At 36.4% G+C, this 51,312-nt stretch carries 52 protein-coding genes, 2 tRNA genes and 1 rRNA gene; 1 reads left to right on the forward strand and 54 read right to left on the reverse strand.

Going from position 1 to position 51,312, the window contains the following annotated elements; genetic code table 11:
- From BM350_RS23995 to metG, 45 genes are all read right to left on the reverse strand, one after another.
- Positions 1-201: ribosomal RNA gene (locus BM350_RS23995) — 16S ribosomal RNA — on the reverse strand; the annotation flags it as partial.
- Positions 202-483: 282 nt separating this feature from the next.
- On the reverse strand, positions 484-1,983 hold the full coding sequence (lysS, locus tag BM350_RS24000; RefSeq protein WP_090918168.1) for a lysine--tRNA ligase: 1,500 nt from the start codon (positions 1,981-1,983) through the stop codon (positions 484-486).
- A 165-nt stretch (positions 1,984-2,148) separates the two neighbouring features.
- Entirely contained in the window at positions 2,149-3,147 is a 999-nt protein-coding gene (dusB, locus tag BM350_RS24005) for a tRNA dihydrouridine synthase DusB (RefSeq protein ID WP_090918166.1), read from the reverse strand.
- Between the two features lie 23 nt (positions 3,148-3,170).
- The gene (locus BM350_RS24010; RefSeq protein ID WP_090918164.1) at positions 3,171-3,374 is read right to left on the reverse strand and encodes a helix-turn-helix domain-containing protein; all 204 of its coding nucleotides are present in this window, start codon (positions 3,372-3,374) and stop codon (positions 3,171-3,173) included.
- Complete coding sequence (gene folK, locus BM350_RS24015; protein ID WP_090918162.1) at positions 3,326-3,841, reverse strand: 2-amino-4-hydroxy-6-hydroxymethyldihydropteridine diphosphokinase; 516 nt, start codon at positions 3,839-3,841, stop codon at positions 3,326-3,328. The genes BM350_RS24010 and folK overlap by 49 nt, the downstream gene beginning before the upstream one ends.
- On the reverse strand, positions 3,838-4,200 hold the full coding sequence (folB, locus tag BM350_RS24020) for a dihydroneopterin aldolase (protein ID WP_090918160.1): 363 nt from the start codon (positions 4,198-4,200) through the stop codon (positions 3,838-3,840). The genes folK and folB overlap by 4 nt, the downstream gene beginning before the upstream one ends.
- A gap of 5 nt (positions 4,201-4,205) precedes the next feature.
- Positions 4,206-5,039 carry a dihydropteroate synthase gene (folP, locus tag BM350_RS24025; protein WP_090918179.1) on the reverse strand — a complete coding sequence of 278 codons (834 nt, stop codon included), beginning with the start codon at positions 5,037-5,039 and terminating at the stop codon, positions 4,206-4,208.
- Positions 5,029-5,886 carry an aminodeoxychorismate lyase gene (pabC, locus tag BM350_RS24030; protein ID WP_090918158.1) on the reverse strand — a complete coding sequence of 286 codons (858 nt, stop codon included), beginning with the start codon at positions 5,884-5,886 and terminating at the stop codon, positions 5,029-5,031. Before pabC ends, folP begins: the two co-directional genes overlap by 11 nt.
- The gene (gene pabA / locus BM350_RS24035) at positions 5,880-6,467 is read right to left on the reverse strand and encodes an aminodeoxychorismate/anthranilate synthase component II (protein WP_090918156.1); all 588 of its coding nucleotides are present in this window, start codon (positions 6,465-6,467) and stop codon (positions 5,880-5,882) included. The genes pabC and pabA overlap by 7 nt, the downstream gene beginning before the upstream one ends.
- A gap of 5 nt (positions 6,468-6,472) precedes the next feature.
- Positions 6,473-7,870, reverse strand: coding sequence for an anthranilate synthase component I (gene trpE / locus BM350_RS24040; RefSeq protein ID WP_090918154.1), 1,398 nt, complete (start codon positions 7,868-7,870; stop codon positions 6,473-6,475).
- Positions 7,871-8,061: 191 nt separating this feature from the next.
- Positions 8,062-8,985, reverse strand: coding sequence for a cysteine synthase A (gene cysK, locus BM350_RS24045; RefSeq protein WP_090918152.1), 924 nt, complete (start codon positions 8,983-8,985; stop codon positions 8,062-8,064).
- 116 nt (positions 8,986-9,101) lie between these two features.
- On the reverse strand, positions 9,102-9,977 hold the full coding sequence (gene hslO / locus BM350_RS24050) for an Hsp33 family molecular chaperone HslO (protein WP_090918177.1): 876 nt from the start codon (positions 9,975-9,977) through the stop codon (positions 9,102-9,104).
- A 6-nt stretch (positions 9,978-9,983) separates the two neighbouring features.
- Complete coding sequence (locus BM350_RS24055; RefSeq protein ID WP_090918150.1) at positions 9,984-10,772, reverse strand: type III pantothenate kinase; 789 nt, start codon at positions 10,770-10,772, stop codon at positions 9,984-9,986.
- Between the two features lie 358 nt (positions 10,773-11,130).
- Positions 11,131-13,050 (reverse strand): ATP-dependent zinc metalloprotease FtsH, encoded by a 1,920-nt coding sequence (gene ftsH / locus BM350_RS24060; protein ID WP_090918148.1) that lies wholly within the window; start codon positions 13,048-13,050, stop codon positions 11,131-11,133.
- 87 nt (positions 13,051-13,137) lie between these two features.
- Complete coding sequence (gene hpt, locus BM350_RS24065) at positions 13,138-13,680, reverse strand: hypoxanthine phosphoribosyltransferase (RefSeq protein WP_090918146.1); 543 nt, start codon at positions 13,678-13,680, stop codon at positions 13,138-13,140.
- The gene (gene tilS, locus BM350_RS24070; protein ID WP_090918144.1) at positions 13,677-15,107 is read right to left on the reverse strand and encodes a tRNA lysidine(34) synthetase TilS; all 1,431 of its coding nucleotides are present in this window, start codon (positions 15,105-15,107) and stop codon (positions 13,677-13,679) included. Before tilS ends, hpt begins: the two co-directional genes overlap by 4 nt.
- A gap of 501 nt (positions 15,108-15,608) precedes the next feature.
- Complete coding sequence (gene spoIIE / locus BM350_RS24075; RefSeq protein WP_139207726.1) at positions 15,609-18,086, reverse strand: stage II sporulation protein E; 2,478 nt, start codon at positions 18,084-18,086, stop codon at positions 15,609-15,611.
- A gap of 622 nt (positions 18,087-18,708) precedes the next feature.
- Positions 18,709-18,780: transfer RNA gene (locus BM350_RS24080), tRNA-Glu, on the reverse strand.
- 11 nt (positions 18,781-18,791) lie between these two features.
- A tRNA-Met gene (locus BM350_RS24085) sits at positions 18,792-18,865 on the reverse strand.
- Between the two features lie 167 nt (positions 18,866-19,032).
- A complete protein-coding gene (locus BM350_RS24090) occupies positions 19,033-19,491 on the reverse strand; it encodes a S1 domain-containing RNA-binding protein (protein WP_090918142.1) in 459 nt (152 codons plus the stop codon).
- 87 nt (positions 19,492-19,578) lie between these two features.
- A complete protein-coding gene (locus BM350_RS24095; RefSeq protein WP_090918140.1) occupies positions 19,579-19,938 on the reverse strand; it encodes an FtsB family cell division protein in 360 nt (119 codons plus the stop codon).
- Positions 19,935-20,588: a spore cortex biosynthesis protein YabQ gene (gene yabQ / locus BM350_RS24100; protein WP_090918138.1), complete on the reverse strand. Its 654-nt coding sequence runs from the start codon at positions 20,586-20,588 to the stop codon at positions 19,935-19,937. The genes BM350_RS24095 and yabQ overlap by 4 nt, the downstream gene beginning before the upstream one ends.
- Positions 20,585-20,893 carry a sporulation protein YabP gene (yabP, locus tag BM350_RS24105; RefSeq protein ID WP_090918136.1) on the reverse strand — a complete coding sequence of 103 codons (309 nt, stop codon included), beginning with the start codon at positions 20,891-20,893 and terminating at the stop codon, positions 20,585-20,587. The genes yabQ and yabP overlap by 4 nt, the downstream gene beginning before the upstream one ends.
- Positions 20,894-20,947: 54 nt before the next feature.
- The gene (locus BM350_RS24110; RefSeq protein ID WP_090918134.1) at positions 20,948-21,229 is read right to left on the reverse strand and encodes an RNA-binding S4 domain-containing protein; all 282 of its coding nucleotides are present in this window, start codon (positions 21,227-21,229) and stop codon (positions 20,948-20,950) included.
- A 12-nt stretch (positions 21,230-21,241) separates the two neighbouring features.
- Positions 21,242-22,705, reverse strand: coding sequence for a bifunctional methyltransferase/pyrophosphohydrolase YabN (gene mazG, locus BM350_RS24115; protein ID WP_090918132.1), 1,464 nt, complete (start codon positions 22,703-22,705; stop codon positions 21,242-21,244).
- A gap of 11 nt (positions 22,706-22,716) precedes the next feature.
- Positions 22,717-24,318, reverse strand: a complete 1,602-nt coding sequence (locus BM350_RS24120) for a putative polysaccharide biosynthesis protein (RefSeq protein ID WP_090918172.1) — start codon at positions 24,316-24,318, stop codon at positions 22,717-22,719.
- A gap of 235 nt (positions 24,319-24,553) precedes the next feature.
- Positions 24,554-25,090: a stage V sporulation protein T gene (spoVT, locus tag BM350_RS24125; RefSeq protein ID WP_090918131.1), complete on the reverse strand. Its 537-nt coding sequence runs from the start codon at positions 25,088-25,090 to the stop codon at positions 24,554-24,556.
- A gap of 135 nt (positions 25,091-25,225) precedes the next feature.
- The gene (gene mfd, locus BM350_RS24130) at positions 25,226-28,756 is read right to left on the reverse strand and encodes a transcription-repair coupling factor (RefSeq protein WP_090918130.1); all 3,531 of its coding nucleotides are present in this window, start codon (positions 28,754-28,756) and stop codon (positions 25,226-25,228) included.
- A gap of 245 nt (positions 28,757-29,001) precedes the next feature.
- Positions 29,002-29,226, reverse strand: a complete 225-nt coding sequence (locus BM350_RS24135) for an anti-sigma-F factor Fin family protein (protein ID WP_090918128.1) — start codon at positions 29,224-29,226, stop codon at positions 29,002-29,004.
- Between the two features lie 71 nt (positions 29,227-29,297).
- Positions 29,298-29,858, reverse strand: a complete 561-nt coding sequence (gene pth, locus BM350_RS24140; RefSeq protein ID WP_090918126.1) for an aminoacyl-tRNA hydrolase — start codon at positions 29,856-29,858, stop codon at positions 29,298-29,300.
- Positions 29,859-29,928: 70 nt separating this feature from the next.
- Positions 29,929-30,882: a ribose-phosphate diphosphokinase gene (locus BM350_RS24145; RefSeq protein ID WP_090918124.1), complete on the reverse strand. Its 954-nt coding sequence runs from the start codon at positions 30,880-30,882 to the stop codon at positions 29,929-29,931.
- A gap of 18 nt (positions 30,883-30,900) precedes the next feature.
- Positions 30,901-32,280 carry a bifunctional UDP-N-acetylglucosamine diphosphorylase/glucosamine-1-phosphate N-acetyltransferase GlmU gene (gene glmU / locus BM350_RS24150; RefSeq protein ID WP_090918122.1) on the reverse strand — a complete coding sequence of 460 codons (1,380 nt, stop codon included), beginning with the start codon at positions 32,278-32,280 and terminating at the stop codon, positions 30,901-30,903.
- A gap of 435 nt (positions 32,281-32,715) precedes the next feature.
- Positions 32,716-33,009 (reverse strand): septation regulator SpoVG, encoded by a 294-nt coding sequence (gene spoVG / locus BM350_RS24155; protein WP_000454042.1) that lies wholly within the window; start codon positions 33,007-33,009, stop codon positions 32,716-32,718.
- A 153-nt stretch (positions 33,010-33,162) separates the two neighbouring features.
- Positions 33,163-33,537 carry a RidA family protein gene (locus BM350_RS24160; protein WP_090918119.1) on the reverse strand — a complete coding sequence of 125 codons (375 nt, stop codon included), beginning with the start codon at positions 33,535-33,537 and terminating at the stop codon, positions 33,163-33,165.
- A 496-nt stretch (positions 33,538-34,033) separates the two neighbouring features.
- Positions 34,034-34,882, reverse strand: coding sequence for a pur operon repressor (purR, locus tag BM350_RS24165; protein WP_090918117.1), 849 nt, complete (start codon positions 34,880-34,882; stop codon positions 34,034-34,036).
- Positions 34,883-34,936: 54 nt separating this feature from the next.
- Positions 34,937-35,806 carry a 4-(cytidine 5'-diphospho)-2-C-methyl-D-erythritol kinase gene (gene ispE / locus BM350_RS24170; protein ID WP_139207725.1) on the reverse strand — a complete coding sequence of 290 codons (870 nt, stop codon included), beginning with the start codon at positions 35,804-35,806 and terminating at the stop codon, positions 34,937-34,939.
- 196 nt (positions 35,807-36,002) lie between these two features.
- A complete protein-coding gene (sspF, locus tag BM350_RS24175; protein WP_090918113.1) occupies positions 36,003-36,182 on the reverse strand; it encodes an acid-soluble spore protein SspF in 180 nt (59 codons plus the stop codon).
- A 95-nt stretch (positions 36,183-36,277) separates the two neighbouring features.
- Entirely contained in the window at positions 36,278-36,553 is a 276-nt protein-coding gene (locus tag BM350_RS24180; protein WP_090918111.1) for a biofilm formation stimulator Veg, read from the reverse strand.
- 139 nt (positions 36,554-36,692) lie between these two features.
- Entirely contained in the window at positions 36,693-37,556 is an 864-nt protein-coding gene (gene yabG / locus BM350_RS24185; RefSeq protein ID WP_090918109.1) for a sporulation peptidase YabG, read from the reverse strand.
- A gap of 148 nt (positions 37,557-37,704) precedes the next feature.
- Positions 37,705-38,589 (reverse strand): 16S rRNA (adenine(1518)-N(6)/adenine(1519)-N(6))-dimethyltransferase RsmA, encoded by an 885-nt coding sequence (gene rsmA / locus BM350_RS24190; RefSeq protein WP_090918108.1) that lies wholly within the window; start codon positions 38,587-38,589, stop codon positions 37,705-37,707.
- Positions 38,586-39,143, reverse strand: a complete 558-nt coding sequence (rnmV, locus tag BM350_RS24195; RefSeq protein ID WP_035433610.1) for a ribonuclease M5 — start codon at positions 39,141-39,143, stop codon at positions 38,586-38,588. The genes rsmA and rnmV overlap by 4 nt, the downstream gene beginning before the upstream one ends.
- A 126-nt stretch (positions 39,144-39,269) precedes the next feature.
- Complete coding sequence (locus BM350_RS24200) at positions 39,270-40,247, reverse strand: G5 and 3D domain-containing protein (RefSeq protein ID WP_090918106.1); 978 nt, start codon at positions 40,245-40,247, stop codon at positions 39,270-39,272.
- Complete coding sequence (locus BM350_RS24205; RefSeq protein ID WP_170857766.1) at positions 40,248-40,463, reverse strand: ubiquitin-like domain-containing protein; 216 nt, start codon at positions 40,461-40,463, stop codon at positions 40,248-40,250. It abuts the gene before it with no gap.
- A 132-nt stretch (positions 40,464-40,595) separates the two neighbouring features.
- Positions 40,596-41,363 (reverse strand): TatD family hydrolase, encoded by a 768-nt coding sequence (locus BM350_RS24210; RefSeq protein WP_090918102.1) that lies wholly within the window; start codon positions 41,361-41,363, stop codon positions 40,596-40,598.
- 178 nt (positions 41,364-41,541) lie between these two features.
- Positions 41,542-43,524 (reverse strand): methionine--tRNA ligase, encoded by a 1,983-nt coding sequence (gene metG / locus BM350_RS24215; protein WP_090918100.1) that lies wholly within the window; start codon positions 43,522-43,524, stop codon positions 41,542-41,544.
- A gap of 359 nt (positions 43,525-43,883) precedes the next feature.
- Here metG and BM350_RS24220 point away from each other — a divergent pair, with 359 nt between their 5' ends.
- Positions 43,884-44,168 carry an AbrB/MazE/SpoVT family DNA-binding domain-containing protein gene (locus tag BM350_RS24220; protein WP_020062162.1) on the forward strand — a complete coding sequence of 95 codons (285 nt, stop codon included), beginning with the start codon at positions 43,884-43,886 and terminating at the stop codon, positions 44,166-44,168.
- A gap of 21 nt (positions 44,169-44,189) precedes the next feature.
- Here BM350_RS24220 and rsmI read toward each other — a convergent pair whose 3' ends face one another.
- The 9 genes from rsmI to BM350_RS24265 form a co-directional block, all read right to left on the reverse strand.
- On the reverse strand, positions 44,190-45,065 hold the full coding sequence (gene rsmI, locus BM350_RS24225) for a 16S rRNA (cytidine(1402)-2'-O)-methyltransferase (RefSeq protein ID WP_090918098.1): 876 nt from the start codon (positions 45,063-45,065) through the stop codon (positions 44,190-44,192).
- On the reverse strand, positions 45,034-45,324 hold the full coding sequence (locus BM350_RS24230; protein WP_090918170.1) for a GIY-YIG nuclease family protein: 291 nt from the start codon (positions 45,322-45,324) through the stop codon (positions 45,034-45,036). Before BM350_RS24230 ends, rsmI begins: the two co-directional genes overlap by 32 nt.
- Entirely contained in the window at positions 45,311-46,051 is a 741-nt protein-coding gene (locus BM350_RS24235) for a tRNA1(Val) (adenine(37)-N6)-methyltransferase (protein WP_090918097.1), read from the reverse strand. Before BM350_RS24235 ends, BM350_RS24230 begins: the two co-directional genes overlap by 14 nt.
- A gap of 148 nt (positions 46,052-46,199) precedes the next feature.
- The gene (yabA, locus tag BM350_RS24240; protein ID WP_139207724.1) at positions 46,200-46,550 is read right to left on the reverse strand and encodes a DNA replication initiation control protein YabA; all 351 of its coding nucleotides are present in this window, start codon (positions 46,548-46,550) and stop codon (positions 46,200-46,202) included.
- Between the two features lie 14 nt (positions 46,551-46,564).
- Complete coding sequence (locus BM350_RS24245; RefSeq protein WP_090918094.1) at positions 46,565-47,392, reverse strand: PSP1 domain-containing protein; 828 nt, start codon at positions 47,390-47,392, stop codon at positions 46,565-46,567.
- Between the two features lie 4 nt (positions 47,393-47,396).
- Positions 47,397-48,380, reverse strand: coding sequence for a DNA polymerase III subunit delta' (gene holB / locus BM350_RS24250; protein WP_090918092.1), 984 nt, complete (start codon positions 48,378-48,380; stop codon positions 47,397-47,399).
- A gap of 32 nt (positions 48,381-48,412) precedes the next feature.
- Positions 48,413-49,039, reverse strand: coding sequence for a dTMP kinase (tmk, locus tag BM350_RS24255; RefSeq protein ID WP_090918090.1), 627 nt, complete (start codon positions 49,037-49,039; stop codon positions 48,413-48,415).
- Between the two features lie 18 nt (positions 49,040-49,057).
- Positions 49,058-50,467, reverse strand: a complete 1,410-nt coding sequence (locus BM350_RS24260) for an aminotransferase class I/II-fold pyridoxal phosphate-dependent enzyme (RefSeq protein WP_090918088.1) — start codon at positions 50,465-50,467, stop codon at positions 49,058-49,060.
- Between the two features lie 172 nt (positions 50,468-50,639).
- Complete coding sequence (locus BM350_RS24265; protein ID WP_090918086.1) at positions 50,640-50,825, reverse strand: sigma factor G inhibitor Gin; 186 nt, start codon at positions 50,823-50,825, stop codon at positions 50,640-50,642.
- Positions 50,826-51,312 lie beyond the last annotated feature (487 nt).

Here is a 51,312-nt window from a genome sequence, read left to right on the forward strand (position 1 = left end):
GCACCATGCGGTGCAAAATGTTATCCGGTATTAGCCCCGGTTTCCCGGAGTTATCCCAGTCTTATAGGCAGGTTACCTACGTGTTACTCACCCGTCCGCCGCTAACTTCTTAAGAGCAAGCTCTTAATCGGTTCGCTCGACTTGCATGTATTAGGCACGCCGCCAGCGTTCATCCTGAGCCAGGATCAAACTCTCCAATAAAGTGTTTGTCTAGCATCATAAATAAAAATTGACGTTTCACGTTGTTTGTTTCGTTCAGTTTTCAAAGAACTCATCTGCCGCTCAAAGCGACTTTATCAATATAACATTTTGTTATTTCTCTGTCAACAACTTTTTTCATTTCCAAGTTGTTAACCTCGTTGCCGTTCGTGACAACGAATATAAATATACCAGTTCATAAATTAAAATGCAATAGCTTTTTTATAATTTTTTTCACCTTATAAAATAATATAAAAAGAAAAGCTTTGGAGAAAACTCCAAAGCTTAGTCTTGTTTATGTCTCATTGCCGGGAATAGTAATACGTCACGAATAGACGGCGCATTCGTTAATAACATAACAAGACGATCAATACCGATTCCTAACCCACCTGTAGGAGGCATACCATACTCAAGTGCTTCAATATAATCATCATCCATCATGTGTGCTTCATCGTTACCTTGTTCACGCTCTTTTAACTGCGCTTCGAAACGTTCTTTTTGATCGATTGGATCATTTAATTCTGTAAATGCATTCGCATGTTCACGAGCAACAATAAATAACTCAAAACGATCTGTAAAACGTGGATCTTCTTCATTCTTTTTCGCAAGAGGAGAAATTTCCACCGGATGACCATAAATAAATGTAGGTTGAATTAAATGTTCTTCTACTTTTTGCTCAAAGAACTCATTAATAATATGACCAACTTCCATTGTATCCTTAATTTCTACACCGTGCTCTTTCGCTAATGCACGAGCTTCTTCTACACTCATCGGGTTCCAGAAATCTGCTCCAGAGTGTTGTTTGATTGCATCTACCATATGCAGCCTTGTCCACTCTGGCTCTAAATTAATTTCATATTCACCATATGGAATCGTCGTTGTACCTAAAACTTCTTTTGCGATATGAGCAACCATGTTTTCTGTTAACTTCATAATATCTTTATAATCTGCATACGCTTCATATAATTCAATCATCGTAAATTCAGGATTATGACGAGTTGATACACCTTCATTACGGAATACACGTCCAATTTCGTACACTTTTTCTAAACCGCCGACGATAAGACGCTTTAAGTGTAACTCAATCGCAATACGCATATAGAATTCCATATCTAACGCATTATGATGTGTAATAAACGGACGCGCGGATGCTCCACCTGCAATTGCATGCAACATCGGCGTTTCTACTTCTAGATAACCATTGTTATCTAAATATCTTCTCATTTCACGAATGATTTTACTACGAGTTACAAACGTTTCACGACTTTCCATACTCGTAATTAAATCTAAGTAACGTTGACGATAACGTTGTTCAACATCTTTTAATCCATGGTATTTATCAGGAAGTGGACGAAGAGATTTTGTTAATAAAGTAAAACTAGTCGCTTTAACCGAAAGTTCTCCAACTTTTGTTTTAAACACTTTCCCTTCAATCCCTATTAAGTCACCTAAATCAGATGTATTAAATAGTTCATACTGCTCATCACCAACTGTATCTTTACGAACGTAAATTTGAACTTGTCCATATAAATCTTGAATATGTGCAAAACCCGCTTTTCCTTTACCGCGCTTTGTCATAATACGACCGGCAATCGTAACAGCAATTTCTTTCTCTTCTAATTCTTCTTTAGAAAGTTCTCCATACAGGTTTAATAATTCTTTCGTTGAATGTGTACGTTCAAAACGTTTACCAAATGGATCGATTCCTTGTTCACGTAAGTTATGTAGCTTCTCGCGACGAACGAGCAATTGGTCATTTAATTCTTCGTGGTTCATGTTATCCATGGTATTGATATCACTCCAGCTCTATTAAAATTTACAATATATACAGTATATCATTTTCTATCCAACTAGAAAAACTGCCAGCAACGGGCTGGCAGTTCTTCTTTCTTAGACGTAATTATAGGTAGTAAAAATGGGAATGTCAAACACTCCTTCTATCACTTACTATTATCCGACTTGAATAGATTTTTGTTTCGCTTCTACTTCTTCTACGAACGCCATCAATAAAGAAGCAAGATCCGCACGTGTATTACAACCATTAATTTCATTGCGCACTCTCGCATTACCGCGAACACCTTTTAAGTACCAAGCCGCATGTTTGCGCATTTCTCGAACTGCGATGTCTTCATTTTTCAAATCAATAAGACGATCTAAATGCAACATACATACGTCAATTTTTTCGCGTACAGATGGCTCCGGCATTAATTCACCAGTCTCTAAATATTTTACTGTACGATAAATCATCCATGGATTACCAAGTGCTGCACGCCCAATCATTACACCATCTACACCAATTTCATCTAACATGCGCTTAGCATCTTGCGGCGTTTCTACATCACCATTTCCGATAACAGGAATGTTGACAGCCTGTTTTACTTGCTTAATAATATTCCAGTCCGCTTTCCCTTCATACATTTGAACACGAGTACGACCATGAACCGCAACAGCCTGACCACCCGCACGTTCAACTGCCTGAGCGTTTTCAATCGCAAAGATGTGATCTTCATCCCAGCCAATACGCATTTTTACTGTTACCGGCTTCTCAACTGCATCTACTACCGCCGCTACCATTTCGTATACTTTATTCGGATCAAGTAACCACTTTGCACCCGCATCACATTTTGTGATTTTCGGCACTGGACAGCCCATATTAATATCGATAATATCCGCTGTTGTATTTTTATCTACATATTTTGCCGCTTCTACAAGTGTTTCTTTTTCCCCGCCAAAAATTTGCAGACTTAACGGCTTTTCTCTCTCATCAATATATAACATATCTAACGTTTTTTGATTGTTAAACAAAATCGCCTTATCACTTACCATTTCCGCACATACTAATCCCGCACCAAATTCTTTCACCGTTAAACGAAATGCAGAGTTACATACTCCTGCCATTGGCGCTAGCACAACCGGATTTTTCATTTCAATGTTTGCAATCTTTAACACTCGATTGCCTCCCTTCGGTGTTCCTACTTCGGCATTAATTCTTCTATTGAAACTTTTAACGTTTTTGCAACCTCTACAACAAAATCCCGAGACGGAACTCGATTTCCCCTCTCAACTTCACCTAAAACAGATACAGATACCCCTAATTCTTTCGCGAATCCCTCTTGTGTATAGCCTTTTAATTTACGAAAAGCGCGAATGCGTCTTCCCCATTTCTCTGCTTCCATACCGTTACTCCCTCTCGCCTTTTCATTTCTTCTACTTGTGAACGTGAAATGTTTCGGTTAATTTCTTGATTAATCTCCATCAACGGAACGATAACAAAAGCTCTTTCAAACATCCGCGGATGCGGAACAATAAGATTCTCTGCTTCAATATTTTCGTGATTATAGAACAAAATGTCAAGGTCAATGGTACGAGGTCCCCATTTGATTTCCCTTTTTCTTCCCAACTCATTCTCCACTTTTTGTGTCACCATCAATAATTCTTGAGGCAATAAATTGGTAGAAATTTTTATAACTAAATTTAAAAAACGATCTTGTTCTGTAAACCCAACCGGATCCGTTTCATAAACAGATGATACATCCTCAATTTCAATAGCTGGATGCGCACCCAACAGCTCTATCGCTTGTGATAAATACATATAGCGCTCATCCATATTCGAACCTAAAGCAATATAAACTACATTATTCATGAACGCCCTCTCTCAATCTCAACCGCCACCGCACGGTAATGTCCCGGAATTGGCGGATCTGGTTTAATAACTTTTACAATACAATTCATAATACAATCGTAACGTTCTAATATATCCGCTGCAATATTTTCTGCAATACTTTCTACAAGCTGATACGTTTTCTCTTCTACAACACATCTACATAACTCATATAACTCTCCGTAATTCACGGAATGCTCTAAGTTATCACTCATTCCCGCTCGCTTTAAATCTAGCTCTACCGTTAGATCCACTTTAAATCGCTGCCCCAGCTTATTTTCTTCAGGAAATACACCATGATAACCGTAAAACTCCATATCATGAACAAAAATTTTATCCAAACTATTTACCCCCTCAACATAGCGTCCATCATCTTCGCCATGCGGGACATCTCTTTCACATCATGAACGCGTACAATTTCACAACCTTTTTGAATACCAAGACAAACCGTTGCACCAGTTCCTTCTAAGCGTTCTTCTACTGGTAAATCTAAAGCATGACCAATAAATGATTTTCGAGAGGTTCCAAGAAGAAGTGGATATCCCAATACTTTCAACTGCTCTAGATTTCGCATTACTTCTAAATTTTGCTCAAATGTTTTTGCAAATCCTATACCTGGATCTAAAATAATATTCTCATCACGTACACCTGCACGTTTCGCAATTGTAATACTTTCATACAGGTCAGCAATCATATCGGCCATCAAATTTCGATAATTTGTATTATCACGGTTATGCATCAAAATAATTGGTACATTGTAATGAGCGGCTACCTTTGCAATTTCCGGTTCTGCTTTCGCTCCCCAAACATCGTTAATAATACATGCTCCTGCTTCAATAGCTTGTTTTGCAACCTCCGCTTTGTATGTATCAATAGATATAGGAACATCTACTGCTTGCGATACAGCTCGAACCATCGGTAAAACACGTTGTAATTCTTCTTCTTCTGATACTTTAGCAAAACCAGGACGCGTAGACTCTCCGCCAATATCAATAATATGCGCACCGTTCATCACCATCTCTTTTGCATGGCGGACAGCCGCTTCCGCTTCATTATAATTACCACCATCAGAAAAAGAGTCAGGTGTAACATTCAAAATCCCCATAATGAATGTCTTTTCATTTAAATTCAATGCATATTCACCGCACTGCATATTAGACATCTCCTTTTCACAATTCATTTCTGCTCCAAAGCTTTTCACGATACGTTTCATATACACGCAAAAGCTTAGTTGTAACCAATCCTTCTTTACCCGGGAAATGCACTTCTCCAATGCACCAAATCGGGACAATTTCCTGAATAGAATTCGTAACAAATACTTCATCAGCTGCAAGTAACTCTTCCTGTAAGAACAATCCCTCTCTTACCTTGACCCCCAATGTTTCAGCAGCTGCTAATATAAAAGCACGGGTAATCCCATTTAAAATCCCCGTTTGTAGTGACGGTGTATACAATATGTCATTTTTCACAAAAAAAAGGTTCGAAACAATTCCTTCCGCAACATACCCTTCTTTTGTAAGAAAAATCCCTTCTTTCGAAGTTGTATTCCCAATCTCACGTTTCCCCAAAATATTATTTAAATAATGATGTGACTTTAAACGAAACTCCCCTTCTGGTGTATTGCGTGTTTGTCTTAAAATGACTCCTTCTTTTTCTACTACATCACTAGGAGCCGATAAAGGTTTTATAAAAACAATAACAGAAGGCTCTTCATACATATCTGTCTGCAAGCCAATCTCTCCGCTACCTGCAGAAACGTTAAAACGAACATACGCATTTTGCAAATGATTTCTTACCATTAACTCTTTTAAAATACTTTTTACATCTTCTTTTGTCATTTTCCACACAATATGTAATGACGAAAGAGCGGTCATAAGCCGCTCATAATGATCATCTAATAAGAAAGGGTGCTCGTTGTAAATACGGAACGTTTCAAATACACCAAGACCATATAAATATCCATGATCATAAGGAGAAATTTTAGCTTCACTCGCCTCTACAAATGAACCGTTCACATAAATTAACATACAGAAGTACTCCGGTTGTAATGACGGATGAAGTTTTGCAGCAATTCCTTACCATGGGAAGTCATAATAGATTCTGGATGGAATTGTACACCTTCAATTGGTAATGTTTTATGACGAAGCGCCATAATCTCTCCTTCCTCTGTCCAAGATGTTACTTCAAAACACTCTGGTAATGTTTCTTTTTTTACAATTAAAGAATGGTAACGCGTCGCCGTAAATGGACTTGGAATATCAGCAAAGATTGTTTTCTCATCATGATGCATTAAGGACGTTTTCCCGTGCATCAAACGCTCCGCACGAACAACATCCCCTCCAAATACTTGAGCAATAGATTGATGCCCTAAACAAACACCAAAAATCGGGATTTTCCCTGCAAAATGACGAATCACATCCATACTAATACCTGCTTCATTCGGACTACACGGTCCAGGAGAAATCATTAAGAAATCAGGCTGCATTTGTTCAATATCTTCAATTGTAATTTCATCGTTACGTTTGACGATAAGTTCTTGTCCTAGCTCTCCGAGAAATTGCACTAAATTAAACGTAAAGGAATCATAATTATCAATCATTAATATCATTTCTCTCACCTAACCGTTTCTTCGCTACTTTCTTTCGCACGCCATAATGCTATTGCCTTCTTTAACGACTCTTTATACTCATTTTCCGGATTAGAATCAATAACAATTCCTGCTCCTGCCTGTACATACGCTTGTCCATCTTTCGCAAGCAACGTACGAATGACAATATTTAATTCCATATCTCCCGAATAACCAATCCAACCGATTGAACCTGTATAAATACCACGGCGAACTGGTTCTAGCTCTTCAATAATTTCCATCGTCCGAATTTTCGGCGCTCCGGTAATCGTCCCACCCGGAAATACAGCCTTCACACCATCAAAAGCATCTTTCCCTTGCTGCAATTCCCCGCGTACATTCGAAACAATGTGCATAACGTGGGAATATTTTTCAATTACCATAAATTCGTCCACTTCTACTGTTCCATACTCACAAACACGTCCTAAGTCATTTCTCTCTAAATCAACAAGCATAACATGTTCTGCACGCTCTTTTTCATTTTCAATTAACTCTTTTGCAAGCCTTTGGTCTTCTTGTTCATCTTTCCCGCGAGAGCGTGTACCTGCAATTGGACGTGTACTTACTTCATTACCTTGCTTTTTAATTAATAACTCTGGTGAGGCACTTACAATTTGAAAATCTCCAAGTTCTAAATAACCCATGTATGGAGAAGGATTAATTTCACGAAGCTTCGTATAAACTTCCAGCGGATGCGTTTGCAATGTTTTTTCTTGTCTTGTAGACAAGTTGACTTGAAATACATCTCCTGCGCTAATATAATCCTGAATTCGCTCAACCGCTTCAACAAACCCTGTTTCTGTAAAGGAAACTGCTTCTTTATTTGTTTCAGGTCTAATAAACTTCATTGTCACTTCCGGCACATCTTGTAACCAAAGCTCTTTTAATTCATTTAAATGCCGCTTCGCTTGCTTCTCATCATTTGTATAATGCGTAATAATCCATAACATTTGTTCTTTCTGATCATAAACAAATACATCATCAAACAATAAGAAAAATATATCTGGTACATTTACATCATCTTCTGCAAGAGAAGGTATTTTCTCAATGTAGCGGATACAATCATAACTGAAATAACCAATTGCGCCACCTTGAAACGGCGGATACGCATCATTATGTTCTGTTTTCCATTGTTCCATATACTGTTGCATTAGGTGCAATGGATTCCCCTTTTCTATTGTATCCTCTCCATTTTCCCATATATGTAGTGTTTCATCTTTCCCACGAACAATCGCTACAGGATCAAGTCCAACAATACTATAACGTCCCCCGCGACCACTTTCTAAAATGATATGATGAGGCTTGTTTTGCGAAAGGAACTTATATTGTTTAAAAAAGCCCAACTGATACGGAACTGAAATAGCTAAAGATTTTCGTCGCTGCATATAAACACCTCGTCTTATTTTATCCTGTTCTAACGATCGGTTAAAAATATTGAACCGTCCGCAGAGACCCGATTTAGTTCAACTAACACTTATTTTACATGAAGTTTTCTAGTCGTTCACTCTTTTCTTATTTCCAAGCGAAAAAAGAAAAAGCATCCCTTTCTGGAGGAATGCTTTCCATATATTAAAACTTATGATTCAAACTGATAAAGTGGTGTACTTAAATAACGCTCACCATTACTCGGAATTATGACAAGTACTTTCTTGCCTTTTCCAAGTTTTTTTGCAACTTCTGTCGCTGCATAAATAGCTGCTCCAGATGAAATACCAACTAAAATTCCTTCTTCGCGCGCTACTTTTCTTGCATATTCAAATGCTTGTTCTGCTTTTACTTGAATAACTTCATCATATACATCTGTATCTAACGTTCCAGGAACAAATCCAGCACCGATACCTTGAATTTTATGAGGACCCGGTTTGCCGCCTGATAATACCGGTGAATCAGAAGGCTCTACGGCATATATTTTGATATCTTTATACTTCTCTTTTAATACTTCACCGGCACCCGTAATTGTTCCACCTGTACCAACACCTGAAATGAATGCATCTAATTGATCACCCATCTGCTCAACAATTTCCGGACCTGTAGTTAAACGATGAATTTCTGGATTTGCGTCATTTTGGAACTGTTGAGGCATAAAGTATCCATGTTCTTTCGATAACTCTGTTGCCTTACGAATTGCCCCGCCCATTCCTTCTGATCCTGGCGTCAACACTAATTCCGCTCCATAAGCACGCAATAAATTACGACGTTCAATACTCATCGTTTCCGGCATAACCAAAATTGCTTTATACCCTTTGGCCGCCGCAACCATCGCTAAACCAATTCCTGTGTTTCCACTTGTCGGCTCAATAATCGTATCGCCTTCTTTTAATAATCCTTGTTTCTCAGCAACTTCAATCATCGCTAAAGCAATACGGTCTTTTACACTGCTTCCAGGGTTCATGAACTCTAATTTCAAATAAATATCTGCACTACCCTCTTCTGCAATGCGGTTTAATTTAACAATCGGCGTTTTTCCGATTAATTCTGAAATTGATTGTGCCACTCGCATCTCCGTCACTCCTAACACCAAGTATTTTCATTGGATTTATGTACATTTTGTCAAAAAGAAGGTTATTTGTCAATCTATTTAGATGATTCAAAATAGACAAATAACCTTTTTCTTCCTTACAAACTTTCTATTAATTTTGTTATATCTTCTTTAGAAAAGTTATATCGTTCATTACAAAAATGACAATGTACTTCTGTCTCTTCTTCTTCATCACGCACTTGCGTTAATTCAGTTTTTCCTAAGCTTATTAATACGCCTTCAATACGCTCACGAGAACATGTACAATTAAATTGTACATCCATTGTCTCTAAAATTTTCACATTTTCCTTTCCTAACAACTCATATAGTAGCCCTTCAGGAGTTAGACCTTGTTCAATAAGCTTAGAAACAGGCGGGATTTTTTGCAGGCGCTCTTCAAGAACCGAAATTGTCTCTTCTTGTGCATCAGGCATGATTTGCAAAACAAATCCACCTGCAGCTAAAATACTATCATCACCATTAACAAGAACTCCAACACCAACAGAAGAAGGCGTTTGCTCAGAAACGGCAAAATAATACGTGAAATCTTCTCCTAACTCGCCTGAAACAAGTGGAACTTGACCAATAAATGGCTCACGCATACCAATATCTTTAATAATTGTTAAAAATCCTTCCGTCCCTACAGCTTCATATACGCGCAGTTTCCCTTGCTCCGTCGCTTCAAAATCAACATGCGGATTCGTTACATAACCACGTACATCCCCATTCGCATGTGCATCTACTAAAATTGGACCAAGAGGACCATTACCCTCTACCTTAATTGTAAGCTTCTGATCCCCCTTAAGCATTGCACCCATCATTGTACCCGCTGTTAAAGAACGACCCAGTGCCGCAGAAGCAGTTCTCCACGTATCATGACGTCTTTGCGCTTCGCTCACCGTATTTGTTGTGTGTACACTATAAGCACGAACTTCTCCGTTAAACGCTAGCGCCTTTACTAAATAATCTTTCATTTTCATTTATTCACCTTTCTCATGTTGTAGATTGGCATTACGCTCATATAACATATATAGACCTTTAAGCGTCAAAAATGGATCGACAATATCGATAACGTTCGATTCCTCTGCAATTAATTTTGCTAATCCACCTGTTGCAATAACAGTTGGTTCTTGTTTAGCTTCTTCTTTCATTCGCTTTACAATACCTTCTACTTGTCCAACATAGCCATATAAAATACCCGCTTGCATTGCACTTACTGTATTCTTTCCAATGATACTACTTGGTCTTGTAATTTCAATACGCGGAAGTTTCGCTGCTCTACTATATAATGCTTCTGCAGAAATCATAATACCAGGTGTAATCACTCCACCCATATAATGCTTATTCTCATTAATATAACAATATGTAGTTGCCGTCCCAAAGTCGACAATAATAAGAGGACTTCCATATAACTGAATACCAGCTACCGCATTTACAATACGATCAGCCCCCACTTCACGCGGATTCTCATACTTAATATTTAAACCTGTTTTAATTCCAGGTCCAACTACAAGAGGTTTAATTTTAAAATACTTCTCACACATACGCTCTAAAGCAAACATAATAGGCGGTACAACTGAAGAAATAATAATTCCTTTTATATCATGAAAAGTAATTCCTTCATGTTCAAGTAATTGTTTTACGAGCATCCCATATTCATCTTCTGTTTTATGACGATCTGTTTCCATACGCCAATGCTGAAGAAGTTTACCATTTTCAAACACACCAAGTACTGCATTTGTATTACCTACATCCAATACGAAAATCATATTCTCACCACTTATCTTATTTAATATATATTTGCACAATATGTACAGAATTTATCCCGCTATTCGCGGGCAGTAAATACTCCAACCTCAAAATTCAGCAAAAGCAAAGAAGTTAGGAGGGAGATAAACTGCCCGTAAAAGCCCGATTGGTTCAACTAATAATCAGTGGGGGATGAAGAACCCCCCACTGATTAAAGTTTCACTTTATCCCGCTACTAAAAGCTTCACTTTGTAATCTCATCATACCATATTTATACACCTGTTCAGCTTGCCTATCCTCATCATTTTACAAAAATCCATTTCCTTTTTTCAATGTTTAAGCCCAGCTATACCGCAAAGAAAAAAGGAGCGACAATTGTCACTCCTTCGGTTCTTCTTTATCTTCTGGCACTTCATCTTCTTTTTTCGTTGTGATGTTTACCTTTACATCAATTTCAGAAGATGTTTTACGCTCCGGTAATGTACCGTGTTCACATAAATGATTGATTTGCTCTGCATCTAACGTTTCTACTTCAAGCAACGTATTTGCGATAATATCAAGCTTATCACGGTTTTCAGTAAGAAGTTGTTTTGCACGAGCATAACATTCTTTCATAATGCTTTGCATTTCCATATCAATTTCATGTGCAATTGCATCACTATAGTTTTGCTCAGAATGGAAGTCTCTTCCTAAGAACACTTGACCGCCTTGTGAGCTACCGAATTGCATTGGTCCAAGCTTATCACTCATACCAAACTCAGTTACCATGCGTCTAGCTATTCCAGTCGCACGTTGGAAGTCATTATGAGCTCCTGTACTTACTTCTCCAAATACAATTTCTTCAGCCACTCGTCCACCAAGTAGACCGGTAATTTTATCAAGCAATTCTGGCTTTGTCATGAAGTAACGATCTTCTTTTGGAAGCATTACTGCATATCCACCAGCTTGACCGCGCGGCACAATCGTTACTTTATGAACAATATCCGCCTCATCAAGTACTACCCCAATTACAGTATGCCCTGCCTCATGGAATGCAACGATATTACGTTCTTTCTCAGAGATAACACGACTTTTCTTAGCTGGACCCGCAATAACACGATCCGTTGCTTCATCAATATCACTCATATCGATCTTCTTCTTATCTTGTCTCGCCGCTACAAGAGCTGCTTCATTTAATAAGTTTTCAAGATCAGCACCAGAGAACCCTGGTGTACGCGTTGCAATAGCACGTAAATTAACATTTTCATCTAACGGTTTATTGCGCGCATGTACTTTAAGCACTGCCTCACGACCATTTACATCTGGACGATCCACTGTAATTTGACGGTCAAAGCGTCCTGGACGTAATAACGCTGGGTCAAGAATATCAGGTCGGTTTGTTGCAGCAACGATAATAATACCTTCATTAGCTCCGAAACCATCCATTTCTACAAGCAATTGGTTTAATGTTTGCTCACGCTCATCGTGACCACCACCAAGACCTGCCCCACGCTGACGACCTACCGCATCAATTTCATCAATGAAAATGATACAAGGTGCGTTTTTCTTTGCATTTTCAAATAAGTCACGTACACGAGAAGCACCGACACCAACGAACATCTCTACAAAATCAGAACCACTAATAGAGAAGAATGGAACGCCAGCCTCACCTGCAACAGCACGTGCAAGTAATGTTTTACCTGTCCCTGGAGGTCCAACTAATAAAACACCCTTTGGAATACGAGCACCAATCTCCGCAAACTTACGAGGGTCTTTTAAGAATTCTACAACCTCAACAAGCTCTTGCTTTTCTTCATCCGCTCCAGCTACATCTCTAAAACGAACCTTTTTCTTATCATCATTGTATAACTTCGCTTTACTTTTACCGAAGTTCATAACACGGCTACCGCCGCCTTGCGCTTGGTTAAGTAGGAAGAAGAATAAAATGAAGATAATTACAAAAGGAATGATGGAAGTGAAGAATGTTACCCAAGCACTTGTTTCTTCTGCTGGTTGATATTTCACTTCTGTACCTTGTGCTTTGTCATTAATTTTCTTTTGTAATTCTTCAGTGTTAGGGGCATAAGTTACAAACTGTTTTTCCTGACTCTCAGTACTCAGTTGCCCCTTTACTTCAAATACACCATTTTTCGGTTGAAGTTGTACATTGCGAACCTCACCCTTTTCAAGTTTAGCAATGAATTTATCGTAGCTAATTGGTGTTGTTTTTTGCTGTGAACCATTAAAATAGCTCACAATACCAATTACCGCTACAAATATAAGTAAATAAAAGATGGTATTACGGAACATCCGATTCATCCCTAACCTCCTCTCACAGCATACAAACTATAATAGTAAATAGTAACATAGAAAAACTTTCCTATCCAATTGTTATGCTTAATATTATTAATTGGAATATACGCTCGGTTTTAATACACCAACATAAGGAAGGTTACGATATTGTTCCTTATAGTCTAATCCATACCCCACAACAAATTCGTGTGGAACAGTAAACCCAACATAGTCTGCTTTAAGATCAACTTTTCGGCCAGTTGGCTTATCTAATAACGTTACAATCTTCACAGATTTTGCTTTACGATATTTAAATAAGTCTACTAAGTAGCTTAATGTAAGACCGCTGTCGATAATATCTTCTACGATTAAAATGTCGCGTCCCTCTACAGAAGTATCTAGGTCTTTTAAAATTTTTACTTCACCAGTTGAAACAGTAGAATGACCGTAGCTAGATACAGCCATAAAATCCATTTCAAGATATGTATCTGTTCGTTTTAATAAGTCTGCCATAAATGGCATTGCACCTTTTAGTACACCGATTGCAAGAGGTACTGTGTTTTTATAATCCTCTGCAAGAATTGTACCTAACTCTCTTACTTTTTCTTGTATTTGCTCTTCAGAAATTAATACCTTTTCAATATCTTGATTCATCATTTCATTATCCTCCTGGAAGACTCCTTGCTTTTGTAATGAATAATAATATATGTATCCTTATCTACTGTTTCTTGCGAAATAGCAAATGCAGATCTTTTCAACAATGGAACCCAAATAATATTCCCACTTGCATCACAAACAATTGGCCAGTCTGCTCTTTTTTCCTTCGGTACTTTCGCCTCAATAAAAATAGACTTTATCTTCTTCGTACCATTCATACCTTGAATTGACATTCGATCGCCGTTTTCTCTCGGACGAACAGTAAGTGGCGATGTTATTTCATTATATTTTGCAACAAACATCATCTCATTCACCATACTAGGGACACAATCGCTAATCTCTACTACAAACTCATCACCATTTACTAATGTTACCTTTCCAGGCACTTGTAAAACATGAGGAGCGAAAGCATTTTTTTCTTCCCTAAACCGAAATTTACATTCTTCGTATGTACGAACAATCTCCAATCCATTCGGGAACTGAAGCATACCAGAAGGATGAGTTCGTTTGAAAAACTCGATCACCTTGTCAATATGTACAGAAGAAAGCGAAGATGGAATTTTATATTCATAAAGATAGTTTAATATTAGTTGAATCCCTCTCCTTTGTAAAGGTATAGGCATAGATTCAAATACAGGAATTGATAAGACAACTCTTTTTGTGTCTTTTTCCTTAATTACTTTATTCATTTTTTCAAAAGCTAATTCCTGCAAATACGCTTCATCCTCTTGCATAAACTTGCTAAAAGCTTGAAAACGCTCATGAACATTTGGATTTTCCCGTTTTAAATGAGGAAGAACATGTTTCCGTAATCGATTCCTTGTATAAGTTTCTTTTGTATTACTAGGGTCAATACGAGGGACAACATCCTTTCTCTTACAATAATCAAGAACCTCTTCTTTCGTTACTGCTAACAAAGGCCGAATCAAAAAACCTCTATCGAAAGCGCGTTTCGCAAAAATTCCAGCATAGCCTTTCGAAGTACTTCCACGCACAAGACGCATTAAAACCGTCTCAATTTGATCATCACCATGATGACCAAGAGCTACATACTGTGCATTATATTTTCTCATTATTCTTTCCAAAAATACATATCGGCATTCTCTCGCTGCAACTTGTGCACTCATTTGATTTTGTTTTTGATACTGCGTCACATCAATTTGTATTGTTTCACAGATAACATTAAGATTTTCACACAAGTTTTTTACAAATTGTAAATCTTCCTGTGATTCCTCACCACGAAACATATGGTCAACATGTGCTACTACAATTTGCAATTTTTTCTCTTCACGCTTCTCTAACAAATAAAAGAAAAGCGCTAAAGAATCAGGCCCTCCTGATACACCAACAACAACCGTAGAATGCGCTTCTAATAAATTATGCCTTTCTACAAAAGCATCTACCTTTTTAACAAATTCATCTTTCAATGCTGCAATCACCTTTCATTGAGCTAAAACGATAGCATACCATTGATATAATGGTACAACTTTTACAAGCTTTCTGCAAAACAAAGATGTATAAATTTCACAATTTATCTTACATACGAATTTTTTCTTTGCATGCAGAAATAAACAAAAGTAAATATACATATATAACAAACAGGCCTCAAGTATATCCCTGAGCCCTGATACTTTCCTCTTTTAAATCAAAAAACAGTAAACCATTAATGTTTTCGCTTCTCAAAATTGCAAGAAACGAAAAGAGGCATGTAGAAAATAACTACCCACAATTTTTATCAGGGGAAAATAAATCCCCCCTGATGATGGAAATTTCATTTTATCCCGCATTAACGGGCAGTAAGACCCCCACCTCAAGATTCAGAGAGAAGCGAGGAAGATAGGCGTGGGATAACTGCCCGTAAAAGCCCGATTGGTTCAACTAACCATCAGTGGGAGATGAAAAAACTCTCCACTGATGGAAGTTTCACTTTATTGCGCCTGTTTACTAACAATAGGAATCGTAGCCCATTTCGGCATATTCTTTTTTACTTTCGCTACAACAATTGTCATGTCATCATTGATATATCCATTATCAGTACGAATAACATCTTCCATAATAATATCAGCAATCTCTTGTGGATCTTCCGTTTCTAATTCTTTAATCTTCCGTTTCATCCACAATTCATGATTCTCTACATGTTTCGCACCTTCAAAAATCCCATCGCTCATCATGATTAAAATATCACCAGATTTTAATTGTTCGCCAACAACATCCACTTCAAAGTCTTCAATAATTCCCATTGGTAAATTACTCGCTTCTATTTTAAATACCTGATTGCCACGCTTTACAAAACTTGGCGTAGAACCAATCTTTAAAAACTTAGCATTTGCATCACGCAAATCAATCATCGCTAAATCTAATGTTGTAAACATTTCTTCCGTTGTCCGCAGCGAGAGAATTGAATTGATGGATTTAATTGCAATTTCCTCATCAATACCTGATTGCAATATTTTTTGCAACAACTTCACCGTCTCTTTACTTTCCATATGTGCCCGTCTTCCATTCCCCATCCCATCACTAATAGCAAGCGCATATTTCCCCACACTTAATTCCATCATGGCATAGGAATCACCAGATACAAATCCCCCTCCTTTAGCTGCTGTAGCAAGGCCTGTATCTACAGAAAATGTTTTAGCTGAACCAAAGGATACTGTACTGTAACCATTTGGATACGCTGATTGTTCTTCATGTTTCACAACAACTGTTTCATGTAAAATATCAGACAGCATTGGAGCAACGAGCTTTTCACATTCCCCGTACTGATTACATGCAGCAGGAATCATCATTTCAATATCAATGTTCCCTCGATCTAAACAATAAATATCAACATGTCCAATCTCTACACCAAAATCACGAAATGCCTGTAAAATTTGTTCCTCTTGTACTTGATGATTCTCTCTTTCCTTTTGAATTTCTTTCGAGAAATCTGCCATTACTTTCGAAACACCCATAAGTTGCTCAGCAACAATTTTACGATTATCACGCATTTGCTTCCTTAACTTTTGTCCTTCATAAAAATATCCTAATTCATCTTCTATTAAACCTGTTACTTTCGTTCCTCTCACACAGTATTTTTCAAAATCACGGAGCAATTTACGATTACTTTGCAATGTACCTTCCTCTGTTTCGTTCATAAGTTGCTTCATATAGTCGTACGTTTTATCAAAATTCACAACCCAACACTGATCCTTCTTAAAGCACGTCTGACATGTCTTAGCGGTAATTGTGCTTAAAAACAAATCCGTCTCTGTGTCTTGATCCTCATCTTCTACATATCCATATATAGAAAAGCTATTAGACAACGCTTCAAACACATTTGCAAACTGATTGATTTTATTTGCCGTTACATCACGCATTCTTCTCAAATATTGTTGTTGATCATTAGAATGCTCTTGTGTTCCTGGCATATACTTAGAAAGACGTTCAACAATGAACTTAGGTGTTAATAAAAACAATGTAATCGCAGCACCCGACTCTAATAGCGTCATTACAATACTTGTTTGTTTATCTACGTATAATGTAATTAAACTTGTTCCAATTAATAAACCTAAACTTACCCCTATCCGTTTCCCTTCTTTTAGTAAGCCGCCTAACAACCCAGAAAACGCCAGTAAACTTAATTGATATAAACTCGCTACATTTGCTAAACTTAAAATTAGCCCCGTTACAACACCCACAGTAGAACCTGTTGCCGCTCCTGCCACAAACGCGAATATTAATACTAAATATCTCGTAAAAATATGCTGAACTGATAAATCATAAACAAACCAATCTGTTGTACCCGTTAATACAGATGCTAGCAATATAATTAAGCAAACAATTTCTTCTGTTTCTAATGATTGTTGTTTTCCTTTTCGTTCCATTAAAAGAGGGGCACTTTGCAAGAAAATCATTGTTAATACGAAGCTTAACCCTGCTTCAATTGTACTAACAAGCAAATCATACATACCAATGGTTTCTTGTGCAAAATAAACAACGATAAGATGGGCTGTTAATGCAGAAATAAATACTTGGAACGGGACAAGCCCAATCGTCTTATTTGTAAAACGACTAAAGAAAATATTATAGATGAAGAATGTAAATATAGATGCAAAGGCAAAGAATAGATTTTCTAATGAAACCGAAAACGCGCCTGCCATTACAGCGAGGAACGCAAGAGCCATTTTATCACGTTTCATCACATATACAGCAGCGAAAAACGGCAAAGCAAACGGTAAAATGTTCGTTAAAATATATGCTCGTCCTAAAAGAAAACCAACTAACGCAACCACAAATCCCCAACGAAAGAAAATTTGTTCCAATTTCATCCTCAATTTGCTTGTCCACTTTTCAGCTGTCATTTGCCCACAACCTATAGCAAGCGCACCAGAATTTGGATTGACAGTATTCCTTCCTGCTCTTGGCATATTTTGAACACCACCTGCACATTTTATTACTTGTAATTATAAAATGTATTTCGTGGAGTTTTTGTCAAAATAACAGCTGGTAGTACAATAATTGTTCGACTTTTTATACAAAATAACACCATATATATACAGAGTTACACGTAAATCTTTCGATTAATTATTGAATATTCAAAAAATAATAGTTGTTTTTGTAGAAGAAGCGCATAACTTTACAAATCCTTAACATAAAGTGAAACTTCCCTCAGTGGGGATTTTCTTCATCCCCCACTGAGGGTTAGTTGAACCAATCGTGCTTTTACGGGCAGTTATCCCCCACCTATCTTCTTTAGAAAAGCGGAAGCGGCTCGCCCAGAATCGTAGGACGTTGGAGCCCGCGACAGAGAGGCGCTTTTTGCCTCGTCCGAGGGGGCGAAACGACCGGAGATTCTAGCCGCTAGAGCTGGACAACGCTTCTCTCTGAATTTTGAGATGGGATCTTACTGCCCGTTAATGCGGGATAAAACGAAATTTCCATCATTTTTTCATCCCCCACTGATGGAAATCTCTCACTAATCGGGATAACTACTCGCAAATAACGGGACAAAAAAAGATCATGCAAATTATGCATGATCTTTTCCAATGATGACCCGTACGGGATTCGAACCCGTGTTACCGCCGTGAAAGGGCGGTGTCTTAACCACTTGACCAACGGGCCGTTAAAATATATAGCGGCGGAGGGGATCGAACCCCCGACCTCACGGGTATGAACCGTACGCTCTAGCCAGCTGAGCTACACCGCCATGTCGTATTTAACGGACAATTAGTATATTATCTTAAACAACATTTAAAGTCAACATGTTTTCAAATATTTTTTTATTATTTTTTCTATATGCTGTTTTCACCATAAAAAAGCACCCTGAGTGAACACTCTGGGTGCTTCTCTTTATTTTAAAATAAACAGCAAGTTTTATCCGCGACGAGCGCCACGGCCGCCACGTTTTGACTCCGTATTACGCTTTAAAGAAGTTAAACGATCTTCACTGTCTTTTAAAAAGCGAGCCATCTTTTGCTCAAATGTTTCTTTTTGGTTACGGTTATCACCGCCACCTCGATTGTCTCTGTTAAAAGAGCGATTACGTTGAGGACGTCCAGCGCGTTGATTATCACGTTGTTCACCTTCTGTTTTTTCACGTTCTTTCGCTTTTTTAATAGATAAACCAATTTTGCCGTCTTTCTCAACGTTAATAACTTTTACTTCTACTTGATCGCCTACTTTTAAGTGATCATTAATATCTTTCACATAATTATCTGCAACTTCACTAATATGAACAAGACCAGTTAATCCTTCTGGCAGCTCTACAAAAGCCCCAAAATTCGTAATACCTGTTACTTTACCTTGTAACTTGCTGCCTACCTCAATTGACATAAAAAAAACGCTCCTCCTTAGTAGTTAAAAAGTCAAATTTTACTTCATTATATATAATCTTAAAATATAGTGTCAATACAACACCTACTACTTAGAAATGGGAAAAATTATCTCCTCGGGCTTTGAAAAGTAATAATCTCTTCTAGCAATCTCTAAAACATAATTCTCATCATGTAATTTTTGGATTTCATCTTTCAACTGATTTCCTTTCGTCGTTAGCACATTTGTTTCTTTTTCCAGTTCTTTTACTTTTGCTTCTTTAGCGTTAATCGTACTATTTTGTTTATAGAACGTCACACTGAGACTTACAATAACTATAAAAGCAAAAGCAAAAAATAAAGCTAATCGACGATAAATGCGCCTTCTGCTTCCGTTCGATTGTATTATATGTTCTTTAACAGATTTTGGATTCTGTTCTAGTACATACCTTTGCTTCAGTTCCCTCATTTCCGAGGTCCCCCTAACTTCTTTTTTATAAGTTCCCAAATTAGGAATATATGCTTCTTCATTTTCTTGAAATATTTCAAAAGTCCTGCTTGTCTCTGTATAAAAATTTTAACATGATTAGGGAGAGGTTTCCATATAACAAGGCAAACAAATCGAACAGGGATGAAAATAATTTTCCATACTAAACGTAATATTGCTATAATAACTTTCCACAAACCGGTTCCAATTCCAATTAAAAGACGAAATAAAAATAGCACAAATGCTATAATTAAATGAATCAAAATCGTAATTGGCTTAACAATAAATAATTGGACAACACGAACACAAAAATAAAATGTTTGAACAAAAATGTAAATTAAAAGGTTTAATACTTTCATGTACAATGACTTTAACAAACTTTGATATGCTGCAAAACCACAAAGTAATGCTAAAAATACATACATACGTAACTCTGCTTCATTTACAAGTAACAATACATAGAACACAGCGAGAGCTTGGCCAATCCAAAATAAAATATCATAAATAAATACGAGCCAACGCTTTCGCTCCCCGCGCTTCAAAAAACGATGATATGTATCTAAAGCTGCTCCAAGCGAAGCGCCCATCCCAATCATTGAAAGCATTGTATATAATTGAACCGTTAAGCTCATTTAAACAACTTGCTAAAGAATCCTTTAGCTTTCTCCCCTTGATGCTCGTCAATGTAAGCCATCTCATATATTTTCCCTTTAATGGACACAAGCCCTTTTTCAACATCAAGGTTTTTCATTTGTAGATTTTGACCACGTATCGTTAAAAAGCCCATAACTGTTTCTAACAAAAATTCTTCACTATCAAAACTTTCTACTTGCTTGACTCCTGTAATATCAAGAACACGTCTTCCTTTCATTACGATATCATGTTCTACAGTAACATTTTGTTGATTAGAAGACGACATTGAATATCCTTTGTTCACGTCCATCCCCCCATAACTTTATACTAGTATCAATGTATGAGGGGACAAAATTATTTAGAACAAGCTATCTTCCGCTTTTACTTCAACTTTCTCTTCACGAACAACAGTATATAAGTTTGCAGCATCTTCTTTTTTTGTCGTTTCTTTTAATTCATTAATTTTTACCGTAACAACTTTTTGACCAAAACGAATCGTTAATTCATCTTCTACCTTTACAGTCGAGCTTGCTTTCGCAGCTTGACCATTAATCATAATTCGACCTTGATCTGCAACTTCTTTTGCTAGTGTTCTTCTTTTGATAAGACGAGAAACTTTTAAAAATTTATCTAAACGCATAACGACTCCCCCTTATTCATTCTCTATTCGCTTTGCTTCTTCCCATAATGCATCGAGCTCTTTTAAAGAAAGACCTTTCATTTCCTTCCCTATACTAGCAACCCTTGCTTCCATATATAAAAAACGGCTCATAAATTTTTCATTTGTTTTATGAAGCGCTTCTTCTGGATTGATTTTATAATAGCGAGCAATATTTACAAATGCAAATACCAAATCACCAAATTCCGCCAACATTTTCTCTTCATCCATAGCTATCACTTCACGTTGAAACTCTTCCCATTCCTCATCTACTTTTTCCATCATTGGCTTGACATTATCCCAATCAAATCCAACCTTCGCTGCCTCTTTTTGAATTTCATAAGCACGCATTAACTGTGGTAAACTCTTCGGAATACCTGATAAGATAGACTCTTTTACATTTCCTTTTTCTTGTTTCTTAATTTCTTCCCAATTCGTAACAACATCATCAGCGGTCTCTACACTAACATCTCCGAATACGTGAGGATGACGGCGTACCATTTTTTCAGACAACGTGTGAATGACATCGTCAATCGAGAACCAACCTTCATCTTCACCAATTTGTGCATGAAGCATAACTTGCAAGAGCACATCACCAAGTTCTTCAATAAGGTGATCGTCATCTTCCTCATCGATAGCCTCTAATACTTCATATGCTTCTTCAATTAAATATTTCTTTAACGTTTGGTGCGTTTGTTTTTTATCCCACGGGCATCCGTTTGGTCCGCGTAGTTCTGCGATAATACCGCGTAATACATCAAATTCTTGATATAATAATTGTCGATTTAACACTGGTGGCACATACACACTCGTTAAATTATTAAGCTCTGCCTCATGATCTAATAAATAGAGCGGCACTTTCTTCACTTGTTCAAATGATGTTCCAGCCGCAGTCACAATATATACTTCATAATCATCCGGAAGCATTTCCATTAATGTTAGTTTGACCTCAGATGCAATAAATGCATCATACACTTGGCAGAAAATCAAGTGCTGACGAAGCTCTAATTGTCCTCTTTCAAATGACGTCGCATCAATCAATTGAAATCCTTCAATTGGATCAATTTTCAAACTTGCAAACATTGGGTCTAAAAAGCTTTGTCCACCCTCGACACGCACAACAATATTCTCTTTTTCTCCTTTTTGTAACAAAAGTTGTACAGTACGTTCTGCCACGAGCGGATGACCCGGAACTGCATATAAAACATCTGTCTCCTTAGCTTTTTGAATCAATGTATTAGAAATTGTTTCATACACTTCTTCAAATGTATCATATGCTTCATATATAGCATCAAACGATGTGTATAATACACCTTCTTTCTCGAGTTCCTCTATAACTGGGTGCTCTTTTGTTCGAACATACATATGTGCTGCTTCTTTCACTTTTCGATATACACCCATTGTAAGCTGATCTAATTCACCAGCTCCTAATCCTACAATCGTAATTGTTCTTTTCATAATGCCCACCTCTATCCACTCTTCTTCAGCGAAGTTTGTACTTTTTCATGTTTCATAACCGCCCCAAGTTCCTGCGCTGTAAATACTTGTAGCTTTAAAATTAAAAATACGTATAGTAAACCACCAACACCGACACATAGTAACGCTTGAATCGCCGCCAATCCTCTATGCGCCTCGTTAGCTTGTAATCCAAACCTCTCAAACATATACATAAATCCAGCAAGCACTAACACCATACTTAATGCTCCGATTGTTACACCTACAATGGGTTTTTTCTGTATAAGTGGCTCATTAACAACTTGAATCAGTAATACACTATTCAATATAGCAATACACAACAACGCAATCACAGTTGCAATGGCTGCACCGATCACACCAAAATATGGAACAAACATACAATTTAGTAACAATTTCACACATGCGCCAATTACAACAAACAAGGCTGGTTTTACGGTTTGTCCTAATCCCTGCAAAATAGATGCAGTTGTAATTGCTAATGAACTAAACAGAATAGAAATAGCTAAAATTCCCAGCACAACAGAGCCGTTGCCATTTGCAAATAGCATAATATTTGTTGGACGAATGATACTCGCAAGTCCTAATGATGCAGCAAGTCCAATTACAAATGTAATTTTAATTGCTAGCTGTATTTTTTCGCGAATGAACACTTGATCTCCTCTCTCTTTTGCAGCTGTAATCATTGGGATTAAAGAAAGTGAAAACGATGTTGTCACGACCGTCCCAAGCTGCATAAGAGGAATACTGCGATCATATACACCCTTTAACATCTTTGCTATTTCTACCGGTTCTCCATTCTGAACAAGTAAGCTATAAAGTGAAATAGAATCTGCCATTTGTATAAAAATTAACACTAAGTTACTAACACAAATCGCAATCCCTTGCCAAAACAACGTACGAATAATGGTCTTTTTATTTGAAATACCTTTCAAGCTTTGCAGAAAAATAGAACAAAAGTTCTTTCGCAAATAGAACAGCAATACAATCACACCAATAAAACCACCTGCTATAGAGCCAAACATAGCACCTGCTCCCACCGTATATAAATCAAACCCTTTTTTTATAAGGAATAATGATAAGAATACGATAATGGATACGCGAATCGTTTGTTCTATTACCTGTGATACAGCTGTTGGTATCATATTTCCAAATCCTTGGAAATAACCTCGTGCTACCGAAAGAAATGGCATTAATAAAAAAGAAAATGCAATAACACAAATTAGCTTTTCTAAATTAGCATCTCCCATTAAAGATGCAATTGTATGTGCACCGAAAAATAATACACTACATCCTATGATCCCAATAGCTAATAAAAACCAAAAAGAAATACATATAATGGCCTCTGCTTCTTTCCGTTCTCCTCGCTCTAAACGTTCTGCAATCATTTTTGAAATAATGATTGGAAAACCATATGTCGCTAAAATTAAACAAAACCCGTAAAACGGGTAAATTTGCTGATAAATATAAAAACCAATATCACCAGCTATATTTTGATATGGAATACGGTAAAAGGCGCTTAATACTTTTGTAACAAAGCTCGCAATTGTTAATATAATTGCTCCGCGCCAAAAAGCGTGGTACTTCTTCGTCTCCATAACCATGCAATCTCCCTTTTTTTCTATACTCATCCTACGTATTATATCACAAAGAAAAAAACAGCTTTCGACTTTCAATGTGATCATATAAAAAAGGTAGCAAAATGCTACCTTTACATAGATATATAATTCCACGGTACATTGCGGTGTATCATGAAGCTTAACCGCCCGTAGAAACACAGGTGGGATCAGTTAACCATCAGTGAAAAAACACTCACTGATGGTTAGCTAAGCTTTATTGTTCCATTTGTTTTGCTAGGAAGCTTGCTGCTGTATCCACAGCTTTATGTTCTACATCACTAATGATTCCTTCTTTTGAAAAAATAATAACAGCTCCAATCGGATCGCCATTTGCAATAATTGGACCGATTGTATAAGATTGTACCTTTTCAGCCACTCCATCGATAATAGAAATTTCACTTTCATCTGTCATGACAACTGATTTGCGTTCTTCCATTGCTTTCTCAACTAAATCCCCAACGCTTTTATTTAAGTATTCTTTTTTTGACACGCCAGAGACAGCGATAATTGAATCGCGGTCACAAACAAGTACATTATGTCCTAAACTATCATATAGAGCATCTGCATATTCCTTAGCAAAATCACCTAATTCGCTAATTGGAGAATATTTCTTTAAAATAACTTCTCCATCGCGATCAACAAAAATTTCTAACGGGTCACCTTCCCGAATACGGAGAGTTCTGCGAATTTCTTTCGGGATAACAACCCTTCCTAAATCATCAATTCGACGTACAATTCCAGTTGCTTTCATTCTAATGCTGCCTCACTTTCTACTGATGATAAAAGTGGTGCTTTTACCTGTTCATGTAAAAACCACCAACTATTAAGCATAGTATTTTACACATTAGTTCTTCTATACACGCCGAATTGTATTTTTTATTCTTATTTAAGCATTTATCTCTTCTTTTTTCACGTCTTTTAAACCTTTTAATAAATTTTCAGCGATTGTAAGCCACTTTGCTACTTCTATTTCACGCACATTCATCACAATTTTCAAACGGGAACCTTCCATACCAAGGCCAATCATACGCCCAAAACTGCTACCAAGCATAAATAATTTTCCACCATCAATATTTTGACTAGCCTTTTCTGAAAATAGCAGTGTCACTTCTTGTTTCATTTGCTTAATCAATTCGATTCCCTCTTGCATCGCTAGCGCTTTAATATTCGCGATTTGTAATAAATATCCAACTTCTTGTGGATAGTCACCGAAGCGATCAATCATCTCTTCTTGTAATTCTTCAATATCCTCAATAGTAGAAACGCCCCTAAATTGCTTATACATCATAATTTTTTGTTTGCTATCGGAAATATACGCATCTGGTAAATATGCATCTACTTCTAGATCAATTTCAACATCAATTACTTGCTCTTCTGCACCCGTACCTATCCGCTGTTCAATTGCATCTTTTAACATTTGTGAATATAAATCAAAACCAACGGAATCAATAAAGCCATGCTGCTCTGCACCTAGTAGATTCCCGGCCCCGCGGATAGATAAATCACGCATAGCAATTTTAAATCCAGATCCTAGCTCTGTAAATTCTTTAATAGCCTGCAACCGTTTTTCTGCCACCTCAGATAACACTTTATCACGCTTATACGTGAAATATGCATAGGCAACACGATTAGAACGCCCTACCCGGCCCCGTAACTGATACAACTGCGATAATCCCATACGATCTGCATCGAATACAATTAATGTATTTACGTTCGGAATATCAACGCCTGTTTCAATAATCGTTGTACTTACAAGTACATCGTGTTGACCCTCTAAGAAAGCAAGCATAACAGATTCTAATTCACTCTCATTCATCTTTCCATGCGCAAAAGTTACACGTGCATCAGGAACAAGCATTGAAATTTCATCTACTTTTCGCTCAATATCTTCAACGCGGTTGTATAAGAAATATACTTGCCCACCTCTTGCAAGTTCACGTTCAATTGCCTCTCTTATTAACGCTGGATTATATTCTACAACATACGTTTGTACCGGAAAACGATTTTCTGGCGGCGTTTCAATAACAGATAAATCACGAACACCTAACATAGACATATGAAGCGTACGCGGAATTGGTGTCGCTGTTAATGTTAGTACATCAATATTAGCCTTTAATTGCTTAATTTTTTCTTTATGTGTTACACCAAAGCGCTGCTCTTCATCAATAATAAGTAATCCTAAATCTTTATATATGACATCCTTTGACAGAAGACGATGTGTACCGATAACAATATCAACAGTGCCATCTTTTAATCCTTTAATTGTTTCATTCTGCTGTTTTCTCGTACGAAAGCGACTTAATAACCCAATATTAATTGGATAATCTTGGAAGCGCTCTCGGATTGTTTCATAATGCTGTTGCGCTAAAATTGTCGTCGGTACTAAAATCGCAACTTGTTTTTCATCCATAATTGCTTTAAAAGCAGCACGAATTGCTACTTCAGTTTTTCCATATCCAACGTCACCGCAAAGCAAACGATCCATCGGACGACCGCGCTCCATATCCTTCTTAATTTCTGCAATTGAGCGTAACTGATCTTCCGTTTCTTGATAAGGGAATGATGATTCAAATTCCTGTTGCTCAGAAGTATCCGGAGTAAACGCGTATCCTTTTGATGCTTCGCGCTCTGCATACAGCTTAATTAAATCATCCGCAATATCTTGAACAGATTTTTCTACCTTTGTCTTAACTTTCTTCCAATCATTTCCACCAAGCTTGTAAATTTTCGGATCTTTCCCTTCAGATCCTACATACTTTTGCACCTGGTCAATTTGTTCAATTGGAACGTATAACTTATCATTTCCTTGATATTTGATATGCAAATAATCTTTATGGACACCATTAATTTCTAATGTTTCAATTCCTAAAAATTTACCGATACCGTGATTTACGTGAACAACATAATCACCAACTTTTAATTCAGAGTAACTTTTAATTCTCTCTGCATTCGAAAGTTTTTGCTTACGCTGTGATTTTTTTACCTTTTTATTAAATAATTCTTTTTCGGTAATAATCGCAAGCTTTTGCATCGGCATTTCAAAACCTGCATGTAAGTCACCCACCATAACTTGAATACGACCTGGGAGCAATACCTCTGTTCCTTCAATAATATCTGCTTCAATATCATAATCATTTAAAATGTGCTGCAATTTCTTTGTTCGTTCTTCATTTGCACCTAATACAACCGTTGTAAAACGACTTTTCGTCCATCTATCAATTTCTGTTTTTAACAAATTCATTTGACCGTGAAAGTCTTGCATCGTTTTACATGTCAGATTCACAATGTTTTGCGGTTGTGTATGCGGAATGTGGCGTAAAAACAAAGTTAAGTACAAGAATTTTCGTTTTTTATGGTTCAAAAATTGTGCAAAATTATGAGAAAAAGTTAAATCTTGAACAATTGCACCTTCTCCAAGAAGCGATATATACCATTCTGCTTCCTCTGTTTCTAAATGCTCTGCTGTTTCCTGAATTCGAGAGACCTCATCTAGAATAACAACACCATTTTCCGGTAAATATTCTATTAGACTAGCAGGTTCATTATAAAATAAAGATAAATATTTAAACATCTGCTCAATGGTCTGTCCATTTTTCAATAATTCTAACTCATATGTAACAGTTTCTAATATTATTGTTTTTAGCTTCTCATCAGATACTTTTTTTATTGTATTAGCTAAACTTGATTCTAACTTCTGAATTCCAAATGCTAGTTCTTCTTTAGAAAATACAAATTCTGTAGCTGGGCCAAATGATATTTTATCCATCTTCTCCTGTGAGCGCTGTTCTTCTACAGTAAAGGAACGGATGGAATCTACTTCGGTATCAAAAAATTCAATACGAATTGGTAATTCTTCCGTTAATGGATAGATGTCTAATATTCCACCGCGAACACTAAATTCTCCAGGAGCTTCTACCATAGATTTACGTTCATATCCCATAGTCGTTAACACGTGAAACAGTTCATCAAGATCGATTTCTTGTCCCATTTTTAATTCAATTTGCTGTTTCTTCCACATCTCTTTTCTTGGTAAAAACCGGCGCAAACCAGCAACAGGAGCCACAATAATTCCACTTTCTCCAGCCGCTAAGCGATTCAGCACTTCAATGCGCTGCGCCTTCAATTCTGGGCTCGCAACACCGATTTCTGATGCAATAGATTCATTTACAGGATATAACCAAACATCCTGCTCTCCAATTAATGAAACCAAATCCTCATATACTTTTTGCGCTTGATATAAATTATGTGTGATAACAAGCTGTGACTGCTTTGTTTTTTTATATAAACTAGCCATTAATAATGAACGAGAAGAGGTTGCCATACCTGAGATAAGCTGTTCTTTTAAACCTTCTTCTAATCCATCTATAATTGATCGTATTTCTTTATTTTCGTAAAATTGCTCTAGTAAACCTATCATTTTTCAAAACTCCTCTCAACATAAAGAGCAAGCTACTATATTTTATGCAAATATTTCGGAAAAAGAAAACAGAAAAATGCTTTGGACAAGCCAAAGCGAAGCATTACATCCTATCCCTCATAGCTGTAAGCCTCTCATCTTCATATTTAGAAAAGAGAAGGGCGGAAGTTCTCCCCTATTATAAAGGGACAATGTGTTCAACTAACTATTGGTAAGAAAAACATACTCTGATAGTTAGTTCATTTTCATTGTAAGAACAGTTCATATTCATAATACTCTGGATAGGATGCGAGCGTTTTTTGACACGATTCACAAATTGTTTTTATATATATATTTCCGTTTTCATCAAAATGAATCATTTCTAATCGCTCCTGCTCTGTTAGTTGACCTAGCACAAAGCCGTATACCTTCTCCGCTGTAATACTACCTATCCTATACCCACAATGTCTGCAGTAATAATGTCCGTCCATAATTTCCTCCTAGCGGTACAGTTATTACTATTATGGATATAAATATTAAAAAATATTCCATTTTTGAAATATTAATTATTGAAAGTATTCATAACTTGTAAAAATGGAGTTTTCAACCATTCTTCACATGCACTTGCACTTTTTTCAATTGCTCGTTCTACCTCTGGCATCTCATCTGCCGTAAAACGTCCTAATACATAATCGACTACTTTCATCCCATTTTTAGGACGATCAATTCCCATACGAATGCGTTGAAATTCCTGTGTTCCTAAATGTGCAATCGTTGATTTCACACCGTTATGGCCACCCGCACTACCTTTCATGCGAAGACGTAATTTTCCAACTGGAATATCTAAATCATCATACATCACTACAAAGTCTTCAATATCAATTTTATAGTAATCCATAAGTGGACGAATACTTTCTCCAGATAAATTCATATATGTAAGTGGCTTTAATAAAATAACTTTCTCTCCATTTACAAAACCCGCACCGAATAATCCCTTAAATTTCTGCTCATTTAATGGGATATTCCAACGTTTAGATAATTCATCTATTGCCATGAACCCAATGTTATGCCTTGTTAATTCATATTCTCTCCCTGGGTTACCAAGTCCTACTATTAATTTCATTTGTAACACCACTTTCTTTTTTCGATACGAAAAGACGTAACCAACACTGGTTACGTCTCATTCTATCCAATTAATTGAATAGTACACTTACAGATTCTTCTTCGTAAACACGAATAATTGCTTCTCCAATTAACGGAGCAACAGAAAGTTCTTGTACTTTATCAATTTTCTTTTCTTCTGGTAATACGATAGAGTTTGTTACAACTAACTCTTTAATGTTTGAATTTTGAATACGTTCAATTGCTGGACCAGATAAAACTGGGTGTGTACAGCAAGCATATACTTCAGAAGCACCGTTCTCTATAAGAGCGTTTGCTGCCAATGTAATTGTACCAGCTGTATCAATGATGTCATCAATTAAAATTGCTGTTTTACCTTCGATATTACCTACGATATTCATTACTTCCGCTACGTTTGGACGCGGACGGCGTTTATCGATAATGGCGATTGGCGCTTTTAAGCGATCTGCCATTTTTCGAGCACGTGTTACACCACCATGGTCAGGAGATACGATTACAATATCCTTAAGACCTTTCTTCTCAAAGCAATCAGAAAGAATAGGTACACCCATTAAATGGTCGATTGGAATATCGAAGAATCCTTGAATTTGTGGAGCATGTAAATCTAGAGTAATTACACGAGTAGCACCCGCTGTTTCCAGTAAGTTTGCAAAAAGTTTCGCTGTAATCGGCTCACGAGAGCGCGCTTTACGATCTTGACGTGCATAACCATAGTAAGGAATAACAATGTTAATTGTTTTCGCAGATGCACGTTTTAATGCATCAATCATAATAAGCAATTCCATAATATGCTCGTTTACTGGGAAGCTCGTAGATTGGATGACAAATACATCGCAACCACGAATACTTTCTTCAATGTTAATTTGAATTTCTCCATCACTAAAGCGTGCAACAGAACATTTTCCTAATTCTACTCCAATGTGCTTTGCAATTTGCTCAGCAAGTGCCTTATTAGAGTTTAAAGAAAATACTTTCAAATTAGAATTTAGATATTGAGTCGACATCTAGATTAACCCTCCACATTATGAATTTTTCTTATTCAGCAATTGATCAACATAATCTTCTTTGTTTGTTTGACGTGCACGTGCAATTGATAATGCTTTTGCTGGCACATCTTCTGTAATTGTAGAACCTGCCGCAACATAAGCACCATCTCGAACTGTTACAGGAGCAACAAGGTTTGAGTTACAACCAATAAACACACCATCGCCAATCACAGTTTTAAATTTATTCTTGCCATCGTAGTTTACTGTAATAGAACCACAGCCAAGATTTACATCTTCTCCCACCTCTGCATCACCAATATAGCTTAAGTGAGAAGCTTTACTTCTATTCCCGAAAACAGTCTTTTTAATTTCAACGAAGTTTCCAACACGAACTTCATTACCAATAACAGATTGCGGACGGATATGAGCGAACGGTCCAATTGCAACATCAATACCAATCTTACTATCATGAACAGTAGACTGACGAATTGTTGTATTATCGCCCACTTCACTATCACGTATGACTGTATGTGGTCCAACTTCACAATTTGATCCAATAACAGTATAACCTTCAATAATTGTTCCCGGATAAATAACCGTATCATTACCAATTTTTGCATCACCAGAAATATACGTGTTGTTCGGATCAATAATCGTAACACCATTTACCATGTGTTTACGGTTAATACGTTTTTTCATAATGTCTTCCGCTTGCGATAGAGCGACCCTGTCGTTAACTCCTAATGTTTCATCAAAATGCTCTGTTTGATAGGCAGATACAATATGACCTTCATTTTTCAAAATCTCAATTACATCTGGAAGGTAATATTCTCCCTGCACATTTTCATTGGAAACTTTAGAAAGGGAAGCAAATAGCGCTTTATTATCAAAACAATACGTACCTGTATTAATTTCTTTAATAGCTCGCTCTACTTCATTTGCATCTTTATGTTCAACAATTTTTTCAACATGACCATTTTCATTCCGAACAATCCGACCATAACCAGCAGGCTCTTCTATATAGGCTGTTAATACCGTTGCCTTTGCACCTGCTTCTTCATGCTGCTTTAATAAAGCTTCCATTGTTTCTGCTGTAATAAGAGGTGTATCACCACAAATTACTAATGTTGTTCCTTCCTCGTTCCCCAGTGCATCAGCTGCTTGCATAACGGCATGCGCTGTTCCTAGCTGCTCTGTTTGCAATGCAAATTCACTTGCACTTCCTAATTGATCTTGTACCTTTTCAGCGCCGTGTCCAACAACCGTAACAAGTTTCTGCACTTCTAGCTGAGAGACTTGATCAACTACATGCTGTACCATCGGTTTCCCGCATACAGGATGTAGCACTTTGTATAAACTTGACTTCATACGTGTGCCTTTCCCTGCAGCAAGAATCACTGCAAATCTTTTTGACATATAGACCCTCCATCGCAACCTATTTATCCATTAAAGATATTATCCTAAATAACTATATATTTCAAGAAACACCTTATAACTATTAAATTTTACCATAACTTTTATACAATGTTTTAGTATTTCATATCTTTTTATGAAATAAGCTATACTATTCTCTTTTCATGAAAAATTGAGGCAACTATTATAGATGCAAATTGAAAAAATGATATAAAAATCTCTTTCTTTTTCAAGGAGAATACCTCGCCATATGCAAGTGTGAAAACAAAGGTAAAGAGGAAATGCAGATTAGTTGTTTCTGCATAGCAGCGACTTATATGCTAAAAAATCAAAATCGATTTATATAATATATGAAAACAACAACAAACTCCTGTAAATGCTTACAGGAGTTTGCCAAAATTATAGAGCTCTTCTTTTAGAGCTCTTCTTATTCGAATTTTACGAAGCTCCAGCTTCTTCAAACTCAACTTCTTCTAACTCGCCTAAACGGTGATACTCAGTTAAAACCGCATCTTGAATCTTAGAACGAGTATTAGAATTAATTGGATGAGCAATATCACGGAACTCTCCATCTGGAGTACGTTTACTTGGCATTGCTACAAATAATCCATTATTGCCATCAATTACACGAATATCATGAACAACAAATTCATGGTCTAGTGTAATAGAAGCAATCGCTCGCATGCGGCCTTCTGTGTTTACGCGGCGTAATCTTACGTCAGTCACTTCCATCTTGTGTTCACCACCCTTTTTCTAAATAAGCGATATATTTCTATAAATTCCACAAATGTTCTATTTTTCCTTCAATTTTTCAAAAATTTTTAAGATAAAAATTTTTATATAAGTAAAATATATAAATAAATATAAGTTATCGCTTACAATTCCTTATTTTACAAGGGCAATAACTTCAATTTCAACAGATACATCTTTCGGTAATTTCACTACTTGTACACAAGAACGTGCTGGTTTATTTGTAGAAAAATATGTACTATATACTTCATTTACCGCATCAAAATCATTCATATCTTTTAAAAATACAGTTGTTTTTACCACTGTCTCAAACGATGCTCCCGCTTCTATTAATACTGCCTTTAAATTTTGAAACACTTGCTCTGTTTGTTCCTTTACATCCCCAGTCACAAGTTCACCATTTACTGTTAAAGGAATTTGTCCAGAACTGTAAAACATATTATTTACAATCATACCTTGTGAATATGGACCAATCACCTGCGGCGCCTCATTTGTTTGAACTACTTTCATTATTCCTCACCCTTTTATATTTTTTATCCTGCTTTTACAAGCTGCCCCTAACAAGAAACCTATTGTTTTAGCAGGTGGTAAGCCTCCAAAGTTGGGAGCTTACCACCTGCTAAAACTTACTGCTCGTAAATAATATGACAAAGTACCCAACTGGTAAAAGCTTATTATCAATCAGTAGTAACTACTCAGCTATACCTTTTAGAAATTTAGAAAAGGGTATGATTCTAGTGAAGATGTGTCTCTCTAGTACTTATAAATTCATTTTTTGGCATATAGACTGCTGTCATGCAAACAAGGGCAGGAAAAGGCACTGACCGCTCCTATGCATCGCCAGTCCCTCTCGCCCATTTAAAAAAATGCTTTTCTGTCGGTTTTTCATAAAGTAACTGAGTAGTTACAATCAGTATAAAAAAAGATAAAGCAGTTGCTTTATCTTTTCCCCCGCTCTGACGAACAGTATCTTCTTTAAAACAATCTATGAAGAAGATTGTTTATCTTATTCAACTTCTACAATCATATCAGCAAATGGACTTAAAGAATAATTTCCTTTTTCCACCTGAATCGTCTTTTCTCTCACATCTACTTCAGACAAGCGAATTAACGAAACAAAGTTATCTACAAGTCTTTCCTCAATATCACTTGATTCCACTAAAACACCAATGCCAACAACATTTGCATTAAATTCCTCAAGCATACTCATCATACCTTGCACTGTTCCGCCAGCCTTCATAAAATCATCAATGATTAATACATTCGCACCTTCCGGAAGACTACGCTTTGCTAATGTCATCGTTTGAATACGCTTAGAAGAACCTGACACATAATTAATACTTACTGTTGGGCCTTCTGTTACTTTATTATCTTTTCTAGCAATTACGACTGGGACATTTAAATAATTGGCTACTGCATATGCCAAAGGAATCCCTTTCGTCGCAACTGTCATAACAGCGTCAATTGGCTGTCTTGCAAATACAGAAGCAAAAAGTCTTCCTGCACCATTAATGTAGCGCGGATTACTTAAAAGATCCGTCATATATAAATAACCACCCGGAAGAATACGATCAGGATTCTCAAATAATTTACAAAGCTCACTAATAATTTGCTTTGCTTCCTTCTGACTTATATATGGGATATATTTCACTCCTCCTGCTGCGCCTGGTACCGTTTGTAATGTGCCGACTCCTTGTTGTTCAAACGTTTGTTTAATAATAACTAAATCTTCACTAATAGAAGATTTAGCAGATTGATACCGTTCAGCAAAAAAAGTGAGAGAAACTAACTGACGAGGGTTTTGAAGCAAATAATAAGTCATATCGACTAATCTTGTACTTCGTCTAATTTTCATGCTCTCACCTCAAATTACGAATATTTTAAACAAATCATAACTTATTATACGCCTTTATTCAAGACCTTCCCGCTCTCCTAATAAACGAACTGCGTATACTTGATCACAAAATCCTTTTAAACCGTTATAAATACGGTGCATGCGTGAATCATGACGAACTAAACCAAAAACTGTGGGACCGCTACCACTCATTAAAACCGCATCTGCACCGAAACGTTTCATCTGAGCCTTAATATGTGCAACTTCAGGATGCATTGAAAATGTTACATCTTCTAATACATTGCCAACAGCATGACAAATTCCCTCATAGTCACCATTTTGAATCACTTCAACCATACGGTTTACATCTGGATGTGTTACACGATTTAATCGTAAATTCCCATATACGTCAGCTGTAGATACACCAATATGTGGTTTAGCCAAAATAACCCAGCAAGAAGGAGGTGTCTTAATGTGTTCGATTTTTTCTCCACGACCTGTTGCAATGGCAGTTCCGCCATATACACAAAACGATACATCTGATCCAATCTCGGCACCTAATTCTGCAAGTTCATCAATTGTAAGTCCAAGATTCCATAATTGATTCAGACCTCTTAATGCTGCAGCTGCATCGCTGCTTCCACCTGCTAAGCCTGCTGCAACCGGAATCGTTTTTTCAATTGTAATAGATACTCCGCTTTTTACTTGAAAGCGTTCCTTTAACAATTTTGCCGCCTGATAAGCTAAATTTCTTTGGTCGTCTGGGACATAACGGTTATGAGATACAATTTCAATCCGGTCTTCAGATAACTCTGTTAGTTCTAACCGATCTGCTAAATCAATTGTTGTCATAATCATTTTAACTTCATGATAACCGTCCGGTCTTTTCCCTAGTACATCTAACGACAAATTAATTTTTGCTGGTGCTTTAACTAGTAGCTTCAATCTATTCACCTACTCTATGTACTCAATCTTTTATCGTTTATTTTACCATAAATTTATAGTAGAACGATGACACTTTCCTAATTATAACGAAAAGCATCAAGAATGAAACTACTTATACACTACGAATACAACTTTTTCGCGTGCAAAAAGCCGAGGAACATCTCCTCGGCTACCGTAGCATAGAAGTATCTTACTGTTACTGGTTTTGTTTCATCAATTGCTGCTCTGCAATTTCAATTGCACGTTTAACCATATTACCAGCATCTTTCGCACGAATTCCGCCCCATCCTTCTTTTTGCACGACATCATAAAATCCAAGCTCTTTTGCAAGCTCTTCTTTAAATTTATTTGACATGACTCCTCTTCGTCTACTCAACGCAAGTCCCCCTTTATCGCTACGGTACATTTAGTATGTGACACTACGAATTTCTTCAAATCCGGAAAATATATGTAATCAAACAAACCCCATCCTTAAACAGATTGTCCATCTAACATGATTTCATTATCTTGTGCATCATAAAACGTAAGCTCAACAGTCTCTGTTAATACGTCTGCATAACTATAAGAAACACGCTGAAATGTATCTTCTTGTTGATCAAGTTGAACTACAAAAACCGAACGGTATGTTTCTGCCAGCACACCAGATCGTTCTATCGTCTTCCTTCTTCCACTATTGGCTTTTAGCATAAGCCTCTGACCAAGATGATGGTCCAAAGCACTTTTAATTTCATCTAAACGTTTTGACATATCATGCTACACCTCGCTGTAATTGGGATGGAAAGTATAAAAATACAAGTTATACATATATAGTCTGTACGTTCTTATACTTTTTTATCCAAATCTCAAAAAGCGCATACATAAAAAGCAAGGCAAATGCTTACCTTGCTCACTCTTCATAATATTGAAAGGGCAATCCTGTTCGTAAAATTCCTTTTGTTTCAATTCCACCAAGCCCCTTCTCACCGGTTACTGTATTGCGTATTACATCCCAAACATTAACCCGTTCCATAAAAGAAGTAAAGCTCACTTTTGCTACAACATATACTGGATCTAATGCATGAATATTAATACGGGACGGAGAGCTTGCAAAATTTGCTCCAGCTCGAATAAGAGCTTCAAAATGCGATTGACATGCTCCAGCAAAAATAACAGGGTGATCTAATGAAGGATACTTTTTTCGTACTGTACGTACAGCCTGTACAAAATGCTTAGAATGACGATAAGCGGCTAAATTGCCCATTTCTCCTTTTGATTTTGTATAAGCATCATGTCCGGTAATCACTAAGATATCAGGACGAACATGCTCAATTAAATCTAGAACCTTGTCTTGCATCTCCGTTTCTTTACAATGAATTCCCTGTACAGGCACACCTATTTTCGTATATAGATCTAAGCATTTTCTTAAATATAAAGGATCCCCATCAAGATGGAGCACTTTACCTGGCATTTGAAAATAATTTACTTCATTTGCATAGCCGCCTGTTGACTGATATTCTTGGCGCTCTCTCATTAATACATAATCTTGTTGAAATAAACGATATGTCTTTTCCATTGTTTCTCGTTCCTGTTTCACTCTTTTCGTATAATCCCGTTGATCGACAAGAACTAAATCTTCTATTGGTGCATCTGCTACGAGCCGAAATTCTTCCCCAAACAAAATTGCTATCGTGTCTTTTATTTCTGTTACTCGAAAAAGAAGGTCGCGCTTATAAGACTTTCTCTCCACTAAATCTCCAACGTGTACAGCCATCCTTTTACCTCCAAACTCGTAGGGACATATAACTCACTACGTTCTGTTTTAGCCTATGAACTTATAGGAAAAAGGTGACAAAAAAGGCAGCTCAAAACGAGCTACCTTTTACATTTTATATAAAGTGAAACTTCCATCAGTGGGGGTCTTATTGCCCGTTAATACGAGATAAAAATAAAGCGTTGCTTAACTTTGCAAACTCTTCAATTGATAATGTTTCGCCTCTTCGTTTCGGATCAATTTCAACTTCTGCTAATATACGTTCAAGTAATATTTTATCCTTTGGAAAACCATTTAAATTATTAGATAAATTATTCATTAATGTTTTACGTCGCTGTGCAAAGCTAGCACGCACTACTTCAAAGAAGAATGCTTCATCTTTTACTTCCACAAGTGGCTTTGGACGTCTTAGTAAACGAATAACTGCTGAATCTACATTTGGCTGTGGTACAAATACTGTACGCGGAACCGTCATCACCGTTTCTGGTTCTGTATAGTATTGAATGGCAATTGACAACGAACCATAATCTTTTGTTCCTGGACGAGCTGCTAAGCGATCTGCTACTTCTTTTTGCATCATCACAACAAAACCACGCACTGGTAATTGTTCTTCTAATAACTTAAATAAAATTGGCGTTGTCACATAGTATGGTAAGTTCGCTACTACCATTACATCTTGCCCTTCTTCAAACTGCTCTTGAAATACGGTATTTACATCAGCTTTTAAAATATCCTTATTAATTACCGTTACATTATTATAAGGCGCTAATGTATCTTCTAAAATAGGTAAAAGACGTTGATCAATTTCAAACGCTACTACCTTCTTAGCACGTTTTGCCAGTTGTTCTGTTAATGCTCCAATACCGGGTCCAATCTCGATTGCCCCACTCTCAGATCCAACCTCCGCGTAATCTACAATCCGATTTAATACATTTGTATCAATTAAAAAGTTTTGTCCTAAACTCTTTTTAAATGAAAATCCATACTTTTCAACAATATCTTTTGTACGATTTGGCGTTGCGATATCTTTCATTTCTTTTCCTCCTGTAATACTTGCTTATACGCTTTTGCAAAATCCTGCTTTGAAATTTGAAACATTTGCAAACGTTTATGTAACTGTTTTGCATTTGTATAACCGATCTTTAATAGCTTACCCATTCGTTCTCTGCGGCTTTTTGCTTTTTCTCCACCAACAAGCCCCGCTTCTACTAAGTCAATCCAATGAATTTCGCTTGTGTACTCTTCCATCTCCCCATGTAAACTTTCCAAAGCGCGCCTAATAGATTCATTAGAAGCATGCTCAATGCCAACACCCTTCTTTCGCTTTGCCAATGCTTCTTCTTTTGGTAAAAATGCGTGTTTACATCCTGGCACTTTCTCAGAAATAATTTTACGAATACGTTCTCCAGGGTAATCAGGGTCTGTAAAAATAATAACACCTCGTGTTTGTTGCGCCAATTTTACCTGTTCAATGACATGATCTCCAATTGCCGAACCGTTCGTTTCAATTGTATCTGCATCCACTGCACGCTTAATGGCAACTGTATCATCCTTACCTTCCACAACAATTATTTCTTTAATCTTCATAACTTCCTCCACACTCATTTCACATCTCTAATTAGTAAAACAAAAAAACGCCTACTTTTCCATTATTATTTTCCTAGTTGATACAATTTAAAAAGCAGAGGAGAAAAAGTTCCTCTGCTTACCATATTATTGTAACACTTTAATCTTTACTTGTTTTCTTCCCCAAGCATCTACCTGTGATTCTGTTGGCATAAGAACATCAATACGATACCCTTTAATTGCTCCGCCCGTGTCACCAGCAACTGCATATCCATATCCTTCTACCCATACCTTTGTTCCAAGAGGAATAATCCGTGGATCTACTGCAATTAATTTCATATTTGGATTTTCCTTATAATTATAACCACCCGCGCTTACACCTTGGCATCCACCACAATACGGTGAGTAAGCTGTTGCTTGCACAAAAAATTCGTTGGTAACTACACCTTCTGCATCATCTAAAATAGGCTTTTCTTCTTTTTTGCCAACAGCTACAATACGATTTTTTTCTTCTTGCACTAGTTCTTCTTTCTGTAAGTTTCTTGAAACTTCATTTCCATCCTCTTTGATGACTGCAAATACTTTCTTCCTTTTTCCTTCTATTCCTTCTTGAATCACTTTTTCTGTTCCCTTAGGGAGTGAGGAATCTTCTTGTCTCACTTCAGTAAAGGGAATTGGCTCTTCCACTACATCGCTTACTTTTTCTACTCGAACCACTTTGACCTTTATATTTTGTTGCATCACTTCCTGTAAAGCCGGTTCTACTCTATCCATTTCGCTTAGTGATACTTGTCGTTCTTTCAAAAAGTTAGCGACAGTAGTCGAAGTTGACCATACTTGCTGTTCTTGACCGCCAACATATAATGTAACTGGGAATGCTTTTTGAATCATAATTTTTTGAGTGCCTTCTAACGATGTATGCAAACTAGGATATACTTTATCATGTTCACTAATTTCAATATGTTCTTCTACTAACAAATCTTTTACTGTTTTTGCTGTTAATTGTACTTGTTTCTCTTTTCCATCCACTATAATCGTAAATGGCTTCGCTTTTTCGACAATTACTTTCATTTCATCCTTAATTTTCGCAGAAATTGCTGGATATATATGATCTTTTGCTGCCACTTAAATCTTCTCTTCCTGCAACAACTCACTTACAGTATTCGCATGTGTATAAATTTCTTGTTTCTTTCCATCTACTTCAATAGTTATTTTATCTGTTGTTCCCGCATAAGCTACTGTCCCAACAGATCCTGAAATAATTAATGCACTCGTAAATCTTACTACTAATCTTTTGTTCACTTCTAACCTGGATAATAACTTTTTAGCATTTGCAATCAAAATAAAGTACCCTCCCTGTCTAGATCAGAATTATTAACTCTCATTCTCCTACTATTTCTAGTAGTGTTACTTATCTGAAGATAAACATAGGTGAAGGAAGAAAGAGAGGAGGAATACCTCCTCTACTTCCCATTATTGAATGCCGAATAGTTTTTTTGCATTTTCTGTTGTTTTGACCGCTACTTCTTCATAAGATAGCCCTTTTAATTTTGCAATTTCCTCCGCAACAAGCTTTACATAGCTTGGTTCATTTCGTTTTCCACGAAACGGATGAGGAGTTAAATAAGGACAATCTGTTTCAATTAAAAGTTGTTCCATTGGAATTTCCATCGCAACTTCTTTTGGTTTCTTTGCATTTTTAAAGGTTACTGGCCCGCCTAATGAAATTAGAAAATTCATCTCCACACACTGTTTTGCAACTTCAACACTGCCACTAAAACAATGCATGATTCCTCCTACTTCAGCTGCATTTTCTTCTTTCAAAATATCTACGATGTCTTGCGTTGCATCCCGATTATGTATAATAATTGGTAAATTAACCTTTCTTGCTAGCTTAATTTGTTTACGAAATACTTCTTTTTGCACTTCTTTCGGAGATTTGTCCCAATGATAATCCAAGCCCATTTCACCAAGTGCAACGACTTTCGGATGAGCCGCTAACTCTTCCAGCCATTTTAAATGTTCTTCTGTCATATCAATCGCATCAACGGGATGCCAACCAACAGCTGCATAAATAAAATCATATGTTTCTGCCAATTCAATTGCCTTTTTGATGGTCACTTCATCAAAACCAACTACAACTGTATAAGAAACACCAGCTTCTTTCATTCTTGCAATTACTTCCTGTAAATCCTCTTCAAATTGCTCTGCGTTTAAATGTGAATGTGTATCAAACAGCATAATAAGAACTCCTTTTATTTGAAATAAATTCTATTATAGGGGAAAATTACTTTCCTAACAGGACAATAACAACCATATTACAATTTTGATACAAAAAAGGGAAATTTAGAAAGATTTTCAACAAGAAAAAAGATGCTTCACAAATGTTACACGTGAAACATCTCTCATTTTGTCGTTATTACTTAATTTTTGTACCGTTTGGTAAGTTTTGATCGACTGTTGCTAATGACAACTTTCCATTTTCTTCGCCTGCCAAAATCATACCTTGTGATAATTCTCCACGTAATTTTACTGGTTTTAAATTTGTAACACAGATAACTTTTTTCCCTTTTAATTCTTCTGGAGAGTAAAATTTAGCAATTCCAGAGACAACTTGTCGTTTTTCTGTGCCTAAATCAAGTTGGATCTTTAACAGCTTATCTGCTTTTTTTACAGGTTCTGCATCCAGTACTTCTGCTACGCGTAAGTCTACTTTAAAGAAATCATCAATTGAAATTTCTTCTACCTCTGGCGCCGCTTCTTTCTTTTCTTCTACTTTTGGAGCAGATCCTTTCATTTGTTCTTTAATATATTCCACTTCTACTTCTACTTCTAAGCGTGGAAATACAGGTTGTCCTTTCACAACTTTTGTACCAACTGGAATGCAGCCAATTGTAGAAAGGCTATTCCAAGTTTTATATTCTTCATCTGTAATTCCAATTTGTTCAAAGATTTTCCCTGGTGTTTCTGTCAAGAATGGCATTAACAGAATTGCTATTTGACGAAGTGTTTCTGCAAGATGTGCCATAACAGAAGCCAGTTTCTCACAATCACTTTCATCTTTTGCTAATACCCATGGCTGTGTTTCGTCGATATATTTATTAGTACGGCTAACAAGCTGCCAAATTGTACTTAGTGCTACTGAAAACTCCATGTTTTCCATTGCATCTTCTACTTTTTGCAGTGTATCTTTTGCAAATGTTACTAAAGCTTCATCAAACTCTGTTACATTTTCTTTATAGGCTGGAATTTCCCCGTCAAAATATTTATCAATCATTGCTACTGTACGATTTAATAAATTTCCTAAATCATTTGCAAGATCAAAATTAATACGCTCAACAAATCCTTCTGGTGTAAATACACCATCTGATCCAAATGGTACTTCACGAAGTAGATAATAACGAAGTGCATCTAAACCATAACGATCAATTAACGTAACAGGATCTACTACGTTCCCTTTTGATTTACTCATTTTTCCGTCTTTCATTAAAATCCAACCATGTGCAAATATTTTTTTCGGAAGTGGTAAATCAAGAGCCATTAAGATAATTGGCCAATAAATTGTATGGAAACGAACAATTTCTTTTCCTACTAAATGAACATCTGCTGGCCAATATTTTTTATACTTTTCTTCATTCTCCGTTCCGTACCCTAATGCCGTAATATAGTTAGATAATGCATCTACCCATACGTAAATAACATGCTTGGGGTTACCCGGTACACGAACACCCCAAGCAAAAGAAGTACGAGAAACAGCTAAATCTTCTAATCCTGGTTTAATGAAATTATTAATCATTTCATTTTTACGTGATTCTGGTTGAATGAAGTGTGGATTATCTTCATAGAACTTTAATAGTCGATCTACATATTTTCCCATTCTAAAGAAGTAGGATTCTTCACGAACAAGCTCTACTTGGTGGCCACTATCTGGGCTCTTCCCGCCAACTATTTTTCCGTTCTCCATCACTGGATCAACAAGTTGATGCTCTGTATAAAACGTTTCATCTTGTACAGAATACCAACCTTCATATTCATCAAGATAAATATCACCTTGATCAACAAGTTGTTTAAAGATTTTTTCCACAACTTCTTTATGACGGTTTTCTGTTGTACGAATAAAATCGTCATAAGAAATATCCATTTTACTCCACAGTTCTTTAATTCCCGCTACAATGTTGTCAACGTATGCCTGTGGTGTAACATTTAATTCTTCTGCTTTTTTTTGAATCTTTTGTCCGTGTTCATCAGTGCCTGTTAAGTAGTACACATCGTATCCCTGCATACGTTTATAGCGCGCCATTGCATCTCCCGCTACTGTCGTATAAGCATGTCCAATGTGAAGCTTTCCACTCGGATAATAAATCGGAGTTGTAATGTAAAAGGTCTTATTTTCCTCTGTCATTATTTTAAACCTCCCAAATGACCTCATATGTATTTATAAACAGTATATCAAAAACTTACGTATAAAGACGAGTGTATGTGCTATATCTTTATCATCTATTACTCATATCAATAAAAAATATACATTTCTATATTCCGACACTAGTAATACAATTCTAAGAATAAAATAAATCTCTCTATACATCTATTATTTTTTAGTATATATAATAAATAGATGCGAAAATCTACAAAACTTTTATAAATTTTATAATTAAAGAATTGACGGAAATGTAAATGATTGGTATCATAGGTTCATAGGGTATTTTGTCGAAAAATGGCGAATTAAAATAGACTTGCAGAATATGAGGAGGAAAAACAAATATGAAATCTACTGGTATCGTTCGTAAAGTTGATGAATTAGGCCGCGTTGTAATTCCAATTGAATTACGTCGTACACTAGGTATTGCAGAAAAGGATGCTCTTGAAATCTACGTTGATGATGAAAAAATCATCTTAAAAAAATATAAACCAAACATGACTTGCCAAGTAACTGGTGAAGTTTCTGATAGTAACCTTTCATTAGCTGAAGGTAAAATCATTTTAAGCCCAGAAGGCGCAGAGCAAATCTTAAATGAATTACAACAATTTATCGCAGCAGCAAAATAAAGCTTCTCTAATAGAGAAGCTTTATTTTTTTTCAACATGATATGCTTGATATACGTCTCTTTTCGACATATTTCGATCCTTTGTAACAATTTTAATTGCTTCTTTAGAAGAAAGGCCTTTCTCCTTTATGTAGTATTCGACATGTTCTTCAACTGTTAATGATTCCCACCATGCCTCTTCACTAATTGCTTCTTCTGTAGAACCTTCTACTAAAACACAAAATTCTCCGCGCACTTCATTTTCCTTTGCCCAATGAATGACTTCTTCTAAAGAACCATGAATAAATTCTTCAAATTTCTTCGTAAGCTCACGACATAATACAACGTTTCTATTCCCTAATACATCTTTCATAGAGACTAATGTTTCTCCTAATCGATGCGGTGCCTCATAAAACATCATTGTATCTGGAATATAACGTAGCTTCTCTAATTCTGCTTTACGTTCTTTTTTATGACGCTGTAAAAACCCATAGAAATAAAAGTGTTTTGTTTCTAATCCTGATGCAATTAACGCTGTAAGTGCAGCATTTGCCCCAGGAAGAGGTACAACTGAGTATCGCTCTGCTACTGCTTGCACAACAATGTCATAGCCAGGATCTGAGATACATGGCATACCTGCATCACTGACAAGCGCTACCGTTTTCCCTTGTTCTAACATATCTAAAATTTTTTGCCCGCTCACTTCTTTATTATGTTCATGGTAACTCATTACTGGTGTTTCAATTTCAAAGTAATTGCACAGCTTTTTCGTTTGTCTTGTATCTTCCGCTGCAATAAAGTCTGCTTCTTTTAACATACGAATTGCACGAAATGTCATATCTTCCAAATTGCCAATTGGAGTTGGAACTAAATATAATGTTCCTCTTTCATTCATCTGAAAACTTTTTTGCTGCCACATAGTAATCTCCTTTTTGTATATACTCATCTTTTTGTTTCCGTTTTAGTTGCTTGAAACGATATTCTGCCTGCATCGCAGTTCTTTTTTCTTCATAAGTTTCAAAATATTTTAATATAACAGGACGTCTTGCTCTTGTATAACGTGCTCCTTTTCCACTATTATGGGCCTTAATTCGCTTCTCTAAATGGTTTGTATATCCTGCATAGTAGCTTCCATCAGCACATTCAACAACATAAAAATAATGTTTATTCTGCTCCATATAAAATTTCATTCATTTCCTTCGTATATTTATTATTATCTTCATATACAAAAAGAGGTGGTAAAATTTTTAAATCTGCATTCCCATCTTTAATACCCTCAATTAATAATGTATTAGCTTCTTTACCTGCTTTTGGATACACAAATTGGAGGCGCTTTGGCTCAATCTTATATTTTCTCATAAGCGTTACAATATCAAGCAAACGACCAGGTCGATGTACAAAAGCAACTTTTCCTCCTTGCTTAACAAGTTGGCTGCTAACACGTACAACATCTTCTAGTGTACACATAATTTCATGACGAGCGATTGCTAAATGTTCATTTAAATTTTGCTCAGATGGTTTTGGCGTTTGAAAGTATGGTGGATTGCATGTAACAACATCAAATTGATGTCGTCCCAATTGCTCCGGCATATGCTTTAAATCGCCATGAATAAGCTGTATTCTCTCCTCTAAATCATTATATTGAACACTTCTAACACCCATATTGTAAATACGCTCTTGTATTTCAACTCCCGTAATCTTCCCCTTCGTACGGGAACTTAATAAAAGAGGAATCACTGCATTACCAGTACACAAATCTAATATATTTCCTTTCTGAATGGGCACCCACGCAAAGTTTGCCAATAATACTGCATCTAATGAAAAATTAAATACTGACGGACTTTGAATAATTTTCATATCTTTTGATAGTAAATAATCTAAACGTTCATCTCCATACAACTGCATGTCTTTCTTCCTTCCTTATCTCATTCAAGCTTTATTTTAGCAAACGTTAAGACAATCTGGGCTACGCTCATAACAGTCTAACGTCCATTACTTCTATTTTGATTATATGTACAAAAAATTACCTTTCCAATTTATTGGAAAGGTAATTTTATTTTTTATTTAAAAATGATAAGCAGAATAAACAATCCCCTTCTTTACGTACACTTCCATAATGCAAATTACAAATATGAAAACCTTCTTGATACAGGCGTGCTAAATTATCATATCCTTCACCGATATCTATTTTAGGCTTTATTTCTTTTCGCTTATTCAACTTCTGTTTCTGCTTATTCTGAACTTCTTCAAAACGCTTCCGCAAATTTTCATTTTCCATTTTAATATGTTGGTTTTCTTCAAGTAGCTCTGCGAGATGCTGCTTTAACTCTCCCAACTGTTTATAGAGATGTCCAATTTGCTCTTCCATACTGGAAACCGCTGCAAAAATATCTTTTTTCTCCACAAGCACCCACCTCATTAATCTGTGGTTTGACTCGAAACGACCCCTTTATTCATTAATTCATCTAACGTATATTCTACTATCCGTTCCTTGTCTACTAACTCCACTTGAATTAATCTTTCTAAAATATTTAATCCGATTACACGACCAAGACCATTCGGTGTTTGTATCTTCTCATCTAAATCTGGAAGTTGCTCTTTTGCTGCTTCATATTCATCATTTTCATACTTTAAACAACACATCAATCGTCCACATAATCCTGAAATTTTCGCAGGATTTAATGATAAATTTTGATCTTTTGCCATTTTTATGGATACAGGTTCAAAATCCCCTAAAAAAGTAGAACAGCAAAGCATTCGGCCACATGGACCAATACCACCTAGCATTTTTGCTTCATCACGAACACCAATTTGTCTTAATTCGATTCTTGTCCGAAAAATAGCCGCCAAATCTTTTACAAGCTCGCGAAAATCAATGCGACCGTCTGCCGTAAAATAAAAAATAACCTTATTACGATCAAATGTATATTCCACGTCAACAAGCTTCATATCAAGATCATGCTCGATTACTTTCTCCTGACAAACTTGATATGCTTCTTTTGCTGCACGTTTATTTTCCTCAACAATTGTACGGTCAGTTTCATTTGCAATCCGAATAACTTTCTTTAGTGGTAGTACAACATCATTTTCATCGACTTGTTTCTTTGTGATAACAACTTTCCCATATTCGATTCCCCGTACTGTCTCCACGATTGCAAACTCATTTTCTGAGATATCAAATTGATTTGGGTCAAAGTAATACACTTTTCCGGCCTTCTTAAATCGAACACCTACTACATCATACAAACGGTCATCCCTCCTGCAACCGCAACACTAACTGCTCGAACACAAGCTGCGCATTTACATTAGCGTTGATTCTATTTTTTGCTTCTAATATACTGAAAAGAGCCGATACAATGCGCTTTTGAGAATAGGAAAAAGATTGAAATAACTCCTTTTGGTCTTGAAAAACGAGACGCTCTTCTTCTTCCAATTGAACATATAATAAATCCTTATAAATAAGGAGCAACATATCTAATCCTAGCTGTAGTTGTTCTTTCTCTCCAAAATGCTTCACCCACTTCTCCTGTACAAAAAAAAGAGACGTGGTATCTTTCTCTAGGGCTTCACATAATTTTATCACTAAAGTTCGTGCTTGTGCAAACCATTCATCATTGCAAAACGATAGTGCCTCATCAAAACTATTTGTAAGTTCCGCTGCAAGATTCCCTAAAGAAATACTTATTTTTTCACTTTCTAAACGGTTAACCAAAGCACTTTTCGGAAGCGGTCTAAATGTGACAATTTGACAGCGGGATAAAATAGTACTTAAAATTTGATGACTTTGCTCAGTTAACAAAATTGCCGCTGTGTCACTACTTGGTTCTTCTAAAAATTTAAGCAGCGTATTTGCAGCATTTGTTGTCATCTTATCGGCATGCTCAATAATATATATTTTTTTAGTTGCTTCTAGACCTGTTTTTGAAAACTCTTCTTGTAATTCATGAATTTGCTGTTTCTTAATGGATAGACCATCTGGTGCAACAATATATACGTTTGGATGATTGCCCGAATCAATGCGTCGGCAATTCGTACATGTATGGCAAGGTTCTACTCCATTTCGTTGTAAACAAAGAAAGCTTTTCGCCATTTGCATAGCTGTTTCTAGTTTACCTGTTCCTTTTGGCCCCTCTAACAAATAAGCGTGGGATATACGCTCTTTTGCAATACTATTTATTAACATTTTTACAACAATGGGTTGTATTAGAGACAGTTGTTCCCACGTCTTCGTCATATTCCATACCTCACTTTTTATACTTTCTTCTATTATAACAATTTTTGTTCAATAAGCTGAGTAACTTCTTCTACAACAGCTTCCATTGGTTGATCTGCATTTACAACGACGATGCGATCTGCAAATCGATCTACTAATTGTAAATATCCTTCACGAACACGTTCATGAAATTCCATGCTTTCTAAATCTAAACGATTCACTTCTCTATTACCATCTTTTTTAATGCGCGCTAAGCCAACCCCTGGTTCGATATCCAAATAGATTGTAATATCTGGCATACAATCTTCTGTCGCAAAACGATTAATTTCAAATACCTTATCAACGCCAAGACCCCTTGCATATCCTTGATAAGCAAGAGAACTATCTATAAAACGATCACATATTACAATATAATTGTCTTCTAAAGCTGGCATGACCTTCTCTACTAAATGTTGTCTGCGTGCCGCAGCATATAATAATGCTTCTGTACGTGCTTCCATCATTGTATGCTCTTTTTTATGTAAAATGGTACGAATTTCCTCTGAAATCACAATCCCGCCCGGTTCGCGTGTTGCCACTACTTTTTGTTTCTTCTTCTCGAAGTACGGCAATAATTTTGTAATTAATGTAGATTTTCCTGATCCTTCTGGCCCTTCAATCGTTACAAACAATCCCTTCATCCATAAAACCTTCTTTCTCTATATATCGTATACAGTAATATTTTTTATATTTCCTTGAAAACGTGCACCAGTCTCTTCTAAACCAGAAATTTGATTTATGTGCTCTAATGTAATTTCCTCTCCATACATGACTAGAGGAATCCCTGGTGGATAAGGTATAATCATATCGGCCGCAATCATGCCTAACGCCTCGCGTAATGGCACAACTTTTTTCTTATATTTTTCCAACTGTTTATATGTAAATGACAAAGAAGATAAATTATCCTTATAAGGATAATTTATATGGGGCTTACTATCTTCTACATCGTATGAGCATAGTACATCTTGTATCTTATCAATCACTTGTATATAATCTTCATTTACTTGGAGCGGTAAAATAAGTAAAACATTATATGGATCTGCCATTTCAACATAGATACCTATCTCTTCAAATAGACGTTGTAATTCATATCCAGAGAGCTTACAGCGTGTTTGCACTGTTACTTTTAATGCATCTTGTATTGGATAGTCTAAAACAGCAAGTTGTGGAATACGATTTAATGTCTCGCGAAACCGCTGAGTAAATGCAGCAATCTCCTTTCCTCCCTCTTCTCTTATCTTCGCTAATACAAAACGAGCTATATCTAGTGAAGCCATTATTGGATAAGAAGGACTACTAGATTGCAACATATTTAAATAAAAAGAAACTTTTTCTTCATCAACAAGCGAACTATTTACGTGTAAGTATGAACCCATTGTCATTGCTGGTAATGTTTTATGTGCCGAATGAACAACAATATCAGCCCCATACGCAAGCGCTGATGTTGGAAAAGGCTCCCCGATACAAAAATGCGCTCCATGTGCCTCATCTACTAAAACAGGAATACCATTTTTATGCGCTAATGCAATACTCTTTTCTAAATCTACACCCACACCATAATAGTTTGGATGCGTTAAAATAAGAGCTTTCGTTTGTGGATATTGCAAAATTGCATCTTCAATCGTTTCATACGGGACACCAACTGGTACACCAGATTTTTCATCAATCCATGGCTTTAGAAAGACAGGACGCGCCCCAGTCAATTTAAGTCCATTTATAATCGATTTATGAGCGTTTCTTTGTACAAGAACTGTATCATGTTCATTACAGCACGCTAACAACATAGCTAAATTCCCAACAGTTGAACCATTAATTAAAAAATGACTTTTTTGTACTGCATATAGCTCGGCTAATAAACACTGTGCTTCTTCTATACATTCAAATGGACCATGAAGATCATCAAGTCCTGTAAGTTCTGTTACATCAATAGAAAGTATATCATGAAAATACTTTTGTACTTCGTGTGGAAAATTTGTTCCATTTTTATGCCCCGGAACATGAAAGGATATAGGTTTCTTACTTGCAAAGGTCTTTAATGCTTCATATAAAGGCATTTTTCTTTGATCCATATTCACTCTTCCTTACTATTCATTCTCTCTATATTATACAGAGATTTTCACAAAAAAAATAATAGGCAACTGCGCCTATTTTTCAATATAACTCCATTTTTATTTTTCAACATATAAGTTGCTGCTATGCAGAAAAAAATGACCTGCACTCATTTTTTCAATTTGTATTTTTCTAAGATAATACTTGTATTTTTCGCAGTTGCTGTAAATAAAACATATACTTTGGATCATTTGTATTTGTGTCTATCATTTCTCGTTCACATGATTCACATATGAAACTCGTATACAAATGAATTCCACTATCCTTTTTATGTTCACATACAATACAAACTTCTTCTTTTGCTGCGATATACCCCATATATTCGCCTATTTATCGTATTCTATCTAACCATTACTATATAAAATTAGACCAACGATAAATAAACTATTCCTCCCCTCTATACGAAATGGCAATATACATCTATAAGCGTTAACAATTTTAAAAAATATATACATCCTTTATACTTTTAGTGTATGAATCATTTCTAGGCGAAGTGTCTGTCTGATGCTTAGTTGAGCTTGCAATCCCAAAATAACGCACTTAATAAAGTGAAACTTCCATCAGTGAAGAGTTTTTTCATCTCCCACTGATGGAAAGCCCGCCCAATCGGGCGCATGCCTGCAGTTATCCCCCACCTATCTTCTTTAGAAAAGCAGAAGCAGCTCGCTCAGAAACGCAGGACGCCCACGCCCCTGACAAAGAGGAGCTCTTTACCTCGTAGGAAGAAGCGAAGCCACCGAACATTCTAGCCACTGGAACTGGACAATACTCTCTCTGAATCTTGAGGTGGGGGTCTTACTGCCCG

Origin of the sequence: Bacillus sp. 103mf (assembly GCF_900116295.1) — a bacterium.
GTDB lineage: Bacteria > Bacillota > Bacilli > Bacillales > Bacillaceae_G > Bacillus_A > Bacillus_A bruguierae.

What these genes read in the sequence shown, in the direction of transcription:
- BM350_RS24230 (WP_090918170.1), bottom strand. Translation starts at nt 45,324, where the DNA reads ATGGAGCAGAATAAACATTATTTTTATGTTGTTGAATGTGCTGATGGA.
- spoVT (WP_090918131.1), bottom strand. Translation starts at nt 25,090, where the DNA reads ATGAAAGCAACTGGAATTGTACGTCGAATTGATGATTTAGGAAGGGTT.
- BM350_RS24235 (WP_090918097.1), bottom strand. Translation starts at nt 46,051, where the DNA reads ATGCAGTTGTATGGAGATGAACGTTTAGATTATTTACTATCAAAAGAT.
- holB (WP_090918092.1), bottom strand. Translation starts at nt 48,380, where the DNA reads ATGACGAAGACGTGGGAACAACTGTCTCTAATACAACCCATTGTTGTA.
- cysK (WP_090918152.1), bottom strand. Translation starts at nt 8,985, where the DNA reads ATGCGAGTGGCACAATCAATTTCAGAATTAATCGGAAAAACGCCGATT.
- rsmA (WP_090918108.1), bottom strand. Translation starts at nt 38,589, where the DNA reads ATGAAAGATATCGCAACGCCAAATCGTACAAAAGATATTGTTGAAAAG.
- rnmV (WP_035433610.1), bottom strand. Translation starts at nt 39,143, where the DNA reads ATGAAGATTAAAGAAATAATTGTTGTGGAAGGTAAGGATGATACAGTT.
- ftsH (WP_090918148.1), bottom strand. Translation starts at nt 13,050, where the DNA reads ATGAATCGGATGTTCCGTAATACCATCTTTTATTTACTTATATTTGTA.
- BM350_RS24010 (WP_090918164.1), bottom strand. Translation starts at nt 3,374, where the DNA reads ATGGAAGCAGAGAAATGGGGAAGACGCATTCGCGCTTTTCGTAAATTA.
- hslO (WP_090918177.1), bottom strand. Translation starts at nt 9,977, where the DNA reads ATGAAAGATTATTTAGTAAAGGCGCTAGCGTTTAACGGAGAAGTTCGT.
- pabA (WP_090918156.1), bottom strand. Translation starts at nt 6,467, where the DNA reads ATGATATTAATGATTGATAATTATGATTCCTTTACGTTTAATTTAGTG.
- purR (WP_090918117.1), bottom strand. Translation starts at nt 34,882, where the DNA reads ATGAAAATTAGACGAAGTACAAGATTAGTCGATATGACTTATTATTTG.
- BM350_RS24265 (WP_090918086.1), bottom strand. Translation starts at nt 50,825, where the DNA reads ATGGGGTATATCGCAGCAAAAGAAGAAGTTTGTATTGTATGTGAACAT.
- pabC (WP_090918158.1), bottom strand. Translation starts at nt 5,886, where the DNA reads ATGTTAATTTATGTGAACGGTTCATTTGTAGAGGCGAGTGAAGCTAAA.
- BM350_RS24135 (WP_090918128.1), bottom strand. Translation starts at nt 29,226, where the DNA reads ATGGACGGACATTATTACTGCAGACATTGTGGGTATAGGATAGGTAGT.
- yabQ (WP_090918138.1), bottom strand. Translation starts at nt 20,588, where the DNA reads ATGAGCTTAACGGTTCAATTATATACAATGCTTTCAATGATTGGGATG.
- folK (WP_090918162.1), bottom strand. Translation starts at nt 3,841, where the DNA reads ATGAATAATGTAGTTTATATTGCTTTAGGTTCGAATATGGATGAGCGC.
- folP (WP_090918179.1), bottom strand. Translation starts at nt 5,039, where the DNA reads ATGAATTGTGAAAAGGAGATGTCTAATATGCAGTGCGGTGAATATGCA.
- BM350_RS24090 (WP_090918142.1), bottom strand. Translation starts at nt 19,491, where the DNA reads ATGTCAATTGAGGTAGGCAGCAAGTTACAAGGTAAAGTAACAGGTATT.
- lysS (WP_090918168.1), bottom strand. Translation starts at nt 1,983, where the DNA reads ATGGATAACATGAACCACGAAGAATTAAATGACCAATTGCTCGTTCGT.
- BM350_RS24145 (WP_090918124.1), bottom strand. Translation starts at nt 30,882, where the DNA reads ATGTCGACTCAATATCTAAATTCTAATTTGAAAGTATTTTCTTTAAAC.
- mfd (WP_090918130.1), bottom strand. Translation starts at nt 28,756, where the DNA reads ATGATAGGTTTACTAGAGCAATTTTACGAAAATAAAGAAATACGATCA.
- glmU (WP_090918122.1), bottom strand. Translation starts at nt 32,280, where the DNA reads ATGTCAAAAAGATTTGCAGTGATTCTTGCTGCAGGGAAAGGCACACGT.
- BM350_RS24220 (WP_020062162.1), top strand. Translation starts at nt 43,884, where the DNA reads ATGAAATCTACTGGTATCGTTCGTAAAGTTGATGAATTAGGCCGCGTT.
- mazG (WP_090918132.1), bottom strand. Translation starts at nt 22,705, where the DNA reads ATGAAAAGAACAATTACGATTGTAGGATTAGGAGCTGGTGAATTAGAT.
- metG (WP_090918100.1), bottom strand. Translation starts at nt 43,524, where the DNA reads ATGACAGAGGAAAATAAGACCTTTTACATTACAACTCCGATTTATTAT.
- spoIIE (WP_139207726.1), bottom strand. Translation starts at nt 18,086, where the DNA reads ATGCCAAGAGCAGGAAGGAATACTGTCAATCCAAATTCTGGTGCGCTT.
- rsmI (WP_090918098.1), bottom strand. Translation starts at nt 45,065, where the DNA reads ATGTGGCAGCAAAAAAGTTTTCAGATGAATGAAAGAGGAACATTATAT.
- pth (WP_090918126.1), bottom strand. Translation starts at nt 29,858, where the DNA reads ATGAAATTAATAGTAGGACTTGGTAACCCAGGGAGAGAATATGAATTA.
- BM350_RS24095 (WP_090918140.1), bottom strand. Translation starts at nt 19,938, where the DNA reads ATGAGGGAACTGAAGCAAAGGTATGTACTAGAACAGAATCCAAAATCT.
- BM350_RS24110 (WP_090918134.1), bottom strand. Translation starts at nt 21,229, where the DNA reads ATGCGTTTAGATAAATTTTTAAAAGTTTCTCGTCTTATCAAAAGAAGA.
- BM350_RS24120 (WP_090918172.1), bottom strand. Translation starts at nt 24,318, where the DNA reads ATGGAGACGAAGAAGTACCACGCTTTTTGGCGCGGAGCAATTATATTA.
- spoVG (WP_000454042.1), bottom strand. Translation starts at nt 33,009, where the DNA reads ATGGAAGTGACTGACGTAAGATTACGCCGCGTAAACACAGAAGGCCGC.
- BM350_RS24160 (WP_090918119.1), bottom strand. Translation starts at nt 33,537, where the DNA reads ATGAAAGTAGTTCAAACAAATGAGGCGCCGCAGGTGATTGGTCCATAT.
- BM350_RS24210 (WP_090918102.1), bottom strand. Translation starts at nt 41,363, where the DNA reads ATGCTGTTTGATACACATTCACATTTAAACGCAGAGCAATTTGAAGAG.
- trpE (WP_090918154.1), bottom strand. Translation starts at nt 7,870, where the DNA reads ATGCAGCGACGAAAATCTTTAGCTATTTCAGTTCCGTATCAGTTGGGC.
- hpt (WP_090918146.1), bottom strand. Translation starts at nt 13,680, where the DNA reads ATGATGAATCAAGATATTGAAAAGGTATTAATTTCTGAAGAGCAAATA.
- BM350_RS24055 (WP_090918150.1), bottom strand. Translation starts at nt 10,772, where the DNA reads ATGATTTTCGTATTGGATGTAGGTAATACAAATGCAGTACTTGGTGTG.
- yabG (WP_090918109.1), bottom strand. Translation starts at nt 37,556, where the DNA reads ATGGCTGTACACGTTGGAGATTTAGTGGAGAGAAAGTCTTATAAGCGC.
- tmk (WP_090918090.1), bottom strand. Translation starts at nt 49,039, where the DNA reads ATGAAGGGATTGTTTGTAACGATTGAAGGGCCAGAAGGATCAGGAAAA.
- BM350_RS24180 (WP_090918111.1), bottom strand. Translation starts at nt 36,553, where the DNA reads ATGTCAAAACGTTTAGATGAAATTAAAAGTGCTTTGGACCATCATCTT.
- BM350_RS24260 (WP_090918088.1), bottom strand. Translation starts at nt 50,467, where the DNA reads ATGGATCAAAGAAAAATGCCTTTATATGAAGCATTAAAGACCTTTGCA.